Annotated in this window: 63 protein-coding genes (2 of these 63 running past the window's edge); 8 read left to right on the forward strand and 55 right to left on the reverse strand. The window is 38.4% G+C overall.

The features are described from left to right. The 14 genes from QPK98_RS00450 to QPK98_RS00515 form a co-directional block, all read right to left on the reverse strand. On the reverse strand, positions 1-186 hold the 5' portion of the coding sequence (locus tag QPK98_RS00450; protein WP_310991039.1) for a type II toxin-antitoxin system RelE/ParE family toxin. It extends 132 nt beyond the left edge of the window; only the first 186 of its 318 coding nucleotides appear in the window; the start codon lies at positions 184-186; its stop codon lies off the left edge, out of view. After that, complete coding sequence (locus QPK98_RS00455) at positions 177-419, reverse strand: hypothetical protein (protein WP_310991041.1); 243 nt, start codon at positions 417-419, stop codon at positions 177-179. Before QPK98_RS00455 ends, QPK98_RS00450 begins: the two co-directional genes overlap by 10 nt. A 261-nt stretch (positions 420-680) precedes the next feature. Next, the gene (locus QPK98_RS00460; RefSeq protein WP_310991042.1) at positions 681-983 is read right to left on the reverse strand and encodes a type II toxin-antitoxin system RelE/ParE family toxin; all 303 of its coding nucleotides are present in this window, start codon (positions 981-983) and stop codon (positions 681-683) included. Beyond that, positions 980-1,222, reverse strand: coding sequence for a type II toxin-antitoxin system ParD family antitoxin (locus QPK98_RS00465; protein WP_310991044.1), 243 nt, complete (start codon positions 1,220-1,222; stop codon positions 980-982). Before QPK98_RS00465 ends, QPK98_RS00460 begins: the two co-directional genes overlap by 4 nt. A gap of 413 nt (positions 1,223-1,635) precedes the next feature. Next, complete coding sequence (locus QPK98_RS00470) at positions 1,636-1,923, reverse strand: type II toxin-antitoxin system RelE/ParE family toxin (RefSeq protein ID WP_310991046.1); 288 nt, start codon at positions 1,921-1,923, stop codon at positions 1,636-1,638. After that, positions 1,916-2,155 (reverse strand): ribbon-helix-helix domain-containing protein, encoded by a 240-nt coding sequence (locus QPK98_RS00475; protein WP_310991047.1) that lies wholly within the window; start codon positions 2,153-2,155, stop codon positions 1,916-1,918. The genes QPK98_RS00470 and QPK98_RS00475 overlap by 8 nt, the downstream gene beginning before the upstream one ends. A gap of 505 nt (positions 2,156-2,660) precedes the next feature. Further along, entirely contained in the window at positions 2,661-3,320 is a 660-nt protein-coding gene (locus tag QPK98_RS00480) for a uracil-DNA glycosylase family protein (protein WP_310991048.1), read from the reverse strand. A 202-nt stretch (positions 3,321-3,522) separates the two neighbouring features. After that, the gene (gene yaaA / locus QPK98_RS00485; RefSeq protein WP_310991723.1) at positions 3,523-4,284 is read right to left on the reverse strand and encodes a peroxide stress protein YaaA; all 762 of its coding nucleotides are present in this window, start codon (positions 4,282-4,284) and stop codon (positions 3,523-3,525) included. A gap of 421 nt (positions 4,285-4,705) precedes the next feature. Next, the gene (locus QPK98_RS00490; protein ID WP_310991050.1) at positions 4,706-5,944 is read right to left on the reverse strand and encodes an alpha/beta hydrolase-fold protein; all 1,239 of its coding nucleotides are present in this window, start codon (positions 5,942-5,944) and stop codon (positions 4,706-4,708) included. A gap of 565 nt (positions 5,945-6,509) precedes the next feature. Further along, positions 6,510-7,004, reverse strand: coding sequence for a putative signal transducing protein (locus tag QPK98_RS00495; RefSeq protein ID WP_310991052.1), 495 nt, complete (start codon positions 7,002-7,004; stop codon positions 6,510-6,512). 49 nt (positions 7,005-7,053) lie between these two features. Continuing rightward, positions 7,054-8,532 (reverse strand): potassium/proton antiporter, encoded by a 1,479-nt coding sequence (locus QPK98_RS00500; protein ID WP_310991053.1) that lies wholly within the window; start codon positions 8,530-8,532, stop codon positions 7,054-7,056. A gap of 139 nt (positions 8,533-8,671) precedes the next feature. After that, positions 8,672-9,166 carry a DUF4251 domain-containing protein gene (locus tag QPK98_RS00505; RefSeq protein WP_310991054.1) on the reverse strand — a complete coding sequence of 165 codons (495 nt, stop codon included), beginning with the start codon at positions 9,164-9,166 and terminating at the stop codon, positions 8,672-8,674. A gap of 1,081 nt (positions 9,167-10,247) precedes the next feature. Then, positions 10,248-12,647 carry a TonB-dependent receptor gene (locus tag QPK98_RS00510; RefSeq protein ID WP_310991055.1) on the reverse strand — a complete coding sequence of 800 codons (2,400 nt, stop codon included), beginning with the start codon at positions 12,645-12,647 and terminating at the stop codon, positions 10,248-10,250. 258 nt (positions 12,648-12,905) lie between these two features. Then, on the reverse strand, positions 12,906-13,775 hold the full coding sequence (locus tag QPK98_RS00515; protein ID WP_310991057.1) for a DUF808 family protein: 870 nt from the start codon (positions 13,773-13,775) through the stop codon (positions 12,906-12,908). 147 nt (positions 13,776-13,922) lie between these two features. Here QPK98_RS00515 and QPK98_RS00520 point away from each other — a divergent pair, with 147 nt between their 5' ends. Then, the gene (locus QPK98_RS00520) at positions 13,923-14,816 is read left to right on the forward strand and encodes a phospholipase A (protein ID WP_310991058.1); all 894 of its coding nucleotides are present in this window, start codon (positions 13,923-13,925) and stop codon (positions 14,814-14,816) included. Positions 14,817-14,892: 76 nt separating this feature from the next. Here QPK98_RS00520 and QPK98_RS00525 read toward each other — a convergent pair whose 3' ends face one another. From QPK98_RS00525 to QPK98_RS00535, 3 genes are all read right to left on the reverse strand, one after another. Next, positions 14,893-15,960: an AOC03_06830 family ribosome hibernation factor gene (locus QPK98_RS00525; protein ID WP_310991060.1), complete on the reverse strand. Its 1,068-nt coding sequence runs from the start codon at positions 15,958-15,960 to the stop codon at positions 14,893-14,895. 349 nt (positions 15,961-16,309) lie between these two features. Beyond that, positions 16,310-17,809 (reverse strand): MFS transporter, encoded by a 1,500-nt coding sequence (locus QPK98_RS00530; RefSeq protein ID WP_310991061.1) that lies wholly within the window; start codon positions 17,807-17,809, stop codon positions 16,310-16,312. Positions 17,810-18,053: 244 nt separating this feature from the next. Beyond that, positions 18,054-20,195 carry a S46 family peptidase gene (locus tag QPK98_RS00535; protein WP_310991063.1) on the reverse strand — a complete coding sequence of 714 codons (2,142 nt, stop codon included), beginning with the start codon at positions 20,193-20,195 and terminating at the stop codon, positions 18,054-18,056. A gap of 322 nt (positions 20,196-20,517) precedes the next feature. On the opposite strand from QPK98_RS00535, the gene QPK98_RS00540 reads away from it, so the two are divergent. Continuing rightward, on the forward strand, positions 20,518-22,275 hold the full coding sequence (locus QPK98_RS00540; RefSeq protein WP_310991064.1) for a T9SS type A sorting domain-containing protein: 1,758 nt from the start codon (positions 20,518-20,520) through the stop codon (positions 22,273-22,275). A gap of 222 nt (positions 22,276-22,497) precedes the next feature. On the opposite strand, the gene QPK98_RS00545 is transcribed toward QPK98_RS00540, so the two are convergent. Further along, entirely contained in the window at positions 22,498-23,544 is a 1,047-nt protein-coding gene (locus QPK98_RS00545) for an RluA family pseudouridine synthase (protein ID WP_310991065.1), read from the reverse strand. Continuing rightward, positions 23,531-24,166 carry a PASTA domain-containing protein gene (locus QPK98_RS00550; RefSeq protein ID WP_310991066.1) on the reverse strand — a complete coding sequence of 212 codons (636 nt, stop codon included), beginning with the start codon at positions 24,164-24,166 and terminating at the stop codon, positions 23,531-23,533. Before QPK98_RS00550 ends, QPK98_RS00545 begins: the two co-directional genes overlap by 14 nt. A gap of 283 nt (positions 24,167-24,449) precedes the next feature. On the opposite strand from QPK98_RS00550, the gene QPK98_RS00555 reads away from it, so the two are divergent. From QPK98_RS00555 to QPK98_RS00570, 4 genes are all read left to right on the forward strand, one after another. Next, complete coding sequence (locus QPK98_RS00555; protein ID WP_310991067.1) at positions 24,450-25,427, forward strand: D-alanine--D-alanine ligase; 978 nt, start codon at positions 24,450-24,452, stop codon at positions 25,425-25,427. A gap of 84 nt (positions 25,428-25,511) precedes the next feature. Further along, positions 25,512-26,621, forward strand: coding sequence for a lipid-A-disaccharide synthase (lpxB, locus tag QPK98_RS00560; protein ID WP_310991068.1), 1,110 nt, complete (start codon positions 25,512-25,514; stop codon positions 26,619-26,621). Between the two features lie 99 nt (positions 26,622-26,720). Beyond that, the gene (locus QPK98_RS00565) at positions 26,721-27,296 is read left to right on the forward strand and encodes a C40 family peptidase (protein ID WP_310991069.1); all 576 of its coding nucleotides are present in this window, start codon (positions 26,721-26,723) and stop codon (positions 27,294-27,296) included. 124 nt (positions 27,297-27,420) lie between these two features. Further along, the gene (locus QPK98_RS00570) at positions 27,421-29,445 is read left to right on the forward strand and encodes a ComEC/Rec2 family competence protein (protein ID WP_310991070.1); all 2,025 of its coding nucleotides are present in this window, start codon (positions 27,421-27,423) and stop codon (positions 29,443-29,445) included. A gap of 26 nt (positions 29,446-29,471) precedes the next feature. On the opposite strand, the gene QPK98_RS00575 is transcribed toward QPK98_RS00570, so the two are convergent. From QPK98_RS00575 to QPK98_RS00590, 4 genes are all read right to left on the reverse strand, one after another. Next, positions 29,472-30,005: a thioredoxin family protein gene (locus QPK98_RS00575; RefSeq protein ID WP_310991071.1), complete on the reverse strand. Its 534-nt coding sequence runs from the start codon at positions 30,003-30,005 to the stop codon at positions 29,472-29,474. An 86-nt stretch (positions 30,006-30,091) separates the two neighbouring features. After that, on the reverse strand, positions 30,092-32,203 hold the full coding sequence (locus QPK98_RS00580) for a peptide MFS transporter (RefSeq protein WP_310991072.1): 2,112 nt from the start codon (positions 32,201-32,203) through the stop codon (positions 30,092-30,094). A 143-nt stretch (positions 32,204-32,346) separates the two neighbouring features. Continuing rightward, a complete protein-coding gene (locus QPK98_RS00585) occupies positions 32,347-33,750 on the reverse strand; it encodes a peptide MFS transporter (protein ID WP_310991073.1) in 1,404 nt (467 codons plus the stop codon). Positions 33,751-33,777: 27 nt separating this feature from the next. Continuing rightward, on the reverse strand, positions 33,778-35,958 hold the full coding sequence (locus tag QPK98_RS00590) for a S9 family peptidase (protein ID WP_435373083.1): 2,181 nt from the start codon (positions 35,956-35,958) through the stop codon (positions 33,778-33,780). A gap of 259 nt (positions 35,959-36,217) precedes the next feature. On the opposite strand from QPK98_RS00590, the gene QPK98_RS00595 reads away from it, so the two are divergent. Together QPK98_RS00595 and mgtE are read left to right on the forward strand one after the other, a co-directional pair. After that, on the forward strand, positions 36,218-36,844 hold the full coding sequence (locus tag QPK98_RS00595) for a class I SAM-dependent methyltransferase (protein ID WP_310991074.1): 627 nt from the start codon (positions 36,218-36,220) through the stop codon (positions 36,842-36,844). A gap of 85 nt (positions 36,845-36,929) precedes the next feature. Continuing rightward, positions 36,930-38,246 (forward strand): magnesium transporter, encoded by a 1,317-nt coding sequence (mgtE, locus tag QPK98_RS00600; RefSeq protein WP_310991075.1) that lies wholly within the window; start codon positions 36,930-36,932, stop codon positions 38,244-38,246. Positions 38,247-38,270: 24 nt separating this feature from the next. On the opposite strand, the gene QPK98_RS00605 is transcribed toward mgtE, so the two are convergent. From QPK98_RS00605 to rplC, 32 genes are all read right to left on the reverse strand, one after another. Further along, entirely contained in the window at positions 38,271-39,185 is a 915-nt protein-coding gene (locus QPK98_RS00605) for a dimethylarginine dimethylaminohydrolase family protein (protein WP_310991076.1), read from the reverse strand. Positions 39,186-39,318: 133 nt separating this feature from the next. Next, positions 39,319-40,605: a citrate synthase gene (locus QPK98_RS00610; protein ID WP_310991077.1), complete on the reverse strand. Its 1,287-nt coding sequence runs from the start codon at positions 40,603-40,605 to the stop codon at positions 39,319-39,321. 177 nt (positions 40,606-40,782) lie between these two features. Then, on the reverse strand, positions 40,783-42,069 hold the full coding sequence (gene eno / locus QPK98_RS00615; protein WP_310991078.1) for a phosphopyruvate hydratase: 1,287 nt from the start codon (positions 42,067-42,069) through the stop codon (positions 40,783-40,785). An 89-nt stretch (positions 42,070-42,158) separates the two neighbouring features. Next, entirely contained in the window at positions 42,159-43,280 is a 1,122-nt protein-coding gene (carA, locus tag QPK98_RS00620; RefSeq protein WP_310991080.1) for a glutamine-hydrolyzing carbamoyl-phosphate synthase small subunit, read from the reverse strand. Between the two features lie 163 nt (positions 43,281-43,443). Next, positions 43,444-43,929 (reverse strand): 50S ribosomal protein L17, encoded by a 486-nt coding sequence (gene rplQ, locus QPK98_RS00625; RefSeq protein WP_310991081.1) that lies wholly within the window; start codon positions 43,927-43,929, stop codon positions 43,444-43,446. A 160-nt stretch (positions 43,930-44,089) separates the two neighbouring features. Continuing rightward, a complete protein-coding gene (locus QPK98_RS00630; RefSeq protein WP_310991082.1) occupies positions 44,090-45,082 on the reverse strand; it encodes a DNA-directed RNA polymerase subunit alpha in 993 nt (330 codons plus the stop codon). Positions 45,083-45,104: 22 nt separating this feature from the next. Then, the gene (gene rpsD, locus QPK98_RS00635) at positions 45,105-45,710 is read right to left on the reverse strand and encodes a 30S ribosomal protein S4 (RefSeq protein ID WP_310991083.1); all 606 of its coding nucleotides are present in this window, start codon (positions 45,708-45,710) and stop codon (positions 45,105-45,107) included. 136 nt (positions 45,711-45,846) lie between these two features. Next, positions 45,847-46,248 carry a 30S ribosomal protein S11 gene (rpsK, locus tag QPK98_RS00640; protein ID WP_310991084.1) on the reverse strand — a complete coding sequence of 134 codons (402 nt, stop codon included), beginning with the start codon at positions 46,246-46,248 and terminating at the stop codon, positions 45,847-45,849. A 100-nt stretch (positions 46,249-46,348) separates the two neighbouring features. Then, entirely contained in the window at positions 46,349-46,723 is a 375-nt protein-coding gene (rpsM, locus tag QPK98_RS00645) for a 30S ribosomal protein S13 (RefSeq protein WP_310991085.1), read from the reverse strand. Positions 46,724-46,726: 3 nt separating this feature from the next. Then, positions 46,727-46,843: a type B 50S ribosomal protein L36 gene (gene ykgO / locus QPK98_RS00650; RefSeq protein WP_009779203.1), complete on the reverse strand. Its 117-nt coding sequence runs from the start codon at positions 46,841-46,843 to the stop codon at positions 46,727-46,729. Positions 46,844-46,931: 88 nt separating this feature from the next. Beyond that, the gene (infA, locus tag QPK98_RS00655; RefSeq protein ID WP_139855390.1) at positions 46,932-47,147 is read right to left on the reverse strand and encodes a translation initiation factor IF-1; all 216 of its coding nucleotides are present in this window, start codon (positions 47,145-47,147) and stop codon (positions 46,932-46,934) included. Between the two features lie 89 nt (positions 47,148-47,236). Continuing rightward, on the reverse strand, positions 47,237-48,580 hold the full coding sequence (gene secY, locus QPK98_RS00660; protein WP_310991088.1) for a preprotein translocase subunit SecY: 1,344 nt from the start codon (positions 48,578-48,580) through the stop codon (positions 47,237-47,239). 12 nt (positions 48,581-48,592) lie between these two features. Next, positions 48,593-49,045: a 50S ribosomal protein L15 gene (gene rplO / locus QPK98_RS00665; protein WP_310991089.1), complete on the reverse strand. Its 453-nt coding sequence runs from the start codon at positions 49,043-49,045 to the stop codon at positions 48,593-48,595. Positions 49,046-49,058: 13 nt separating this feature from the next. Further along, a complete protein-coding gene (gene rpmD, locus QPK98_RS00670; protein ID WP_310991090.1) occupies positions 49,059-49,238 on the reverse strand; it encodes a 50S ribosomal protein L30 in 180 nt (59 codons plus the stop codon). A gap of 11 nt (positions 49,239-49,249) precedes the next feature. Continuing rightward, positions 49,250-49,774, reverse strand: coding sequence for a 30S ribosomal protein S5 (gene rpsE / locus QPK98_RS00675; protein ID WP_310991091.1), 525 nt, complete (start codon positions 49,772-49,774; stop codon positions 49,250-49,252). An 8-nt stretch (positions 49,775-49,782) separates the two neighbouring features. Continuing rightward, positions 49,783-50,139 carry a 50S ribosomal protein L18 gene (gene rplR, locus QPK98_RS00680; RefSeq protein ID WP_310991092.1) on the reverse strand — a complete coding sequence of 119 codons (357 nt, stop codon included), beginning with the start codon at positions 50,137-50,139 and terminating at the stop codon, positions 49,783-49,785. 11 nt (positions 50,140-50,150) lie between these two features. Further along, complete coding sequence (gene rplF / locus QPK98_RS00685; RefSeq protein WP_310991093.1) at positions 50,151-50,693, reverse strand: 50S ribosomal protein L6; 543 nt, start codon at positions 50,691-50,693, stop codon at positions 50,151-50,153. Between the two features lie 15 nt (positions 50,694-50,708). Next, positions 50,709-51,110, reverse strand: a complete 402-nt coding sequence (rpsH, locus tag QPK98_RS00690) for a 30S ribosomal protein S8 (protein ID WP_310991094.1) — start codon at positions 51,108-51,110, stop codon at positions 50,709-50,711. A 90-nt stretch (positions 51,111-51,200) separates the two neighbouring features. Beyond that, the gene (rpsN, locus tag QPK98_RS00695; protein WP_310991095.1) at positions 51,201-51,470 is read right to left on the reverse strand and encodes a 30S ribosomal protein S14; all 270 of its coding nucleotides are present in this window, start codon (positions 51,468-51,470) and stop codon (positions 51,201-51,203) included. Between the two features lie 3 nt (positions 51,471-51,473). Beyond that, positions 51,474-52,025, reverse strand: coding sequence for a 50S ribosomal protein L5 (rplE, locus tag QPK98_RS00700; protein ID WP_310991096.1), 552 nt, complete (start codon positions 52,023-52,025; stop codon positions 51,474-51,476). A gap of 2 nt (positions 52,026-52,027) precedes the next feature. Further along, positions 52,028-52,342 (reverse strand): 50S ribosomal protein L24, encoded by a 315-nt coding sequence (rplX, locus tag QPK98_RS00705; RefSeq protein ID WP_310991097.1) that lies wholly within the window; start codon positions 52,340-52,342, stop codon positions 52,028-52,030. Positions 52,343-52,355: 13 nt separating this feature from the next. Continuing rightward, a complete protein-coding gene (rplN, locus tag QPK98_RS00710; protein WP_310991098.1) occupies positions 52,356-52,724 on the reverse strand; it encodes a 50S ribosomal protein L14 in 369 nt (122 codons plus the stop codon). A gap of 2 nt (positions 52,725-52,726) precedes the next feature. Further along, positions 52,727-52,990 (reverse strand): 30S ribosomal protein S17, encoded by a 264-nt coding sequence (gene rpsQ, locus QPK98_RS00715; protein ID WP_310991100.1) that lies wholly within the window; start codon positions 52,988-52,990, stop codon positions 52,727-52,729. A gap of 15 nt (positions 52,991-53,005) precedes the next feature. Next, a complete protein-coding gene (gene rpmC, locus QPK98_RS00720) occupies positions 53,006-53,197 on the reverse strand; it encodes a 50S ribosomal protein L29 (RefSeq protein ID WP_310991101.1) in 192 nt (63 codons plus the stop codon). An 11-nt stretch (positions 53,198-53,208) separates the two neighbouring features. Then, positions 53,209-53,628 carry a 50S ribosomal protein L16 gene (rplP, locus tag QPK98_RS00725; RefSeq protein ID WP_310991102.1) on the reverse strand — a complete coding sequence of 140 codons (420 nt, stop codon included), beginning with the start codon at positions 53,626-53,628 and terminating at the stop codon, positions 53,209-53,211. Positions 53,629-53,646: 18 nt separating this feature from the next. After that, entirely contained in the window at positions 53,647-54,366 is a 720-nt protein-coding gene (rpsC, locus tag QPK98_RS00730; protein ID WP_310991103.1) for a 30S ribosomal protein S3, read from the reverse strand. Positions 54,367-54,370: 4 nt separating this feature from the next. Next, the gene (rplV, locus tag QPK98_RS00735) at positions 54,371-54,781 is read right to left on the reverse strand and encodes a 50S ribosomal protein L22 (protein ID WP_310991104.1); all 411 of its coding nucleotides are present in this window, start codon (positions 54,779-54,781) and stop codon (positions 54,371-54,373) included. Between the two features lie 3 nt (positions 54,782-54,784). Beyond that, positions 54,785-55,066, reverse strand: a complete 282-nt coding sequence (gene rpsS, locus QPK98_RS00740) for a 30S ribosomal protein S19 (protein ID WP_310991105.1) — start codon at positions 55,064-55,066, stop codon at positions 54,785-54,787. Between the two features lie 3 nt (positions 55,067-55,069). Continuing rightward, positions 55,070-55,894 carry a 50S ribosomal protein L2 gene (rplB, locus tag QPK98_RS00745; protein WP_310991106.1) on the reverse strand — a complete coding sequence of 275 codons (825 nt, stop codon included), beginning with the start codon at positions 55,892-55,894 and terminating at the stop codon, positions 55,070-55,072. A 26-nt stretch (positions 55,895-55,920) separates the two neighbouring features. Next, positions 55,921-56,211 carry a 50S ribosomal protein L23 gene (rplW, locus tag QPK98_RS00750; RefSeq protein WP_310991107.1) on the reverse strand — a complete coding sequence of 97 codons (291 nt, stop codon included), beginning with the start codon at positions 56,209-56,211 and terminating at the stop codon, positions 55,921-55,923. A 7-nt stretch (positions 56,212-56,218) separates the two neighbouring features. Further along, entirely contained in the window at positions 56,219-56,848 is a 630-nt protein-coding gene (gene rplD / locus QPK98_RS00755) for a 50S ribosomal protein L4 (protein WP_310991108.1), read from the reverse strand. Beyond that, positions 56,848-57,159, reverse strand: the 3' portion of a protein-coding gene (gene rplC, locus QPK98_RS00760) for a 50S ribosomal protein L3 (RefSeq protein ID WP_310991109.1). 297 nt of this gene lie beyond the right edge of the window; the window shows 312 of its 609 coding nt (coding positions 298-609); the start codon falls outside the window, past its right edge; its stop codon occupies positions 56,848-56,850. The genes rplD and rplC overlap by 1 nt, the downstream gene beginning before the upstream one ends.

A 57,159-nucleotide genomic window follows, 5' to 3' on the forward strand; every position in this document is an offset into this window, starting at 1 on the left:
TGCTCTATTATCCAACCTCGGTTCTATTTGACCAATTTCCGGTAACTTTTTTAATCGCAATGTTTCAAGTACTATTTTACGGTTTTCATTTTTCGCAATTCTGAGACTTGCATTTTCCGCTAAATATTTGAAGATTTTTCTGAGTTCAGATTTTGCAAAATCTGTCCAAAATATTTTTAACTCCATTCCTCGATTTCAGCCAATAAATCATTTGCTTCCGTTAACCTCCCGTTTTTGGAATCTTCCATTGATTTATCAATACGTCTATTCAATTCGTGAACGGACATTGGTTCGATTTTTCTATCATTCAGTTGTTGTTTTTCCTTTCGTAGGATTTCTTCGAGCTTTGAAATAGCCTCATCGCTTTGAAGTTTTAGAAATTCTTGAATGAACTCTATTTTACGGGCTTCGATATTCATTTTTATTATTTTTATCAAATATACGAATTTATCTAAATAATATTTTTTTGGGATTTGATTTTCCTTAGCTTGTTGCCAACGTGTTTGTATGTGGTTTGTTGCGTGGTTTAAGCAACTAATTCAGTAAATAAATACCGAATAGAAAATCCGTATACCGATAGATTCTGTGCGTGGTGTGAGAGGTAGTTGCTGAGTTTACGAAGTACGCATCCGTGTTCCTATTTAGTGAGCGGAGCCGTCTACTCGATTGCGTGCAGTTTTTTATTCTAGATGTTTTTTAATATCCATTCTCTCATGTAAAATTCTAACGATTTCTACAATTTCATTCTCAACTTTTCTATAAAAAATCAGATGCGATTTAACTTTTATATACCTGTAATTCTTTCGAGTTTGTTCAGCCGATTTTCCAATCATAAAATTGTCAGCTATAAATTCAATTTCTCCGATTATTAGATTGTAATATCTATCCGCCTGCTTTTTAGACCACTTATGAAAAGTGTAAATCCAAATGTCGTTTAAATCTTCAATTGCTTGTTCACTTATTCTGTATTTGTTTATACTCATAAGTGCTTACGATGTAATTCAGCTAGATTTTGTTTTGGGTCAAAATTTTCAGCAAATCCACTTTGTTCTCCAAATTCAAGTGCCTTAATCAATTCTCTTTCTTTTTTTTCTTCCGTTTCTAACAAACGTAAAGCTGAACGAATTACTTCGCTTACTGAACTATATCTTCCAGACTTCACTTCATTTTTAATAAAATCTTCAAAATAACTCCCGAGTGATATTGATGTGTTTTTTCCCATTTGACCTAAAATTTACTCAAATATACCAAACCTTGGTAACGCAGCCAAATTGTACGCAACGGACCGGCTATGAATAGTGCGCCCAAAACCACACTGAATTTTGGAATAGGCACTTAGCCAAAGCTTTATTTTTTTACTAATTTTCAGTATTGCGCCAAAATAAAGTTTTGGCGACCTCATAAATATACGATTGCTTTTGGAATATTCCCCACCGCAGCATTATTTATAGCCTTTTGTGTGTGCCCAGCATTGGTTTCAATTGGTGTAAAGAGCGATTGAAAAGGTGGATTATGAACTGCCCAGTACGCTGGGTGGTGTGAGAGGTAGTTGCTGAGTTTACGAAGTACGCACTCCGTTCCTATTTAGCGGCGGAGCCGTCTACTTGATTGGCAACTGTATTTTTATTTCTGTGGTTACAGAATATTATTCAAATCTTGTCTTCCAATTATTGCCATAATTTCTACAATGTCATCATTTATTTTATAATAGATACTGTCGGAACCACATACACAACGTCTGTAACCTTCTTTAATAAAATCAACAGATTCAAATGAGAAGGGTTGTTTTGCTATAATCTCGAAATACTCAAAGAATGAATTAAAATATATGTCAGCTTGAGTTAATCCAATTTTTTTCACTCCATAATGATGTATTCTTATCAAATCCTCCTTAGCTAGATTACTTAATTTATAATTAGTCATTAAGTAAGGACTTTGATTGAGTTAATATTTGTTCTTTACTGTCATTTGTAAATCCACTATTTTCAGCTTTTTCCAGTCTAGAACTAATCCAATCAATTTGAATTTGTTGTTTTCTAGCTTGTCTGATTAAATCATTGACCAGTTCACTTTTGCTTGAATATTCTTTATTATCAATTTGATTTTTCAACCAGTTATCGTTTGGTTCCGTAAATGAAATACTTTGCCTTCCCATAATTTTTATTTTGATATGAATTTACACCAAAAATGAATGTCATCCAATAATTATATTTATTTCTTGAATTATGAATTTGAGTCAATATAGTTGCCACCGTGCGTGTAGATGACAAGTAACGTGAATAAAAGGTGCCAATTTTTCGGTTGAGCCACGAGCCAATTTTTTGTATTTATGGGTTGAACTCAGCATATACCAAAATTTTCGATTTAGAAATAACATAGCTATTTGTTATATACGGTGTGTGTGTGCCTCGATTGGTAAGTATAAATAAAGTCTCTCATGTACCGGGGTAACCCTTCGGCAAAAGCTCAGGGGAGCCCTCCTTGAACCATTAGGAAGTCACAAGCTGGTTTGGAGCGATTCATGCAGTGAAGACCCCCTGCCAGACGGGCAGGGAAGCAGGACTACAAACCTTGGTATTGACGAACAGGAACCATTATTCCGTCTAAGGATATCAACATATTGTAAAAGTACTATTTGTTCAAATATAGTGGGTATTGCATCAAAAAAATGGCTTATACTGCTCCACCCTAAAATCTATGGTCGTTTTTTCGGGAAATTCCGCTTTCATCTTTTTATAGGCATCGAGGCTCCCTACAGCTCTATTGGCAGCTCCCGAAGGCGCAATCAAGGAAACAGTTTTAATCACTCTTCCGTTTTCGGGGAGTTTAAAAGTATGAATTCTTGGGACTATATTGGAAACTACTTTCAGGCTAAGATTATATTCCTTTAATTTTCTTCGGAAGAAATATTCCGGGCCATTTTTGCTGTTTCCCCCAGTAAAAAGCAGGGTGTCTATTTTAGGGTTTTCCTGAAGTATGCCAACCAAATCTCGTAACTTTACGTCTTGCATCCCAATGTCTGAAGCATCTACTTTTTCGCGTTTTGCCGAAGCCACCATATCGCATACACCAATCCCTCGTTTTATCAAAAAATGCTCGCGTTGGGCAATTGCTTCTGCAGTAGTTTCAAACTTGAGGTTAAGGTCAAAAATCTTGTCCAAAATCTTCCACAATTGGCCGTCGCGACTGCCGTAACAAAAATCTACGTCATCATGTTTTAATTCCCCAGTGGTAAAACGCGGTGGCGGTAAAGTACCAACAATTAGTTTTGTGGCAGTTTCAGGAATATATGGCGGATATGGATGAATGTGGTGGAACAAAATAGGGTTTCAGGTTACAGGTTTCAAGTTTCAGGTTAAAGATTGCAGGTTGCAGGTTGTGCCGTAGGCATCCCTTTGGGGCAGGTTCCGGTTTCTGGTTTCTAATTAAAATAAATTGCCAAGATTAAACCGACACAAAATTTGTTCCTTGCGGTACAAATTGTATAGCCTTCTCCCTTTAGTTGGCTAGGGGTCTATGGGCTTAGCGTATAAAAACGGGTTCATGCTCCTTTTCGGTATATTCTTCGCTATAGGCGTATCCGTCATAATCAAATGCCTTTACTTCATCTAAATTTTTGATGTTATTGTCAATAGCAAATCGCGCCATACTACCTCGGGCTTTTTTGGCGTAAAAGGAAATAATCTTGAGCTTGCCGTTTTTAAAATCCTTAAAAACAGGGGCAATAACTGGCACTTTCAATTTCTTTTCATCAATAGCGTTAAAGTATTCTACACTGGCGAGGTTTAAGAACAATTCGTCGTCATCCAACTCCTTATTTAGTGTTTCGGTCAGGTTGTTTTTCCAGAAATCATAAAGATCCTTCTTTCGGTCCACAGCTAGTTTGGTTCCCATTTCTAAACGATAGGGCTGCATTAAATCTAACGGACGAAGCATCCCGTACATTCCAGATAGTATGCGAAGTGAATCCTGTAAAACATCTATTTTTTCCGAAGGAATTGAATATGCATCCAAGCCCGTATAAACATCGCCAGCAAAGGCATAAACCGCTGGGCGTGCGTTTTCTTTGGTAAAAGGGGTATTAAAATCTTTATAGCGCTGATAGTTCAGTTGGGTCAACTTGTCGCTGATACCCATTAACTCAGAAATGGCTTTTTTGCTCTTCCGCTCTAACTTATTGTTTATCAATTCGGCTTCTTCAAGGAATTTAGGTTGGGTAGCGCGGGTTGTAGGTAACTCAGATTCATAATCTAAGGTTTTTGCAGGGGAAACGACTATTTTCATTACAATTGCTTTTTCCTCAAAAATAAGGAAAACAATATTGAATTCAGAATTACGAATGTTGGATTTAATATTCAATTTCAACTAGTCGTGTGCGACTAAGATATAAGACCGCTGCGCTGAAAGACATAAGACGTAAGACTTGCTTTTTAATAGATTGAAAACTAGATAAAATTGATTAAACATACTTTTTAATTGATAAATTTTGATGCTAAGTATAATAGCATGCTGTCATTAAATAAAAACATTCTTATTGCCTATTATCTGTGACTCAACAAATTTTATCACTCTTTTTATCGGACACTAATGAATTTCAACCTAGCTTGGATTGAGGCCGTTGAAATTTTCAATTGAAGCAAGATTTATTGGAAGCTTCGCATTCGTAAAAATGTATTAAATAAACCCTTTTAATGGCTACTGCACACTAGTTTTTAAGGATTCTCGATTTAGTCTCTAGCAGTTCGTTGACTTGCCACTGTCGTGCATGCTGGTCGTTTGCCAAATTGAGTGCTTTATTGATGTTCAGCGTAGCTTTTGAAGTATTGCCCTGCTCAGTATTTATTTTAGCACGCACATTATAACTGTCAAAGTTATTTGGGTTTATAGCTAAAGCAGCTTCCAGTAATTGCTCCGCTTCCGCATATTTTTTATCGCCGAGCAATTTTCCTGCCCGATACGTATTAAAAATTACCAGCGCATTTGGGTTAATTTCCTTAAGCGCCACTTGAACCTTTTTAAGTTCATCTTCATTTTTCTGGTTTATATAATGCGTATTACCAATTGCCGTTAATGGAATATTGAAAACACTACCGTATTGCTTTTGCACTTCGGCATAATGCTTTTTTAAAGCTTCGGCTGTATCAAAATATTTCCGTTCAACATACCAACTGCTAAAAATTTCGCCCAAGGCCCATTTATAAGTTGGCAAACCCACGGAATTATGGATTTCATCAGGAAATTCCCGGTAATGCACATTCTTCTTCTTTATGCTTTTTGGTACTTTTTTTATAAATCTATCAACCTCCATTCCCTTTTCATCGGCAAGCGAAATGTACAAACTCGCAGTAGTTTTCTCGGCTCGCCCCCAGGTAGCTTTCATCCTGTTTTCCATGGCGTTATCTCCCCACCAAAGCGCCGGACTTATTGCAATATAATCATCAAAAAGGTCTGGTCGTGTTATAGCGGTGTTCACTATAAATATACCACCAACGGAATGCCCTGACAAGATTTTATAATCGGCAGTTTTATAGTTTTTATCCACATACGGAATTAATTCCTTTTCAATAAAATTTGCTACTTCTTCTGCATTTCCACTATCAGTAACCCCTTTAATATTTGGTTTGCAGTTTTTTCGATATTGATTGGTGCCTTTCCCCGAGATAGCTACTAAAATCATCTCAGGAATAATCTCGCTTATCGCGCCTTGAAGTTCCAAAAAGCCAGCGACATATTGAAAATTATAATCGCCGTCTAAAATATACAGTACGGGATATTTTTGATTGACAGCGGTATAATATGAAGGCGGTAGATAGACCGAAAACTCTCGATCTTCCTGAAGTATCTTAGAATGGAGCTTATCTCTTTTTCCTATGGAAATTTCCTGGGAAACTCCTGTAAAAGCGAAAAGCAAAACAAAAAGTAGTAAAGAGATTGAGTTTTTCATAACCTGATAAAGATATAACTAATTCAAAAACAATCATTCAATGTAGAGCAAGTTTTTTAAAGTCGGTTGCTACATTCGAACCTAAAATAAGTTTGATCAATAAACGGAATGGAGGCCTTAAGAAAGTTGAACTGTTGTTGATTATCGAAGTAGATTCAATATAAAAGTGAGATCAATTGGGTGTTTCAGTGCGAAAAACTGGGGAAGTGGTAACTTAAAAAAAACATGAAACCCGCTAAAGTTCTTTCAGCATGTTTTGGTTTGGAAGTATCCAAACAACTTACATTTAAGCCGTTTTATTTCAGGTTTTTTAGAGATTTCTATGATTGCTATAACAGTAAATTTTGGTTTTATCTGAAATCAAATTGAGTTCAAAGCTTTTTGTTTCTAAGCTATAAGCGCCTTCAAAGGTATTTTTCAAGGTGTCCATTTCATAAATAATCAAATTCTTCCCGATAATCATCCATTTACCGTAAACCCTATTAGAATTAAACCCAGGAAGACTTAACCTATTGTCTGGAAGAAAAATAATTTTTTCTTCACAACCATGATCGAATTTAACCTTTTAAGTAGCTGTTGTTTTAGGCGCATAATCTATATCTAAATAATTAATATGCTCTAAACACCAAGAACCTCCAGTGATAAATTTATAATTGGACTGTTCCGAATTTTCGGCAACTAAAGAGCTTACTGCTAATATTCCGAATAAAATCCCTGCAGCAATAATTCCAGCGGCAATAATTAGACGTAATTCCGGTCGTAATTTTTTTAATAGCGGTATGGCATTAGTATTTTTTTCAACGGCAATCCAAAACTTAGAAACTTCGGGCTCTTTCTCTTCCAAGAAGCCCATGTTAATTAATATTTGCCTCGCTTTTTCATAATCACTTTTCTTAACCTCGAGTCTTATCCCTCCAATTGCGTTGGAATAGAAATTATGAACTTGAACCGTAAGCTCGTCTTTAACAAAACAAACAATACCTTCAGATTCAAGCTTAGATTTTACCACCAGCATTTCAGACGGGTAGGTAAACGAGACAAGGTTAACAAAATTATCCATACTTATAATGCGGAATAGGCTTACGAATATTCAATAATATACACTGAATTTAAGCGGCAGAAAACTTCCTAATTTTTAATGATTTATACACTTTTTTAATACCTTCTTCATTTTCGGAGAGCACGATTAATACGTCGTCTGGTTCAATAACCGTACCCCCTTTAGGTGTGATATAATTTTCATTTCTTCTTATCATTGCGATAATTGCCGTCCTTGGAAATTCAATATCTACAATCTGTTTTCCTACAACCTTATTTCCTTTGGCTATACCAATTTCTCGCATTTCGGTCTTAGGGTGCTCTTCCATAAATTTTTCTGAAGGCGACAAGATTTTATCTTCACTGGGAATACTCACATTAAGCCATTTTGCTACAACTGCAAGCGTGGTTCCTTGAATTAAAATTGAGGTAAGTGAAATAAAGAAAACAATGTTAAATATCATGCCCGCCTTATCTATTCCTGCCAATAGCGGATATGTAGCAAATACAATAGGCACGGCGCCACGTAAACCCACCCACGAAATATAGAGCCTTCTTCTAAATTTCATCTTAAACGGTGTTAAGCTTATAAAAACCGCCAATGGCCGTGCAACAAATATCAAAAACAATGATATCATAAGTCCGATGCCAAGAACAGGTACAATATGCGACGGAAACACCAAAAGCCCTAAGGTTAAGAAAAGTACAATTTGCATTAACCAAGCTAGACCATCATACATTTTTAAGATGGTTTTTTTGTGCATTAAGTACTGGTTTCCAAGGAAAAGAGCACAGATATAAATAGCTAAAAAGCCATTTCCACCCACAAAATCAGTTACGGAAAAGGTTATAAACATCAAGGCAATTAATAGCACCGGATAAAGCCCTTCAAAGTCTAACTTAATTCTGTTAATGATAATCTTACTGAGCTTTCCAAACCCAAAACCGGCGATAGTACCAACAATCATCTGTTGTAAAAACAACGGAATCATAGAAGCAATTCCCTGATCCTGGTTAATCACCAAGCCCAAAAATGCAATAGTTAGCACATAAGCCATGGGGTCGTTACTTCCGCTTTCCATTTCTAGAGTAGGCCGCAAATTGGCACGAAGGGCAAGGTTTTTTGCACGTAAAATGGAAAACACGGCTGCTGCATCTGTAGAAGATACAATACTCCCCAAGAGCAAGCTTTCGTAAATGGTGAAATCTGTAACGTAATAGACAAATGTTCCTAAGCCAACGGCAGTTAGCAAAACGCCCAGGGTTGAAAGTATAAAACCTTCCTTCATTATTGGTTTAACAGCCTTCCAATCGGTGTCTAAGCCTCCAGAAAAAAGAATAAAGTTTAAGGAAATTATCCCAATTAACTGTGCCAATTGGGGATCGTTAAAGCTAATGCCTCCAATACCGTCTTCTCCAGCAAGCATTCCAATAGCCAAGAAAAGTACTAGCGTAGGAACTCCAAACTTATAAGATGTTTTACCGGCTATTATACTAATAAAAAGCAGAAGGGAGCCAACGAGCAAAATGTTTTCAATTGTTAAATCCAATAACTTTCAATTTATAGTTTACGCGTTTCGGCAAAATACGAATTAAATAGTTTAAAAGGAATATCTAGGGCCTTTCCCCGCCTAAATGTAGTGCGAAGCAATAATTAAGAATTTAGATTGATCTTGCTGAGTGTTGGAGTTAGTCTTTCACAATTTCACCGTGATAGGTAATAGTTTCCCGTTTATCGCTGTTAATACTTAGCGTGGCGTTCCCGGTTTTACTCACAGCTAGGAAAATATCATACGTATCTCCATCCTTAACCGTTGTGGTTATTTGGTACTCTTTTTTGTTTTCAATCTTAAAGTTTTCAGGCTCGCCCTGAAATCGCATGCCTTTATCGCGCCCTATCGTGATTCCACTATTTACTCGACCATAAAAAGGCAAGTTGCTGTTTATCATTTCTGGTGAAAAAGTAACGGAATAATCACTACCCACAAGGTTTTTAGTAGCTCCAGTGGTTGGGAGTACCGTATTGGCAATAAACTCAAAACTTCCTGAATTTAACAAGGTCGCAATAGGATTTGTAACCTTGTTTTCTTTTTCGGGATTGGCATTAATATTCTTTTCCTGTGCCGAAACACTTCCAAGAACAAGGCAAAGCAAAAAGACGGGTAAAATGCTGTAAATTTTCATGATTTTCTATTTTATTTTAACTTATTAAACTTGAGCTAAAGACTTTGAACTTTTTATGGTGAAGCAATTAATATCTCTAATAACTATTCTTTTAAAACAGTTTGCTCTGACTCTGATATTTTTTCTGAAAGTTCTGGTGATAAAAACCAATAATTAAACATCCAGTTAAATACAGGTTGTTATATTATTTCATAAACCGTACCAATTTATTGTTTCGGTTTTGAAAACTTGAAACTACAGCAAAAGTCTCACTATAAGAGCTGTAGTTATTAGTATTGTTTAGGGTTCAAGAAAAGCAAATACAAATAGTAGTGTCCGATTAAAATATTCAAGAAATCAAATAACCGAGTGATATTAAGCTCTTGAAGCTTTTTTTGTTAATTTACAACATGCTATTGAATTCACAACTAGGGTTTAATAAAAAAGAGTATTGCTTAATCAACCTAGCCAATTATCAATCTAATCAGAATCTAGTAATACGCCTGCCTGCCAATGTACGTCAGGCAAGTCTTAGGTCTCTTAGCGAAAGCGATCTTAAGTTTTAGTCGGGCACTACTAAAAAGTAAACTAAAGATTTTTCGCTATGCGAATGAAAACTTGCTTTAAATATAATAATTGAGTATGTTTATAAAAAATTTGAAAATTCGCTCCCCAATGTTCAAGTATTTCACATTTTACAGGTACGCTTATAAATATATTGGGCGGCAGAAATCTTCAATTTTATTCTTTAACCTGAAACTTAATCTACCAGATTAAGGTGCACCCCACGACTTTGCTACAACATCTCCTTACTTCGAAACACTTGTTATCTTCACATTTATTACATGTTACAATCTAGCTTAGATACAAATATTTTCACAAAGGGAAATCGGAAGCTCAGTCATAAGGTTAAAGAAAATAATATTTTGAATTTTTTTGTTTTTTAATAGTTGGTTTGATGCAGAAAAGGAGCCGTTTCAATTTTTAAACTGGCTCTTTTTCTTTTTCATAAAAGAGACAAAACCTCCTTTCTAAGTTAAGCTATATTGCGCCCTAGCTACGACACATTATTAGACTTTACTAACTTTGTGCCACTAAAGGTTTAGAAATGTGCTGTTACCGCTAAAATAAAATTACGCCCAGCCCCAGATACTCCTGAAGCGTAAGGCCTATAACGCTGATCTGTTAGATTTTCAATTCCTCCACTTATGTCAAAACTATCACTTAGCTTATAAAGTGCTTTAAAGTTAAGCGCGTACCAAGCTGGGGAGTAGATTTCGCCATTTTCATCCAAGGCATAAATTTCTACTTTCTTTTTTTCGCCCTGTGGCATATCATCAATATCTCTTTTTCCCTGAAAAGCAAAGTTAACCTCCATGCGCAGCTTCTTGGATTGATAGTTTAATCGGGTAATTCCAAAAAATGGTGCTGCGTGTCTAACCGGGCTCTTCTCCCCATTATCCAACTCTTCCTTTCCTTTTTGAAAATTGAAATCTGTGCTAAAGCCAAAACCTTGTGGCAATTTTACCTCAAGCCCAAATTGCACCCCGTATATATTAGATACAGCCGCATTTTGAATTGCCTGTACTTTGCTCATCTCACCTTGATACATAATACTATCCAGACCGTTTAACTTATAATCTCGACGTGACAAGGCATTTTTTAAATGGGTATAATAGCCGGTTACATCAACTTTTACAAGGTCGTCAAAGACTTTGGCAACTCCTATATCTGCGTTGTAGGCATACTCAGGCTTTAAATCTGGATTTGGCACCACTACCTGTCCAGGAGCAGAATCAAACACTTTTCCAACATCGTCAACATTAGGGGCGCGAAAAGCGGTTCCTAAATTGGCGCTAAGTGCCCAGGAACGCGTGGGTCTATAAACCCCTCCCAGACTTCCGGTTAAAGCCCCATTACTCAAACTGGCTTCGGTAAACGGAAAAGGATAAAACCTTGTGTCAAATTCAGAATCTAACAAAATATGGTTATAACGAATCCCAGCACTCAAGGTAAAACGATTGCTTACTTTATACTCATCTGTAATATAGGCTGCCAGAGACTGCCACGTGCTTTTAGGGTATCGCGATGGTCCCGCTTCAGTTTTATTAGATGTTATATCGGTAATTTCACCCGTAGATTTAACATCGTTTAAAACGTATTCAAGGCCGTAATAAAGCGTGTTTCTATCGCTGGTAGATTTTATAAAATCTGTGTTGAAGGAATACGCACTAACCCGTTCCTCATTTATACTTCGGTCCGGTTTATTGAAGCCACGGTCTATTCGGCTTTCCTCAAACCATTGGTGCGCCAAACGAATATGCATCTGATCAAAAACTGGATTCGCTTTATTATACCCAATACTCAAATTATTCATCATCCATATTTGCGACCCGTAATCCCATTCGGCATACCGAGCTGTACCTTTTTTGACGCGCTGGTGCCTGTCGTACCGCCCATAAGGCGATGTTTCGGAATAATGAAACCCATATTGGAAATCCCAATTTTCATTGGGCTGAAACCTAACTTTCTGCATCATGTTTATTTGGGAGTAGGCGGTGGGGATTTGCAACAATTCATCCTCTTGCTTAATCACCACATCCATACTATCTTGGCGTTGTACGTAGTAATCTTTTATATAATCCCTAGGACCGTGGCTACCTTGACGAAGGTTATCATAGTCAAAAGAACTTATACTGGTTAGGAAACTCCATTTTTTAAACCCTACGTTTACGTCAAAATGCCCTGTTTTTTCATTGTTTGCTGAAGAATAACGCGCTTTAGCCTTTCCAGTTATCAAAGGCTCGTCGTTCAATGAAAATTGGGGCGTCAGCGTTTGAAAACTCATTACGCCGCCAATGGCATCACTACCGTAAATAACAGAGCCTGGGCCAAAAACCACTTCGGTATTTTCTATGGCGAAAGGATCTAGGCTAATAACATTCTGAAGGTTTCCAGAGCGAAAAATGGCCGTATTCATTCGTACCCCATCAACCGAATAAAGCAATCGACTGGTAGAAAAACCACGAATCATTGGGCTACCCCCACCCTGCTGACTTTTCTGAACAAAAACTTTACCCGATCCCGCCAAGAGATCAGCAGCGGTCTGCGAATTCTGCAAAGCTACTTCTTGCGGAGTGATAGAGACAATTTTTGCGGGAACATCATCACTACTCTGTCTCCATTTTGTTGCAGAAATAACCACTTCGTCGAGGCTTAAATTAGATTCCTCCAATAAAAGCACAAATGAAGTTTCGGCCATTTCAGCATAGCTTCTCGTAATGGCTTTATAGCCCAGACTTCTAACTTCAATTCCTGTGGCATTCTTAAACTTGGTAATATCTGCTTCTCCTTCCGAGTTTGTAGTGACAAATAGTTTTGAGCCCAAGCTTATGGTTACCAATTCAATGGGTTCCTTGGTTTCTTGATCTTTAATGGTAAGTGTCTGGGCGTATGTGGTGCTTATAAACAATAGCAATACTACTATGAATATTTTCTTCATCGTATAATTTTCAATGCAAGTTAAGGTTTAAGAGGGAGTGGTTTTCGTTCTTTGACACTAGCAGTAATTTGAGTTTCTAAACGCTGTCATAGGATAGAAAAATTCCTTTTTTACTCTAAAAAGTCCAAAGATATAGTTTATTATAAAGAAACTCCAAAAATCGAAAAAAACACGCTAAACTTAATTTCAAGCTTACTGCTTTCAAAGCCTAACATCTAAGTTTATTAACCTGTATTTAAGTAGCCGTTTAGCCTATTTTTAAAATAACCTCCAAAGCTTTTTAACACCTGTAACTACCAATAGACAGATAAAACCAACAACAAGACCTACGATAAGCTCCGTTATAATTGCGGGCAATTCGGGCAGAAGGTTATGAAAAAAGTCAAGGTTATGTACAAATATACCACCGGACACCAATAGCAGTGCAATGGTCCCAATAACGCTTAGGCTTTTAATTATTTTGGGCAATGCCTGTACCAGTAAGAGCCCGAAAGATTTTTTAAAACTCTTTTCTTTTTTACTACTTTTAATAAGTTTGTAGCCAACCTCATCCATACGTACAATAAGCGCTACAATACCATAAACGCCAACGGTGGCAACAATTGCAATAATGCTTACAACTATAATTTGAGTGGCGAGGGGTTCATTCACAACGGTTCCCAAGGCTATGATTACAATTTCAACGGAGAGAATGAAATCTGTTAGAATTGCAGCTTTTACGCGTTCCTTTTCAATTGCCAAAATCTCACTTTCACTAAGGCCTTCTTCAGCTACTTTTACGGTATTATCGGCATGAGGAAAGAAAAATTCGTATATTTTCTCGGCACCTTCATAAGCCAAATATAAGCCTCCCAATACCAAAACAATTACAACCCCCAAGGGCCAGAAAGCACTCAACAGAAAAGCAATGGGCAGGATTATTAGCTTATTTAAAAATGAGCCTTTTGTAATTGCCCACAGCACCGGAATTTCTCGGGAAGAAGCAAATCCTGATGCTTTTTCGGCATTTACAGCCAGATCATCGCCTAAGATTCCAGCAGTTTTTTTAGCTGCAACTTTGCTCATCATCGCCACGTCGTCTAATAATGCGGCTATATCATCTAATACTGCAAAGATTCCTGAGGCCATGGGTGCTTTTTTAAAGTTTGGGCAAAAATAAATAAGTTGATGTAAATGTAGCCGAATTAATTAGCTAATTTACCAGTAAGGATTATAAAGAAATCTTAACACTAGCTTTAGTTCACAAAACATATCTTTGCCTTCCAATTTCTCAAAATGAAATATTTAACTGCACTTTTTTTGCTACTCTGTTCTATTATTCCAACTAAAAATTTTGGCCAAAACTACAACACCTACCAAACTTTACCTGAAAAATGGCAGTTAGACTCAACTTCGCTATCTAAAGAAGTTCAGTTTAGATTGCTGCCCTATAAACCGCTATACCTGTTGTTTACAAACTTTACGACCAACGTAAACAAAGCACCCGTGAGTGGAAACCCAAACAACGTAGTGCCTATAAGTATTCCATACAACTCCTTTGAACTGGCTTTCCAATTGAGCTTTAAAACCAAAATTTTACACAATATTTTAGGAGATGAACTTGGCGGTGATCTTTGGGGCGCCTACAGCCAAAGCTCACGTTGGCAAGTTTATAACAAAACCCTTTCCAGGCCATTCAGGGAAACCAATTATCAACCTGAAGCCTTTATACTTTTTGGCACTCCGTACCGCATAGGAGATTTTAAAGGTGTTTTTGCTGGGGTGGGACTAAACCATGAAAGCAATGGCCGTTCCAATCCGCTTAGCCGAAGCTGGAATAGGGTCATTTTTCAATTTGGATGGGAAATAAATGAATTACAAATTATATTTAAACCTTGGATACGCGTACCAGAAGAGAGCAAGAAAGACGACAACCCAGATATTCAAAATTATATTGGGCGCGCAGAGCTGTCTTTTAATTATGATATTGGGAAGCATAACTTCGACTTAACTACGCGTCATTCACTTCGGGGCGGCTCTAAAAACCGCGGTAGCGCAAGACTCGATTACTCTTATCGCTTTTATAAAAACCTAAAGCTCCATGCCCAAGTATTTACCGGTTATGGCGAAAGCTTAATTGATTATAATCACAATCAAACAACTTTTGGCCTCGGATTGTCCTTGTATTAAAACCAATCTTGCTTCCAAACTGTATAATCAGATGGAATACAAGACTGGTCATTACAATTAAACCGCAAAACCCTAATTAATAACGCGTTACTGCGCCAAAACCATTAAAATTGGTCAATTCACCTTTCGGAAGAAAAACAACATCTCCGCCAAAATTCATATTAGCTTCAATCATTTCGTCATAAATATCATCTATCACTCCCGTGTTAGTTCGATCTTCCTCATTAACATAACTAATTTCGCCATCTTTTATAACCGCTGGCTGAAACAATCCCTGTTCAATAAATAAGGTTTGAATCTTTCCTTCTGAAATAGCCGTCCAAATTTCATTGGTATCGCTTAAGAATTTATTTTCCCCTACGGCTTTTTTCAAGTCTTCTTTTCGCTCATTGTTAATTTTTAGAACATAATCCTTGACGATTTCCCAACTTTCTTCCACGATAGAATGGACTGGATCATTTATTTTGTTTTTATTTAGGAACACATCAAAAATACTGTGTTTCTTATCTGCCACTTTTAAATACTCATTATGGTTTTCCTCCAGTCCACAAATCAGTACTGGTAACGGATTTGCTTTTCTAAGTTCATTCACCTTTTTATCTGCTTGATTGAAGTATTCGGCAATCAAACTAGTCTGTTTTGAAGCTATAGCGTTAGCTGCCCTGTTTCTTGAAAAGAACTGCGTGTTTTCAATAGGAAACGGCTTTCCAAACTCCTGAACAACCTTATCGTTCATCGCTTCTATAAGTCTGATATTCTCTTGGCTCAACACCAATATATAATAATGAGTTTCCAAATGCATTGCTCTAATTAAATCGCGGGTAGCGAAAGTATGATCAATAACCACGCGGTCTTCTACTTTTATAGGCAATCTTGTATATTCGGCAACATCATCATTCACAAACAGCATGAGACTTTCCAGGTTTTGACTATGGTCAATTTCTCCTGCTAATTTATGCAACTTCTCAACCAAGCTTTGTGCACTACGTTTATCGGTATCTGCCAATAACCTATTCTCAGCCTCCTTTATAAGGTTTTTAAGAGCAGTACTATCATTTAAATAATCAGGTTTTGTTCGGTGGGTTGTCATAATGATAGTAACGCAATTTTCCGAGCGAATGTCTTTAAGTTCTTTTAATTTCATTTTCTTTTTTTTAGTAAGATCAACAGTAATCTAGTGACCAAACATAGACAATACGTTCCTAGTATTCAATGATATAAATCACAAGTTAATCTGAGATAATGTATTATGAAATGAAAAATATATTACGAAAAAGAAGAAGCATCTGGCAATAATCAAAATATAGAACAAAAAGCACAGGTCACTGGCTTTCTTTACGTTATATAAGAAGGTTTTGCAATAACAGAATTTAGATTCAGCCAGTTTCTTATGTCTCCGTCTCGGTAAATTACAAGTTCTTGCTTCTTATAAAAAGCCGGGAATTATTGTAGTTTTCTGAATTCACTCTCCTATACGTAAGCTTATTAAAAAACTACCTTCGCTCTTCAATCGTTGGAAATTTTGCTGGGGTCAACAATAAAATAATTAAGGTTACAACACCAGCAATCACCATCCCAATATAAACGTTGTGGGTAGCATAAAAGAATGCTTTGCGTAAATATAAACTTACATCTGAAGTGGAGATATGCGATTGCAATACCTCAACCATTTTGTTAACACTGGGGAGCTGGCCATTAAATTTAGCCGGGGCGTTCTCCAATTTATCTGAAATGGTAGAATTGAAAATTGCGGCAAAAACCGCTGCGCCTATACTCTGCCCAAAATATCTCGAAAACATATTAGTGCCTGTAACAACTCCTCTTTGCCCCCACACTACTGTGGATTGAACGCCAACCATTAGCGGCGTGGTTATTAATCCAAAACCAGCGCCCAAGGTCATTTGTACTGCCACCAAATACCATACGGGGCCAGGGAATGGTAAAAAGAAGAAGCTTGACGCGCCAATTATTACAATAATGATTCCGCAAATGGCAGTGTTTCGAAAACCTATGCGCAAGTATAAATTCCCAGATAAAGATGAAGAAAGTGGCCAGGTAATACTCATACTTGCTAAAATAAAACCTGCCGCCATTGCACCAACTCCCGTAACGGATTGGGCAAAAACAGGTAAATACATATTGGGACCCATGGTTGCAACACCCATCCCTATGGTCGCCAAGTTAGCCCCTAATATTACGCGGCGCTTCCAAACCCATGCTGGCAAAATAGGTTCAATAGACTTGCGTTCAATACGAATGGTAATAAGTATCAGCAATACTGCCAAGGCTAATATCCCCAAAGTGTTTAGCGAAAACCAAGGCCAAGATTGCCCGCCTTGCAAGAGTCCGAACATAATTACTGTTCCGGTTATTAACATTGCCGCGGCACCTGCCCAATCAACCTTATGCTTTTTGTGTACGTTATTTTCATGAAGAAAATATACAATCAAGGCTATTGCGCCAGCACCAATTGGAATGTTAATTAAGAATATCCATCGCCAAGAGGCATAATCGGCCAAAGCCCCTCCAACTGCTGGTCCCATAATTGCTGATACGCCCCAAACACTAGACAACCAGCCCTGAATTTTCGCGCGTTCCTTGATAGTATAAATATCGCCAGCAATTGTATTTACCGTAGCCATTATGGCTCCAGCACCAACGGCTTGTATTCCTCTAAAAATTATCAAAGAATACATATCCCAAGCTGCCGCACAGGCTGCCGAACCCGCTAAAAAAATTAAAACTCCAAATATCAAAATTGGTTTTCGGCCATAGATATCAGCCAATTTGCCATAAACGGGAATCGTAATGGTTTGAATAAGTAAGTATATAGAAAACAGCCAACTAAAGAGTGAAAACCCGCCAAGATCACCCACAATTTGAGGAATGGCCGTGGCAACAATGGTATTGTCCATAGCGGCCAGCATCATAGTGAGCATCAGCGCAAATAGAACCCAATTCCTGCGCATTTCTTTCACCGGTTTTTCTTGCATTTTTATTTTTTCAGATTATTGGGCAAAGGTAAATTTTTATATCCTCCTGCCACGACGTTAGAAATGAAATGAAGCATTCAAACACATTAATTTTTGACCATATTCCTTAAGACCAAAAGCACCTGCTGTTTAGCCCTTGCTTCAGCTAGAATTCATTGGTAGTTAAAGCCACAAATAAAAACCCCATTCGCCATTTTATATGACTTATGGGGTTTTTACTAAAACAATTGGTTACAATTATATATTATTTTGACAAAGTCAATTCATCTATAATATGACTGGCACCCGCAAGTTTATCGATTAAAAATAACACATAGCGAATATCAACATTAATGGTACGCTGCAACTCATCGTCAAAAATAACATCTCCGGCCATGGCTTCAATATTCCCATCAAAAGCCAACCCTATCAATTCGCCTTTTCCGTTAAGTACGGGCGAACCAGAGTTTCCACCAGTAATGTCATTATCGGTTAAAAAGTTTACTGGCAAATAACCGTCCTTATCTGCATATTGCCCGAAATCTTTTTTCTCGTAAAGATCAATAAGCTCCGTAGGCATATCAAATTCGGCATCGCCAGGCTGATATTTTGCAACGGTTCCTTTTAAGGTGGTGTAGTAGTTTTTATCGGCATCATTTCGCGAATCTTCAGGCAATGAGATTACTTTTCCGTAGGTAAGCCTTAAAGTACTGTTGGCATCTGGATAATATTTCTCGTCTGGGTTTTGAAGGCGCATACCTTGAACCATCAATCTAAAAGCCCGGTCAAAATCATTGCCCCATTGCTTTTCTTCTTCCGATTTGTATCTGTAACGCGTCAACAATTCATTTGAAAGTATAAACAGCGGATCTTTTTGTAAAACATCGGCATCTGGATTTGCCATAAAAGCCTCTACTTTCTCCTTAGACTCAAAAATACTATTGGCAAAAGCATCATCCAAATAAGCTTTCCAAGATTCAACGCTATTACCGTTTTCGCTGGCAATTTCTGTTACCATTGATGCTACGTTCTTCGCCTTTTTGTTGTAAAGGTTCAATTGGGCTGCCATTACATCTTTTTCTAAAGGAATATAAAGTCCGTCATACAAACTCTCTAATTCAGCATCCAATTTTGGTTTAACCTCTGCTTGTTTTGCTTCATTTTGCTCTAAGTAGTACGAAATGGTATTCCCCAAACGATACGGGATAGTTGCAATACGGGTTCTTAAAAGGAGACCTAGATAATTATTGTGTGCACTTGCTTCATTAGTTTTGCTGTAATACTCGTTAATTACAGGCATTACGTTGGCATATTTTTTATTGCTCTTTTTGTTTGCCCACTTTTGAAATTTCTTTTCGGCTTTACGTTTGGTATCTGCCGTTTTATGATGTTTTAAGGCATCAATCATTCCTTGGCGGTTTTTCCAATAATTGGCAATACTAGCATATCTTGAAGCGTAGTCTAATTTTACCTGCTGATCTTTATCCATGTACTCCTTCATTACATCCATAGATGTTTTTGAAGCCTCTACCCACGCAGGGTATGCGTATTCCACATTTTGCTCAATTCCACCTGCTGGCATCCAACGGTTGGTTCTTCCTGGGTAGCCCATGATCATTGCAAAATCATTTTCCTCAAAACCTTTGATGCTTGTAGTTAAATGGTGCTTTGGCTTTAAAGGTACATTGTCTTCGGAATATTCTGCAGGGTTCCCATCTTTATCGGCATATACTCTAAATAAAGAGAAGTCACCCGTGTGTCTTGGCCACTCCCAGTTATCGGTATCGCCGCCAAATTTTCCGATGCTTGCAGGAGGGGTTCCAACCAAACGAACATCGTTATAATCTTGATAAACAAAGTAGTAAAACTCGTTTCCTTCGTAAAAAGACTTTACGGAAACCGTGTACTTTCCACCTTCGTTATTTTCTTCTTGAATTTTGGCTATTTCACGGTTAATGGCTGCTTCGCGCTCCAATTCAGACATATCATCGTTTACCTGACTTAAGATACGTTTTGAAACATCGTCCATACGCACAAAAAAGCGAACGGAAAGGCTTTTCGGCTTTAATTCCTCACTGTGATTTGCAGCCCAATATCCATTGGTTAAATAATCTTCTTCGGCGGTCGAAAGATCTGCAATTTGGCTATAACCACAATGGTGATTGGTCAATACCAAACCGCTATCTGAAATAATCTCGGCCGTACATCCACGGTCAAATTGAACGATAGCATCTTTTAAGCTGGAGTTGTTAATACTGTAAATTTCTTCTGGGGTAAGTTGAAGCCCCATTTTTTGCATATCGCGATAGTTTAAGCGCTCAATATGCATTAAAAACCACATACCTTCGTTGGCCTGAACAGGCAAAACGAATGCTGCGATAATAAGGGAAAGAATAAATTTTTTCATTAGATAAAGGGAGTTTTAATAATTAAAATAAGGGTTGTAAAACCTACTTAACGACAGTAAATTTCGTCAGGTTGTAAATATAGTCCCATTCTCTTCTTTAGTAAAGAAACATCTTGAAAAAATATAAAAAATATTAAGTTTAACTTTTTGTTAAGAATGCAAATCCGAGTATAAAGCACCCTGTTTCCTTTCTAAATTGAAGGCACGGTGGGTTGCCTAGATCTTTTCTGCTCCGAAAATCATCAACAGAAACAACTATTAATTACTGAAAATCGAATATTTATTGATATTTTTAGGAAATAAATCAATAACTCCCAATACAATGAAAAAACAAATTACCTTGCTTTCCGCGATTTTATTCGGAATAGCTCCAGTTATGAATGCCCAGCAACAAGGCAAAGCAGCCAGTCTAAATGAGGACGGAACCATTTCAGTAAAAAAAATCAGCTTGCCCCAAAACTACGCGAAGTCCAGTGAAACTCAGACCTTTGATAGAATCTGGCGCTTTGGGCAACCCGCAAACCCATCTTTTAAAAACACCCGCGGCGTTACTCTCGCCGATTTAGACAATGATGGTGTGGACGAAATTATCTACGGTATAAACAGCACCCTGTACGCATTAAAGGGAGATGGATCAATTTTATGGGAAAAAGCAGTAAGTGGCACCATAACCCTACCTCCAACAGTCGTAGATTTAGATAATGACGGTACCGTAGAAGTTATTCTTAATACCGGTGGTGTTCCCGCCGCTGGAAGAGTATATTTAATGGATAATACCGGAGCCGATCTGCCAGGTTGGCCATTAAATTTTGACGAGCATTGGATGATTAACGCTCCTGCTGCAGCCGATTTAGATGGCGATGGTATTTTAGACATAGTTACTGGAGAGCGCGTATCTGGCACCCAAGGTTTTGTTCATGCTATAAAAATGGACGGAACACCCATAAACGCAAACTGGCCAGTAGAAGTTTCGGCAACGCCTGGTTTTACTCCTTCTATAGCCGATGTTAATAATGACGGCACCCCAAATGTGGTTATTTCGGCCTCTTCGGGCGGAATGTACGTTTTTGACAACCAAGGGCAAGTATTACCTGGGTTTCCAGTTGTAGATCCGAATGTAAAATACTCCTACCAATCGCCTATCCTTGCCGATCTTGACGGTGATGATTTCTTAGAAATAATAGGAAGCAACCACGGAGACAATCCCGGTTTTTATGTTATGGACCACGAGGGCAACTACAAACCAGGATGGCCTATTACAATTGGCGAATGGACCTACTCCCCTGCTACGGTACTGGATTTTGACGAAGATGGAACTTTTGATATTTTTATGTCGGACAGAAATACCAGCAACACAGCTGGCGAAGAACTACCCGTAATTTATGGGCTAGACCCAGATGGCAATAATCTCCCAAATTTTCCAATAGAAAAATATGGCGGTACCGAAGGTGTTCTTTCCATTGCCGATGTAAACAATGATGGCGTTCTAGATATAATATTTCCAAGCATTATGACAGATGAAGACGGTATTGGCTTTATTCACGCCTATTCGTTAGACGGAAGTGGCGAGATTGACGGGTTTCCAATCCGCACACGTGGATTTACATTTTTAAACGGAGCCGTTTTAGGCGATGTTGATAACGACGGCATGCTGGACCTTACCGCAAATAGTTACACCCAAACTTTTGGAACAGGAGTAGATTCTACCTTCGTGAACGTCTATAACCTCAATGTGCCTTACAGCCCAGATATGATTAAAAGAAACGGCTATAAAGGTGATAATACACGGGCCGGATTTGTAGAAATGGATAATACCGCGGGTATTTCAGATATAGAAACTGCTTCAGCGATTGCTGTATTTCCAAATCCTTCAAGCGGAATGCTACGTATTACTATGACTTCCAAAATTGAAAATGCTAAAGTAAACATCTACAGTATTGATGGGAAAGTAGTTTTTTCTGAAGAAGGAGATTTAGAAGAATATTCAAGTTACAACCTCAACCATCTAACCAATGGTTTATATTTTGTAAGTGTTTCTGACGGAAATAAAACCTATACCGCCAAATGGGTGAAGCATTAAGCTGAAAAACAGATTCTTTACATAATACCGAAGCGCTTTTCAAATAAATTATGAAAAGCGCTTTTGTTTTTAGCAAATAACCAATGCTATTTTCAAATATTTTAAAAGGCTCACTTTTGGCGTTTTCGATAGCAGTACGGATGCAATTTTTATTAAAATTCTATCCTTCCGAAATATAAATCGCAATCCTGAAATTTGTAAAAAGCGAAAAGCAATAGATTACTACTCAATAACATGCTTTGAATAGTTGCGCCATCTTTCTAGGCAAGCTTCCATATCTTCAGGAATAGGGCATTCAAAACGCATAAGTTCTTCGGTTACCGGATGCACAAAACCTAAAGTACGCGCGTGCAAGGCCTGTCTTGGTAGTACCTTAAAACAGTTTTCTACAAATTGCTTGTATTTGGAAAATGTAGTTCCCTTTAATATTTTTTCGCCACCGTAGCGTTCATCATTAAACAGCGTATGGCCAATGTGTTTTAAATGCACCCTAATTTGGTGTGTTCGTCCGGTTTCTAACCTACAGGAAACCAAGGTTACATACCCCAAACGCTCTAAAACTTTATAATGTGTAACAGCTGGTTTTCCGCGCTCCTCCTCATCGTTTTCATAAACAGTATTTTGTAAACGATTTTTAGGGTGACGCCCAATATTGCCTTCAATAGTTCCTTCGTCGTCTTTTACATCGCCCCAAACTAAAGCAACATATTCGCGTTCAGTCGATTTGTTAAAAAACTGCTTGGCCAGATGCGTCATGGCCTCCTCTGTTTTGGCAACAACTAGAAGTCCGCTGGTGTCCTTATCTATCCTATGCACCAATCCCGGTCTGTTACTAGAATTGTTGGGAAGGTTGTCAAAATGATACGTCAACGCATTAATCAATGTGCCGTTGTAGTTGCCATGACCGGGATGTACAACCATTCCCGCCGCCTTATTGACCACAAGAACTGCATCATCTTCATAAACAATATCTATGGGAATATCTTCTGGCACCAATAGAAACTCATACGGTGGATGCTCAAAAAGAACCGTGACCACATCATTTCCCTTTACCTTATAATTCGATTTTACGGGAGCGCCATTGACGTGAATATTTCCTGCAACGGCGGCTTTTTGTATTTTGTTCCTGGTGGCCTTTTCAATAAGGTTCATCAAGTATTTATCTACTCGTAAAGGATTTTGCCCTTTGTCTGCCGTAAATCGATAATGCTCATAAAGCTCATCATTGCCGTCGGAATCGTCTCTTTCGTTCGCTTTAAAATTCGCCATTGTTCTCTACTTCATTTTGTTCGGGCGATTCTTGATTGCTTTCTGAAGAATCATCAGAATTTGATAGTATTCTGTTAAGTGATTGGTCGCCGACAATTAAATCTATCACTGAGGTTTTTTGAATTGCCGTTCCCGGTTCAAGTTTTTCGCCATTGTACCGCATCTCCAGTACATTATCACTAATGTGTGGTCTATAACTAATTTTTCCTATCTCGAAACCCATTGCCAAAAGTGTGGGTTCTGCTTGGCGTTGGGTACGCCCTACAATATCCGGCACCTCTATCTTTCTATACCCAGATGGGTTTAAGGTTAGGTAGATTTTTCTATTCTCCTTTACAAATTGCCCTGGTTTAGGAATCTGCTCAATAACCGAGTATCGCGGAAAATCAGGATTGTAGTTAGCCGAATCCAGAATTTCATACCGAAGGGTTTTCTCAACCAGGTTTTCCTCTACTTTATCAAGAGACATCTTTGCCAAATTAGGAACTTCTATTCTTTCATTGTGGTTGGTGGTAATCCGCAACCACCAAAAAACTAAAAACCCCAAAACCAAAACCACCACAAAAGCAATAAGCAATTGCTTTATAAAAGCTTTGGTGAAAATGAACCGAAAAAATGTCATATGTTACTGTGTTAAGGCACAAAAATATAAAACCCAAAGGTAGTATCTATTGTGAAGTTTAAAACTTTATGGAAAGTTTAATTTTATGCTATAAAAATAAGGATTGTCATTTTACTAAATTAAACCACACTCTCGATGAAAAGACCAACAGCAGCTTTACAGTTGGTTGCCAACAACAAAATAAAAGTCTTGGCTAAAATTCTACAATGTATAGCGGGGTTTAAATAGCCTTCACCTCACATCTTTTTAATACTTTTGTAAACGCAGATTTTAAAGGTTTGGTATGCAAAAAAAACATATAGCTGTTGCCATGGGGGGCTATTCCAACGAGTTCGAAATTTCGATCAACAGCGGGGGCATAGTCTGTAACGCACTAGATAAGAGCAAATACAACGTATATGCTATTCATATTTTGGAAGAAGGCTGGTATTATGTACCCGAAAATGGTAAAAAACAGCCCGTAAATAAAGCTGATTTCAGTTTTAACAACGGCGACGAAACCATTATCCCAGATGCCGTATTTAACGCCATTCACGGTACCCCAGGCGAAGATGGTTATTTACAAGCTTATTGGAAGCTGTTGGGCATTCCACATACCAGTACAGACTACTATTCTGCAGCCTTGAGCTTTAACAAACGAGATTGCCTTTCGGTTTTAAAAAACTTTGGGGTGCAAGCGGCAAACTCATATTATATCAATGAAGGCATTGAAATTAATGTAGAAGAAATAGTACTAAAAACAGGCCTTCCGTGCTTTGTAAAGCCAAATCGGTCAGGGTCTAGCTTCGGAATTAGCAAAGTGCACGACATGGCCGAAATGATGCCAGCCATTGAAAAGGCATTTACGGAAGATTCTGAAATAATAATCGAAACCGCTTTAGTAGGCGTTGAAGTTTCCGTTGGCATCTATAACCATGGTGATGACGTAATTGCGCTTCCGGTAACTGAGATTGTTTCAGAAAACGAATTTTTTGACTACGAAGCCAAGTATTTAGGAGAATCACAGGAAATAACCCCTGCAAGAATTTCTGAAAAGGAAACAGCAATGGTTAAAGCCGAGGCCATACGTATTTACAACTTGCTGCACATGACGGGGATTACCCGCAGTGAGTTCATCATAGAAAAAGGAAAGCCCTATTTTATTGAAACAAATACAAATCCGGGGCTTTCTGCCGAGAGTATCGTTCCAAAACAAATACGAGAAGCGGGAATGACTCTAACTGAATTTTTTGATATATTAATTCAAAATGTACTAAAATAGTTCTAGGTTTCTGGTTTAAGGCTTTAGGTTTCGTTACTTTTCAAGCTTTTTACTGGTAAGTTATAACGTTCAACTTTTTCATAAATGAAATACTACCTCATAGCAGGCGAAGCATCGGGAGATTTGCACGGCGCCAATTTAATTAAAGCTCTAAAAAAGGAAGATCCTAAAGCAGATTTCCGTTTTTGGGGTGGCGATTTAATGAAAGCTGCTGGAGGAACCGAAGTAAAACACTATCGCGACCTAGCTTTTATGGGGTTTGCAGAGGTTGTTATGAATTTGGGCACAATATTAAAAAATATTAAATTCTGCAAAAAAGACATTGAAACCTTTAACCCAGATGTTATCATTTTTATAGACTACCCTGGGTTTAACCTTCGCATTGCAAAATGGGCACGGCAAAAAGGCTATAACACACATTATTATATTTCGCCACAAATATGGGCATGGAAAGAAGGCCGAATAAAGGAAATTAAACGCGATGTAGATGAAATGTATGTTATACTTCCGTTTGAAAAGGAGTTTTATGAAGAAAAACACAACTTCCCAGTACATTTTGTAGGCCATCCATTAATTGACGCCATCCACGATAGAGCCCAAGTTGATCCTGAAACCTTTAAAAGTGAAAATGGATTAGATGAACGTCCAATTGTCGCTTTGCTGCCCGGAAGCCGAAAACAAGAGATAAAAAAAATGCTGGAAATAATGATTTCCGCAGCTAAGGATTTTAAGGAGTATCAATTTGTAATTGCCGGAGCGCCAAGCCAGGAAAAATCATTTTACGAATCCTTCCTCAGCACCAAAAATGTACACTTTGTAACCAATAAAACCTACGATTTGTTAAGTATATCAGAAGCAGCATTGGTAACTTCGGGAACAGCAACCCTAGAAACGGCGCTGTTTAAAGTACCGCAAGTAGTGTGCTATAAAGGCAATAGAATTTCGTACGAAATTGCCAAACGCGTAATTAAGCTAGACTACATTTCGTTGGTAAATCTCATTTTAGACAGAACAGTTGTTACAGAGCTTATACAGACCGATTTTAATACCAAACGACTAAAAGAAGAACTGACCACCATTCTAGACCCCTATAAACGGGCAACTATGTTTCTGGATTATTACGAACTTGAAAAAGCCTTAGGCGGCCGAGGTGCGAGTGAAAACACCGCCAAATTGATCTATAAATCGTTATAAGCGCATTTTACGTATCATAAGAAGAGAGAGCGTCTTAGAAATAACATCCAAAGATTATTTTTTATATATTTAACTTTTAAAATCGTTAAGTCTTTATTGATGAAAAAAATACTGCTTCTTTCTTTTTTCACTTTATTCCTTGTTTCTTGCGGAGGCACAAAGCATACTAGACCTTATTCTCATACTTCCCCTAACCAAAATTCATTAAAAACGAAGACCGAAAGAAAGGTTCGCCCACACCAAAATACGCGATTGGCCGACTTGGATTTTGAGGAAGAACCTGAAAGCAGCGGTCTAATAAAACAAGAAATTATAGATTTTGCCAAAACATTTCAAGGCACCCGTTATAAATATGGTGGCACTACCGAGGCAGGAATGGATTGTTCAGGCTTGATATGTGTTGCCTTTAAAAAGGAAAACATTAGCCTACCCCGTATTTCCAGAGATATGGCTACCCAGGGTATTCCTGTTTCCCTAAAAAATGTTGAAGAAGGCGATCTTGTCTTCTTTAAAACCAGCCGTAGAAACGTTATTAGCCACGTAGGTTTGGTGGTGGAGGCCAAACACGGGCAAGTGAAATTTATCCACTCTACTACAAGCGCAGGAGTAATTATATCTTCTTTAGACGAAAAGTATTGGAAAAAAGCTTTTGCAGAAATAAGACGGGTCATTTAATATTTACCACAGAACACCTACATCGCTAACCAACAGACACTTAACTTTGTTTTAGATAGAAATATTTTCTATCTTTAAAAGATTATTCCTCAATTGATTTTAGGTTTCACTTAAAGTCTGAGGTATGAAGTTCATTAACTTTGCCATTGTCAAGTTCGCTTTTTTTCTGGTGTCGGGGATACTGACAGCACACTTCTTCCCTATTTCTACATTTATATTACCTTATATTTTTCTCTTATTTGTGGGAGTTGTTATATTTTGGTTTTGGGCTCGCAAGCAACTAATTCAAAACCTATACTTCGGAATTATAACCTACCTCTGCTTTTTCAGCATAGGTTATACTAGTTATCAAATGTGCTTGTCAGACTTTAAACCAGGGCATTATTCAACTTTAAACTTGAGCGACTCTCCAGAACTAATTGAGCTTAAAATTAAGCAGGTTTTAAAGCCAGATAGGTTTAATCTAAAATATATAGCTGCCGTTAAGGCTGTAAATACAACTTCTACGCAAGGCAAAATACTTCTTTATCTTTCAAAAGATTCTCTACAACAAACACTTCAACCGGATACTGTCATACTCGTTCATGCCTCAATTTCCGATATACAAAAGCCGTTAAACCCGCATCAATTTGACTATTCAAACTATATGAAAATGTTAGGCGTTTTTGGTGCGGTTCGGGTTTCAAATACAGCTATTTTAAAAAAAGTACAGGGCAGGCCTACACTAAAAGGAGCTGCACAAAAACTTCGTAAATCTATAATAGCAAAACTCAGAGAAACAAAGCTCAAAACAGATGAACGCGCCATAATACAAGCGTTGGTTCTTGGCGAGAAAAAAGATATAGATCAAAGGCTTTACAAGGAGTACGCCGCAGCCGGTGCTGTGCACATTTTAGCCGTTTCTGGACTTCATGTTGGCATTATTTACATTATACTCGCATTTCTTCTTAAACCACTATCCAATTGGAAATACGGTAAATTCCTCCATGTTATCTTGATTGTACTCCTACTCTGGGGATTTGCACTGCTTTCGGGTTTATCGCCATCGGTTACACGGGCTGTGACCATGTTTAGCTTTTTTGCTCTTGCCACACTTTTTAACCGCGAAACAAATTCAATCAACACGCTGTTCCTTTCGTTTTTAACGCTTTTAATAATCAATCCCTTCCTATTGTTCCAAGTTGGGTTTCAGCTTAGCTATTTGGCTGTATTTTTTATTCTCTGGATGCAACCACAACTCTTTAAATTTGGTTATTCAAAATACTGGCTATTGCGTAAAACATGGGCAATAATTACAGTTACCCTTTGTGCTCAAATTGGTGTTTTGCCATTGAGCCTTTATTATTTTCACCAGTTTCCGGGTTTATTTCTACTCACGAATATTGTGGTTTTACCGTTCCTGACTATTTTGATGTGCGGTGGAATTTTAATTGTAGTCCTAGCGCTGCTAAACAGTCTGCCAGATTGGATAGCTGAAGGGTATAACACAATGCTTGAAGGGCTAAATGCATTTATCCATTGGGTTGCAATCCAAGATAAATTTTTAATTACAGACATTTCCTTTTCCGAATTAAAACTAATGGGAACATATCTGCTTATCATTACACTGGTTTTATTTTTTAAGAAAGCCGAATATCGAAATTTAGTTTTTGCTCTCTTATCAGTCTCCGGACTTATAGCAATAAGTATTTACGACGAATATAGAACTTCGGGAAACCACTTGGTTGTTTTTCATAAAAGCAAACAAACTCTTCTGGGGCACCAAAGCGGTAGCAACTTAACAATTTTTACTAATGACTCAAATGAAACTGTTTTTGAAACTTATCCCATACAATCTTTTAAGATAGAAAGAAATATCAGATTTCATACAATGAAAAAACTGCCCTATATATTTCGATATAAGAACAAGAAACGATTAATTTTAGACAGTTTAGGAGTTATTCCGAAGCAAAAAAATATTTATACGGTGCTTTTGACGCATAGCCCTAAAGTAAACCTCAACCGTCTGATTGATAGCTTGGCGCCAGCTGAAATTATTGCAGATGGTAGTAATTACCACAGTTACGTAAATAGATGGCAAGAAACCTGTAAATTAAAAAAGCTCCCGTTTTACCATACTGCAAAACACGGAGCTCTTTCAATAAAATAGACTGAATATGAAACAAAAAAACTATTCTAGAATGTGTGTTTAAAATCTTTTTGATACTTTTCCCAAGCTTCGGCAGTGGTAACTTTTAGGTAATCATCGGTATGGATCATTTTCAGAAAAACCTCCAATTGCTTCGGGGTTCTATATCCTGGAACTGCCTGAATAAGATCGCCATTTTCGCGAAAAAACGCCAAACTTGGGTACGCATTCACCTTTAAGGCATGGGCAAATAAATGCTGCGAATTTCTTCCTTTTCTATCTGGGTTATAATTGGGGTTGGTATAAACAAAGTCCTGATACTCTATTTCTTCTGTTCCTTCAGCATTAAATTTAACGGCATAGTAGTTTTTATTCAGATATTCTATCACCGATTTATCGCTAAAGGTATTCCGATCTAACATCTTACAAGGGCCGCACCAAGTAGTATAAACATCCATAAAAATTTTCCTAGGCTCGTCTTTTTGCGCTTCCAAAGCTTCGTTCATGGTCATCCAATTAATGCTCTGAGCGTTTATTGCACCCATGGTAAACAGCAAAGCAAGCAGTAAAATATTCTTCATAAAATTTCTCTTTATAAATCCAAATTTAGTAAAACAAAAAACGTTCCACAAAAAGGGAACGTTTTTATTATATCGTGTATTGTGTTTTAATCTACACCTTTCATCAGTTTTTTAATTGGCCTATTAACTGCTATAATCAATAAACCGGCTAGTATGGGCACTACTGTAAAAATCAGGAAGAATGTAGAAAGCGAGTATTCTTCGCGTATATTCTCCAATTGACCTCCCAGTACCGCGGCAAATTTATTACCAATAGCAATTGCCAAATACCACATACCAAACATAAATGCAATCATTCGGGCGGGTACTAATTTACTAACGTAAGACAGTCCTACGGGCGATATACAGAGTTCTCCGAAGGTATGGAACAAGTAGGCTAATATAAGCCAGATCATACTCACTTTTACGCCATCGGCCACACCAAAACTTCCGAAAGCAAGCATTCCGAAACCACAGGCTAGTAAAATTAAACCAATACCATACTTCTGCGGGGCCGAAGGATTGTATTTACTTTCCCACCATTTAGAGAATAAACTGGCAAATGCAATAATAAAGAAGGAGTTTAAAATACTAAACCAAGAGGCCGTTATCTCTACCCAATGGTTTTTCACCTCCGTTACCGTTGCTTTTACCACTCCGCTGTCTCTACCCAATCTAGCAGCGTTTTCATTGGCATCTTCCAGACGTTCTGGGGTAAGGTAACCAAACTTATTAAAGCCTTTGTCTTTAGTTATTATATTAATTTCCTGACCTTCCTTAAGATCGCTAAAGGCTTCACCAATAACCATTTTCTTTCTAAAGACATCATTATCTATCTCGTCAATATTTTGTTCTACGGAAACGGGAGCATCTAAGAAAACCAGGTCGCCATTTTTAGTTACTCGTTGTTCTCCGGTGTCCTCATCAATAACTGCTACTTTTTGGGCATTGAATTCAACTTCGTAGGCTGTAGTATTAAAATCTCGGTTTAGCATAAACAACACCACACCCCAAATTCCGATAAAACATATAATTAAAACAATGTTAGATCCGGGAATTTTTCCATAGGTTCTTTTAGCCAATAGAAATAATACGTACGAGACAATCCCCAGCGGGACAATGGTAAGCAGAGCGTTTACAACATTAAAAATAACGGCAGCATTACCTATGAGTTCTCTATCAATATAATCACGTGCAAATAACACTAGTGAGGTTGCTCCTTGTTCAAAACCAAGGAAGAACAATACCGTAAAGAATGCAAAGACAATCACGGCATACATTCTATTTCGTACAACCGGTGCATAGCGACTAATACGCGTAAGCACGAGGTATAGGAAAAGTATTAAACCAATAAGAACTACTACATATTGACCTTCTATACCCTGAACTTCAAAAGGGAACAAGTTAAAATTCGCAATTTTAGACAAGGGATCATTTATTGCGTAAGCCAAGCCAATTATTGAGGTAATTACGATTAATATTTTATCTAATGACGTAAAGGGATTATACTTAATCGCTTCCTTTTCATTGTCTTCATTCACTTCTTCTTCCTCGGTATCGCGCTTAGAGGGAACATCACCTATTTTACCAAAAAGTGGTTTTGCCAACCAAAACTGTAAAGTACCTAAGAGCATAAATACGCCGGCAAGTCCGAAGCCCCAAGACCAACCTACACGCTCGGCCAAGTAGCCACAAAGCATCATTCCGAAGAAAGCTCCAGCGTTAACCCCCATATAGAAGATGGTATAGGCACCGTCTTTCTTTTTGGGTAAGTCTTTATACATTTCAGAAATTATAGAAGTCATGGTAGGTTTAAAGAAACCGGTACCAACAACCAAGAGACCCAGCCCCATATAGAGCCAAAACTCGGTTTCTACCGCCATGGCAGCATGCCCTAAAGTCATAATAATAGCACCAATAACCACCGCCCAACGATAGCCAGTGAGTTTATCTGCGATTACCCCTCCAAGTATTGGTGTAATGTAAAGCAACATGGCATAGGTACCGAATAAAGCACCTGCATTTTCTGCGGTCCACTCCCAACCAGGATTGTACCCCACAGCAGCCATGGTTAAAAAATTAATAAGCAGCACGCGCATTCCATAAAAGGAAAAGCGCTCCCACATTTCTGTAAAGAACAAAACGAACAAACCTGCTGGGTGTCCTAAAACTTTACTTTTAAAAAACTCATCATGCTGAGTTGAACTAACTGTTGCCATATTCAATTTTTAAGTGTTAATTTCTAATTTCCGTATCGGCTACTTTTTAAGCTTTCACATTTACTTACCTCTATCGTATTCGCCACAAAGAGCAATGCATTTAATTGCTGTGAGCATTCGAGGAATAAATAGGTGAAAACATGTTATTTTTCGTCATTGATATCTGGATTTGCAAGATCATAAGGTTCTTGCTCCAATATTTCAGCTTCATTGTCTTCAGCACCGTGTGTAAGCTTTTCCAATTTCTTTCTTACTAAAAGCACCAATAGGCCAAAAACAACACAGAAAACTGCAATCCCAGTAAATACGGTAAACTCTCCTAAATCGGATGCCGATTCGCCCAAGAGGCCTGCAACTTTGTTTCCTAAACCAGTCATTGCGAAAAATATACCCATCATCAACGATGCGTATTTTAAAGGAGCCAATTTAGTGATATAAGAAAGTGCTACTGGAGAAAGACAAAGCTCCCCAATGGTATGAAGCAAATATGCCAGCACCAACCAGTACATTGCAGACGAGCCATCAACTTGAAATTGTGCGGCTGCACCTGTCATAAAGAAGAATCCAAGCCCCATTATGATCAATCCAACACACATTTTAAACAAGGAAGAAGAAAGCTTTCCTTTTAATTTTCGTTTAGCCCAATACCCGGCAACGATAGTTCCGAAAATAATGATAAACATAGCGTTTAGGGATTGAAACCAAGAAGCAGGAACTTCCCAACCCATCAACATACGATTGGTTTTTTCAGAAGCATAAATATTCATCAAACCACCTGCTTGCTCAAAAGCACCCCAAAATACAATCACCAATAAAAAGGAAATAAACAGAACAATCATTCTATCCTTTTCAATTTTATTAAGCGGTCGTTTCATAGCGGCCTGCTCTTCCGGATCAATAGATTTGCTAGTGTTGTTACCAACATATTTTAAATGTTTCTGTCCTAACAAATATTGAAGTAACCCAAGCCCCATGCCTATTGCAGCAAGACCAAAACCGTAGTGCCATCCGTAAGTTTCGCCTACATAACCCACGATAATACTCGATAAGAAAGCACCGACGTTAATACCAATATAAAATATGGTAAAACCTTTATCTCTTCTAATGTCGCCAGGTTTGTAAAGACCACCCACCATTGTGGAAATATTGGGCTTCAACATCCCTACACCGGCAACAATAAGCCCAAGCCCTGTGTAAAAGGCCCACATTTGTTCAATAGATAAAATTGTGTGCCCAGCAACAAGTAATATTCCTCCTACGAGAACGGATTGTTTTTGTCCTAAAAATTTATCTGCAATCCAACCTCCAGGAATAGAAGCCACATAAACAAACATCGTATACCATCCATAAACCGAAAGCGCCTCAGCATTAGTCCAGCCCAGTCCTGGATTACCACCATTTACTTCTGCAACCAAGTAAAGTACCAAAATAGCACGCATTCCATAATAGGAGAAACGTTCCCACATTTCGGTGAAAAACAGAATATAAAGTCCTACCGGATGGCCAAATAGTTCTTTTTGTTTTTGATATTGAAGTGCATCTGACATAAGTATATATATTTATTATAATTGTATTTACAAGTTATTCTTGATGAAATTGGTCATTAACGTATAGAGGTGCAATCTTGTATTGCCTCCGTAAATGCCGTGATTTTTGTCTGGATATATGCGCCAATCAAACTGTTTATTGGCCTGTACCAAGGCTTCTACTAAACGCATTGTATTCTGAACGTGAACATTGTCATCAGCACTTCCATGCACCAATAAATATTCTCCTTTAAGTCCATCAACGTGGGAAAGAGGTGAGTTTTCATCATATCCCGAAGCATTTTCCTGCGGCGTTTGCATATAGCGCTCGGTATAAATACTATCGTAAAAACGCCAGCTTGTTACCGGAGCAACAGCAATTGCCATTTCAAAAGTATTTGGAGCTTGAAACAAAGCGTTTGACGACATAAAACCGCCATAACTCCATCCCCATATTCCAGTACGCTCAGCGTCAATATAAGGCAGCTGCCCCAGTTTTTGGGCAACGGCAATTTGATCTTCTACTTCGTATTTCCCCAGCTCTTTTTGGGTCATTTTCTTAAAATCTCTTCCTTTAAATCCAGTTCCGCGGCCATCTACGCATACCACGATAATATCTTGTTGATTGGCAAGCATTTCATGCCAATAGTCATTTCTTCCCATCCATCGGTTTCCAACGCTTTGTGAACCTGGGCCAGAATATTGATACATAAAAAGTGGGTATTGCTTTGTTTCATCAAAATCCAAAGGCTTGATCATATACATATTTAAGTCTTCCCCATTAATTTTTATGGTTGAAAACTCTTTGGGTGAAATTTTATAGGAAGCCAGTTTATTTTTTAAACCTTCATTGTTTTTTATCTCGCGAAGCATCTTCCCTTTTCTGGCTTGGTGAAGCGTATATACATAAGGAGTTTCCGCATTGGAGAATGTATTGATAAAGTAGGTGTAATCTGCGCTGAAAGCTGCACTGTTGGTTCCATTTTTTTGCGTTAATCGCACCTTGTTTTTTCCTGACGGAAGAATGGAATACACATCGCGGTTAATACTTCCGTTTTCGGTACTTTGGTAATAAACACGTCCGGTATTTTGATCAAAACCGTAGTATTTGGTCACTTCCCAAGGACCTTTGGTTACTTGAGCAAGCATTTTTCCGTTTTTATCGTATTGATAAATATGGTTAAAGCCATCTTTTTCACTGGTCCAGAAAAAACTATTGTTGTTTAAAAAAGTAAGATTGTCTGTAATATCAACGTAAGCGTCATCGGTTTCTTTTAAAATTAATTGCGAAGTTTGGTCTGCAACATTTACAAAAACGAGATCTACAATATTCTGATGGCGGTTGGTTAACTGAACGCTTACTAAATTATTCTCTTGCGTCCATAGCAATCTTGGAATGTAGTAATTGTTGTATTTTGAAAGGTCTACCTCGGCCGTTTTCTTGTTAGCAAGGTTGTAAATATGAAGCGAAACCTTTGAGTTTGCCTCCCCAGCTTTTGGGTATTTAAAAACCTCGGCGGTTGGGTAAAGCTCGTTGCCATACACGTCCATATTAAACTGAGGAACTTCAGATTCATCAAACTTAATGTATGCTAACTTATCCCCGTTTGTACTCCATTCAAAGGCACGTACAAAAGCAAATTCCTCTTCATAAACCCAATCAGTTATTCCATTTATAATTCCATTCTTTTCACCATCTTGGGTAATCTGTTCGGTTACACCAGACTTAAGATCTTTTATGTACAGGTTGTTTTGATATCCATAAGCTACCTTACTTCCGTCGTTATTAAAAGTGGGTTCTTGTATTTTATGAGTGGCGACCAATTTAAAATCCTTCGTCTTGATATCATAAACATAAAAAGTACCTAAGGAAGAACGGCGGTATATTGCTTCCCGATCTGTAGCAAACAAAATTTTAGACTCATCTTGGCTCAATTCATAGGAAATAAAATATTGAATTCCATCTAGGTTTTTACTGTTTAAAAGTGTGCTTACCTTCTCACCGCTTTTATAGTCGTAAACGTCAATTGTAGAAGTTCTATTGTTTCTATCAAAATTCAAGACGGCATATTCCTTACCGTTGTTTAGAGAACGCAGCTCATCAAGGCCCTCCGTACGGAAGGAACCACCGAAAATTTCTTCAAGACTCAGGTTCTTTTTTTGGGCTATAAGGCTATTGAATGCCGTTAAAAAAAGCAGTAGAACAGATAGGGGAATTATTTTTTTCAAAGTGTTAAAATTTTGATAGGCCAAGTTTACTAATTTTTTGTGAAAGTTCGGGTGGTTTTTGTGTTAAATAAGCCGAGAAAACCTTATTTATTCTAAATTACAATTAGTTACGAAGGCCTACAAAATACGCACTTCAGAAAGAGATGGATAGAAACATCTAAGATAACAATCAAAAATACACTTTATAAAATTTTTAAGAAATTATTTTGAAGGATTAAAATTCAGAAAACCTTAAACTGCAATTGCTATCTTTGTTGCTATGGAAAGTTTTGATCGGAAAAAACATTGGGAAAATATATACCAAACCAAAGAGCTCACGGAGGTAAGTTGGTTTCAGCCCACTCCCGAAACTTCGCTCGGGTTTATACAAGAAACAGGGGTACTAAAAAACGATAAGATTATTGATATTGGCGGGGGCGACAGCTTTTTAGTAGATCATTTGCTAGATTTAGGATATCAAGACATAAGCGTTTTAGATATTTCTGAAGCAGCAATTGACCGTGCAAAAAAACGATTAGGAGAACGCGCAAAACTCGTGAAATGGCTTGTCTCAGACATTACCAACTTCTGCCCAACTGAAAAATACGATTGCTGGCATGATCGTGCCGCATTTCATTTTTTAACCGATAAAAAAGAGGTTTCAAAATACGTGCAAATTGCCAAAGACAACATTACTCAAAATGGAAGCTTAATAATTGGAACTTTTTCAGATAACGGTCCTAAAAAGTGTAGCGGAATACCCATACAACAATACACTAGAAAAGAACTGGAGAAGTTGTTTTCAAATTCATTTCAAAAAATAGCGTGCAAAACAATAGACCATAAAACCCCTTTTGATACAATTCAAAACTTTGTTTTTTGTAGTTTTAAAAGTATAGCGCAATAAGTTGTGTATCTAATTTAGAAAGCGGGGCCTTATTCTCTTTTCAACCTGCAAATAGCTACCTTACACCTTCTTTAAATAAGCAGCCATGGTAAATTTTCAAAATCAACACCCAGCAGATATTGCTGAACGATTGAGCGAACTAGACAAGGACGAAAGAAACTTGTCTTTTTTAATGCTTTCTCCCAAGAAGAAAACCGAGGTTTTTCGTTTCCTGGAGCCTCCGATTCAGCTAAAAATCATTAAAGCGCTTGGCAATAAGGAGCTTTCAGAAGTACTCAACAATTTACCGCCGGACAATAGAACAAAACTCTTTGAAAATTTCCCGGACCACTTAATCAAGACCTCAATAAACCTGCTCAACATTGAAGAACGCGAGATTGCCCTAAGTTTAATTGGGTACAAAAAAGACAGTATTGCAAGGCTGATGACGCCTCATTACATTCAAACAAAAGCCAATAGAACAGTTGATGAAGTTTTAAAGCATATAAAAAAGGAAGGTAAAAAAGCAGAAACTTTAAACTTTGTTTATGTTGTTGACAAAGACAATAAACTGATTGACGACCTGAGAATTGGTGAGCTATTATTGGCAGAGCCCAAGACAAAGATTTCAGAACTTATGGATAGGCACGTTCTGGCAATAACGGCAACCACCCATATTGAGGATGCCGTAGATATTTTTGACAAGTATGATCGTTCGGCACTACCAATTATCACAGAAAGCGGTGTCTTGGTAGGTATCGTGACCTTTGATGATATTCTAGACGAAGTGCAGAACCAAACCACTGAAGACATTCAAAAGTTTGGTGGTACTGATGGTTTAGAAATGTCTTACACCCAATCAACTCTTATAGATCTTGTAAAGAAAAGAGCAGGTTGGTTGGTTATTCTCTTTTTTGGAGAGATGTTAACCGCCTCGGCCATGGGTTTTTTTGAAGGTGAAATTGAAAAAGCCGTTGTGCTGGCGTTATTTGTACCTCTAATTATTTCTAGTGGCGGTAACTCTGGTTCTCAAGCTGCCTCGCTAATTATTAGGGCAATGGCACTAAAGGAGCTCAAGCTTCGAGATTGGTGGTACGTAATGAAAAAGGAAATACTCTCTGGTATTTTACTCGGTACCATCCTCGGGACCATTGGGTTTTTACGAATACTTTTATGGCAAGAGACCGGCCTCTATGATTATGGCGAATTCTGGCTGGAAGTAGCGCTTAGCGTTTCGGTTTCCTTAGTATTTATTGTGCTCTGGGGAACACTTTCAGGTTCATTAATCCCTTTTATCCTCAAGTGGATTAAACTTGACCCCGCAACCGCCTCAGCGCCATTTGTCGCCACCTTGGTAGATGTTACGGGAATCATTATCTTCTTTTCTGTTGCCGCTTTCTTTTTAGCAGATAAGCTCTTATAAACTAGAAGTTATTCTAAAACCTGATTAATCTCGAATTAAAGGCATGGTAGAACAACGCAATAGCCCTTCTTGTTTCGCAATTTCGGAGTAAGGAACTTCTTCTACGGTAAACCCTTGCTCACGCAACCATGCATTAAGACGGGTAAAGTTTTTTTCTGAAACAACCACTTCGGGAGAAATAGAGAAAACATTACTATTCATATTGTACATTTCTTGTTTGTCAATATGGAAACAGTTTTCCTTTCCAAAGAAATTAACCAACCACTCATACTCTTCTTCTATTAAAAATCCTTCTTTATGGATAATAGCTTTGCCTTTTCCCAAGGGCTGAAAACAGCAATCTAAATGAAGCGCATTTTCATTAGCAACGGTATTGCTTTTTCGAAGGTTAAATGGTTTCACTTTTTTATTCGGAAACAGTTTTTGAAGGTGCTTTACTCCATTCATATTTGTGCGGGCCGTTATAAAACTGGGATAGTCTTCACCGTAATAAGTGCCCACAAAAATATAGTCGCCCCACGGCATTACATCTCCTCCTTCAATGTGTGCATCTTCGGGAAAGGTAAAGATTTTTGAAGGATCAATTGCTTCAATCACACCATGTATGGCATCAATTTCTTGGTCTCTGTCTTCAAGAATATTGGCTTTTATAAACTTATCTTCAATTACAAAGGCGATATCTCTTGTGAAAATTTGGTTGTAATCAGGTATTGAATCTGGCCGATATACCTTCACGTCATATTTTTCAAAAACAGCTGCTACTGCGGCCATTTCCTTCGTCATATCTTCATCTTTGGGATAAGTCCCTGCTTTTATATGTTCAGCTGATTTTGGGTCGTAGGTATCTTCCAACCTAGGAATTGGGCCATTACTATCTGCTCTGCCTAACACGACAGCACGTAGTCTAGAGACTTCGTCTTTAATATTCAATTGTATCATATCGCAAATATAAAAAAAGCACTTCAGTACAGAAGTGCTTTATATGTTTAAAAAAAATCAATACCGATAGCTATAAAGTTGTTCTAGCTAGATTTCAAGAAAACACCAGAAATTCGGCAATTGAAATAAAATATTATCTCTTTTCTGTTGGAATGAAATCTCTATGGGTTTTACCAGTGTAAATTTGTCTTGGACGCCCAATTGGCTCCTTGTTCAAGCGCATTTCTCTCCATTGTGCTATCCAGCCAGGCAGTCTTCCCAAAGCGAACATTGGGGTAAACATTTCAACCGGAATGCCTAAGGCACGATAGATAATACCAGAGTAGAAATCTACATTTGGATATAACTTTCTATCCACAAAATACGGATCTTCCAATGCTTCTTTTTCTAAGGCTTTGGCTATATCAAGCACATCATCATCAATACCTAGATCGTCTAAGAGTGCATCTGCCGCTTTCTTAATAATTTTGGCGCGAGGATCAAAGTTTTTATAAACTCTGTGCCCAAAGCCCATTAAACGGAATGGATCATCTTTATCTTTAGCTTTCGCCATAAACTTTTTGGTATCGCCTCCATCTGCTTTAATTGCTTCTAGCATTTCAATAACGGCTTGGTTTGCACCGCCGTGAAGTGGCCCCCACAACGCAGCAATTCCTGCCGAAATAGATACAAACAACCCAGCATGAGACGAGCCAACTATTCGAACTGTTGAAGTAGAACAGTTTTGCTCATGATCTGCGTGAAGTATCAATAGTTTATCCAAGGCCTCAAGAACAACCTGATTGGTATTGTACTCTCCGCTTGGCTTTTTAAACATCATTTTAAGGAAGTTGTCAACATAACCAAGTGAATCTCCACCGTAATCTAAAGGTAACCCCATTCGCTTTCTATAGGTCCATGCTGTTAACACCGGAAATTTACCAAGAATCTTAACGATAGCCTTGTACATATCTTCTTCGCTATCAACATTTACCGACGAAGGATTGAACGCCACCAATGCTGAAGTAAGAGAAGACAAAACACCCATAGGATGCGCAGATTTTGGAAATCCGTCTAATATCTTCTTTACGTCCTCATCAACATGAGATTGTGCTTTTATATCGGCATGAAATTTATCAAGCTGTTGTTCAGTTGGCAAATCACCAAAAATAAGAAGGTAGCACACTTCCAGAAAATGGGCTTTTTCGGCTAATTCTTCAATAGAATATCCTCTGTAACGCAACACGCCTTTTTCTCCATTTAAAAAGGTTATTGCACTTTCACAAGCACCTGTATTTTTATAACCAGGATCTAGCGTTACAATGCCGCCCGTATCTGCCCGAAGGCTCTTAATTTTTATTCCTATTTCATTCTCAGTTCCTTCCACAACGGGAAACTCGTGCTTTTTACCATCTATTTCTAGGGTTGCCATCTTTGCCATATATTAATGTATTTTTGTAATTATTCAGAAATGCTAAGTTACGAAATCTCAAGCGTTTTTTTTAACATTTCTAACTATTCTTAGGTTAAAAAAACCTTAAATCATGGGTGGTACCGCACATTTTTATCCTAAAAAGGGTTATCAGTTGCAGGTGCCTTCCAAATTTGGGACAATCACCTAGATTTTAAAGGCATTCTCTTGCGGAAAATAAGCAACATAGCCCAGTTCCTCCTCAATTCGGAGCAATTGGTTGTATTTTGCCATTCTATCACTTCGGGAAGCAGATCCTGTTTTTATCTGACCACAATTTAATGCCACCGCAAGATCTGCAATGGTGTAATCTTCGGTTTCTCCGCTTCGGTGCGACATTACAGACGTGTAGCCTGCATTATGCGCCATATTTACAGCGGCAATAGTTTCTGTCAAGGTTCCAATCTGATTCACTTTTATTAAAATTGAATTGGCTATGTTTTCAGTGATACCTTTTGAAAGTCTTTCAACATTGGTTACAAATAAATCATCACCCACCAACTGTACTTTATTGCCAATCTTTTGGGTTAAATAACTCCAGCCTTCCCAATCGTTTTCATCCATTCCGTCTTCAATTGAGATGATAGGGTATTTATCGCATAACTGAGCTAAATAATCAGCTTGCTCTCTCGAGGTACGAACTTTTCCTTTTTCACCTTCAAACTTTGTGTAATCGTACTTTTCATCTACATAAAACTCGGCCGCAGCACAATCTAAGGCTATCATTACATCATCGCCTAATTTGTAGCCTGCATTTTCAGTGGCTTTTGCGATAGTATCCAAAGCATCTTCGGTTCCGTTTAATGTAGGTGCAAAACCACCTTCGTCCCCTACAGCTGTACTCAAGTTACGTTCGTGTAATACTTTTTTAAGGTTGTGAAAAATTTCAGAACCCATTTGCATGGCGTGGGTAAAACTCTTTGCTTTTACAGGCATTACCATAAATTCCTGAAACGCAATAGGGGCATCACTATGCGAACCGCCATTTATAATATTCATCATTGGCACAGGCAGCGTTTTGGCACTCACACCACCTACGTAGCGATACAAAGGCATACCTAGCTCATTAGCAGCAGCTTTGGCAGCGGCCAAGGAAACACCCAGAATTGCATTGGCACCAAGTTTTGCCTTGTTTGGGGTGCCATCTAAGTCGATCATGGTTTTGTCAATGAGTTCCTGCTCAAAAACCGAAATACCCAAAAGCGTACCTGCAATTTTGCCTGTTACGTTTTCAACAGCATTTAAAACCCCTTTCCCCATATAGTCATTTCCGCCATCGCGAAGTTCTACAGCTTCGTGCTCTCCTGTTGAAGCACCTGAAGGAACGGCAGCACGGCCCATATAGCCACTTTCGGTAATTACGTCAACCTCTATAGTAGGATTCCCTCTGGAATCGAAAATTTGCCGGGCTTTAATGTCGATGATTATACTCATTAGATTGTTGTTTATTGTTATTAAATATTAAAAAAACCTGACGGGTTTTTCAACTTCGGCGGACGAGTGGAAACCTGTCAGGTTTAAATTTATACGGTTTGTAATTTATGCTTTTCGATGCTATCTATAAACTGGTCAAATAAATAAGAAGCATCATGCGGTCCCGGACTTGCTTCGGGGTGGTACTGCACCGAGAAAGCAGGTTTGTTTTTCATCCGGATTCCTGCGGCTGTTTGGTCGTTAAGATGTTCGTGGGTAATTTCGATATTAGAATTTGCCTCAGCTTCTTCCCTATTGATGGCAAAACCATGATTTTGAGAGGTAATTTCACCTTTTCCTGTAATTAGGTTCATAACGGGATGATTTATTCCGCGGTGGCCGTTGTGCATTTTAAAGGTAGAAATACCATTGGCCAATGCCAGCATTTGATGCCCCAAACAAATTCCGAACATTGGCAATTCTTTTTCCAATACAGTCTTTACCACTTCAGTGGCTTGGGTTAATGGTTCTGGATCGCCTGGGCCATTAGAAAAGAAGTAGCCATCTGGATTAAAAGCCTCCATTTCGGAAAAGTCAGTATCATACGGAAAAACCTTTATGTAGCAATCACGCTCAGCAAGCATACGCAAGATGTTTTTCTTAACGCCAAGGTCTAAGGCTGAAACTTTATATTTTGCATTTTCATTTCCTACGAAATAAGGCTGCTTGGTTGAAACTTTTGAAGCCAATTCAAGACCATCCATATTTGGGGTTGCCGCCAATTGTTTTTTTAGCCCATCAATATTATCAACTTCTGTAGATATTACAGCGTTCATAGCACCATTGTCTCGAATATAGTTAACCAAGGCACGAGTATCAACATCACTAATAGCGAGTAGGTTATTGTCGTTTAAAAACTGCTCTACCGAACCATCTGCAGCTTCGCGCGAATAGTGGTAACTGAAGTTTCGAACTACCAATCCTGCAATTTTAATTCCTTCAGATTCTACCTCCTCGTTATTAACGCCGTAATTACCAATATGGGTATTGGTAGCTACCATGATCTGGCCAAAATAGGAAGGGTCGGTAAATATTTCTTGATACCCGGTCATTCCCGTGTTAAAACAAACTTCGCCAAAGGCAGAGCCTTCTTTGTTGCCAACCGCTTTTCCGTGAAAAACAGTTCCGTCTGCCAGTAAAATAAGTGCTTTTTTTCGTGTTTGGTATTTCATAATTTGAAGGGTTTCAAGTTTCTGTTTTCTGGATGCAGGTTAAAAATATCATCCGTCATCGAGCAACTAGCTTTCTTTTGAAAATTCTTTGCAAAAATAGTATAAAAAAAAGGGATAAACGAAAACGCTTATCCCTTTGTTAATTAATGAATTTAAATTCATTTTATTCTTCTTCTTTCTTTGAAGTTGTTTCAGCTTTTTTAGGAGCAGCTTTTGAAGCACCAGAACCACTTCCACGACGACTTCTACGCGTAGATTTCTTCTTGGTAGCTTTGCCAGCATTGTAAAGCTCGTTGAAATCAACTAACTCTATCATCGCCATATCAGCATTATCACCCAATCGGTTCCCCAATTTAATGATACGAGTGTAACCCCCTGGACGATCGCCTACTTTTGGTGCTACTGTTCTAAAAAGTTCGGCTACTGCATCTTTTTGACGCAATTTTGCCATAACCAATCTACGGTTATGTGTAGTATCCTCTTTAGACTTTGTTACTAAAGGCTCAACAAACTGTCTTAAAGCTTTTGCTTTTGCAACAGTGGTGTTAATTCTTTTGTGTAGAATCAATGAACTTGCCATGTTGGCCATCATTGCATGTCTGTGGGAGGTTGTCCTACTTAATTGATTTAATTTTTTTCCGTGTCTCATGACATTTTTGATTTCATCATCTTGCTACCAAATCCGTTCTTCGGAGAGCAAATTATGATGGGTTAATAATAGATGTGAGATGTTAGACGTTAAACACGAGATAATAGACGTGAGATTTGAGAAACATCTTATGTCTCATGTCTATAGTCTCAAGTGTGTTCTAGTCTTTATCTAATTTATATTTTGCAAGATCCATCCCAAAGTCCAGGCCTTTTACACTCACTAGCTCTTCAAGCTCTGTAAGTGATTTTTTACCGAAGTTACGGAATTTCATCAAGTCGTTTTTGTTGTAAGATACTAGGTCGCCCAAGGTATCTACTTCTGCAGCTTTTAAACAGTTTAGCGCACGAACCGAAAGATCCATATCTACTAATTTAGTTTTAAGCAATTGACGCATATGAAGTGATTCTTCATCATAGGTTTCCGTCTGTGCAATTTCATCTGCCTCCAGTGTAATGCGCTCATCGCTAAACAACATAAAGTGGTGGATCAATGTTTTTGCAGCTTCGGTCAATGCATCTTTTGGATGAATAGAGCCGTCAGTTTGAATTTCAAAAACTAACTTTTCGTAATCTGTTTTCTGCTCTACACGGAAGTTTTCAATACTGTACTTCACATTTTTTATTGGGGTGTAGATAGAATCCGTAAAGATGGTGCCCAATGGAGCATTCGCCTTTTTGTTCTCTTCAGCAGGAACATAGCCGCGTCCTTTCTCAATCGTGATTTCAAGATTAAGGTTCACTTTTGGGTCCATGTTACAAAGAACCATTTCTGGATTCAATACTTGAAAACCTGAAATGAATTTTTGAAAATCACCTGCTTTTAACTGCTCGTTTCCAGAAACAGAAATTGTAACGGTTTCGTTATCGATATCGTCAATCTGTCTTTTGAAACGAACCTGCTTAAGGTTCAAAATAATTTCTGTAACATCTTCTACTATACCGGCGATGGTAGAAAATTCGTGATCCACGCCTTCGATACGAACCGAAGTAATGGCGAACCCTTCCAAAGAGGATAATAGTACACGTCTTAATGCGTTACCGATGGTAAGTCCGTAACCTGGTTCCAAAGGGCGAAATTCAAACTTCCCTTCGAAATCGGTAGAATCTACCATTATAACTTTATCAGGCTTCTGAAAACTAAATACTGCCATAATTGACTTTCTGTGTTTTTAATTATTTAGAATATAATTCAACGATTAGCTGCTCGTTAATGCTCTCTGGAATCTGGATACGCTCCGGAATAGAAACAAAAGTTCCTTCTTTCTTTTCGCCGTTCCAAGTAATCCACTCGTAAACATGACTTGCATTTGCCAAAGAATCGTTGATTGCGCTAAGCGACTTTGATTTCTCTCTAACACCAACTACGTCGCCAGCTTTTAACTGGTATGACGGAATGTTAACTTTTTCGCCGTTAACGGTAATGTGACGGTGCGAAACCAATTGTCTGGCACCAGAGCGGCTTGGAGAGATTCCCATTCTATAGACAACGTTGTCTAGACGAGACTCACACATTTGTAGCAATACCTGCCCTGTAATTCCAGGAGCTGCGTTTGCGTTTTTAAACATGTTTCTAAATTGACGCTCCAAAATACCATAAGTGTATTTTGTTTTTTGCTTTTCCATTAACTGGATTGCGTATTCAGATTTTTTACCGCGACGGCGTGTGTTACCGTGTTGCCCCGGTGGGTAATTTCTTTTTTCGAAAGATTTGTCGTCTCCGAAGATTGCTTCGCCGAACTTACGGGCGATTTTAGTTTTTGGACCAGTATATCTTGCCATTTCTAATTTAAGGTTTTGAAGAAAAACTAAATTAAGGTCTTACGTTAATCCTTTAGTTTTTAAATTCTTCAGATTGATACTTATTATTGTTTATTGGTTTGTATGAATAAAATGCCCAAACAAGTTGGGCATATCATTATACTCTTCTTCTTTTTGGAGGACGGCATCCGTTGTGAGGCATTGGTGTAACATCGATAATTTCGGTTACTTCAATTCCTGAATTGTGGATAGAACGTATTGCAGATTCTCTACCATTACCTGGCCCCTTAACGTAAACTTTTACTTTACGAAGACCAGCGTCATGTGCGATTTTTGCACAATCTTCTGATGCTAATTGAGCTGCGTAAGGTGTGTTTTTCTTTGAACCTCTAAAACCCATTTTACCGGCTGAGGACCAAGAGATAACATCTCCATTTTTATTGGTCAAGGAAACGATAATGTTGTTGAAAGATGCTGTAATGTGAGCTTCACCTACAGATTCAACATTAACCTTACGTTTTTTGACTGCTTTTGTAGTTTTTTGACTTGTCTTTGCCATAACTTCTAGTGATTTAGGTTGTAGTGGGTAATTGGTAGTTAGTATGTATCGCTAAAATTAATTAGCTCAAAAAAAACTACAGGTTAACCGCTATCAACTGTTATTTAGTCGCTTTTTTCTTGTTAGCAACAGTTTTACGTTTTCCTTTTCTAGTACGCGAGTTATTCTTAGTACGTTGTCCTCTTAAAGGAAGACCCGATCTGTGACGAATACCTCTGTAACAACCAATGTCCATTAAGCGTTTAATGCTTATTTGAACTTCACTACGTAATTCACCTTCGATTTTGAACGATCCAACAGCCTCACGAATAGCACCGATTTCTTCATCGTTCCATTCACTTACTTTTTTACCTTCGTCAACTCCGGCTTTGTCCAATATATTTTGGGCACGGCTTTTACCGATTCCAAAGATATACGTTAACGCGATTACACCCCTTTTGTGCTTCGGGATATCTACACCTGCGATTCTTGCCATAACTTATCCTTGTCTTTGTTTGAACTTTGGGTTCTTTTTATTAATTACATATAATCTGCCTTTCCTGCGAACAATCTTGCAGTCGGCACTTCTCTTCTTTACGGATGCTCTTACTTTCATCTCTCTTAATTTAATTTTCGAATAAAGAACACTTAAAATAAATGATCTTTACAGGTAATTGTTATTGAGCCAAAAAGACTCATTGATTTTAGTATCTATAGGTTATTCTTGCCTTCGTTAAATCGTACGGACTCATTTCCAGCTTAACTTTATCACCTGGCAACAACTTAATGTAGTGCATACGCATTTTACCAGAAATGTGAGCGGTTACAATGTGACCGTTTTCCAGTTCAACACGGAACATTGCGTTTGATAGTGCTTCCACTATACTTCCATCTTGTTCTATTGCATTTTGTTTTGCCATTCTATAATTTATCTTTAATTATTCGTGAATTAGATTTATAAATTTTTGCAAAAGTACTAATTCTTATTTAATATCCACTATAATTTTAGTTAAGCTACTGCTTTTCTGTTTTTTCCGCTTTTCATCAACCCGTCATAATGACGATTCAATAAGTAGGAATTAACTTGTTGCATAGTATCTATAGCCACACCTACCATAATTAGTAACGACGTACCACCGTAGAATAATGCCCACCCCTGTTGGATGCCCATCAACTTAACTACGAAGGCTGGGAAAACCGCGATCAAAGCCAAGAATACAGAACCAGGTAATGTAATTTGAGACATAATTCGGTCTAAATAATCGGCAGTCTCCGATCCAGGTTTAATACCGGGAATAAAACCACCGCTTCGTTTTAGGTCGTCGGCCATTTTGTTTGTCGGTACTGTAATTGCCGTATAGAAATAAGTGAATATTATAATCAATACTGCAAATACCACGTTATACCAAAATCCGAAGATATCGCTAAACGTAGCTTGAATACCTTGCGCAAAGGCACTGTCTGATACACTTGCTACTGCAGCGGGTACAAACATGATTGCCTGGGCAAAGATAATTGGCATTACCCCAGAGGCATTCAGCTTAAGAGGAATAAATTGTCTAGCTCCAAAAATATTCTTCTCGAAACCACCGCTTGCCGATCTTCTAGCGTATTGCACTGGTATTTTGCGAACAGCCATTACCAACATAATCGACAATAGAATAATCACAAACCAGATAACCAATTCTATAAGAATCATTATCAAGCCACCGTTTGATTCCATAACCCTTGAAACAAATTCTTGGGCAAATGATTGTGGCATACGCGCAATAATACCTACCATAATAAGTATGGAGATACCGTTACCAATACCTTTATCGGTAATTTTCTCACCCAACCACATTGCGAAGATAGTTCCTGTTACCAAAATAATTACTGAGGAAACATAGAACATAACGCTTTGTCCCATTACAAAAGCCTCTGTAGGCACACCCATTGCAGGCAATCCAGCAAGATAACTTGGCGCTTGTACCAAACAAATACCAATGGTTAACCAACGGGTAATTTGATTGATTTTTTTACGTCCACTTTCTCCTTCTTTCTGTAATTTCTGAAGGTAAGGAACTGCAATCTGCATCAATTGAACAACAATAGACGCCGAGATATAGGGCATAATACCCAATGCAAAAACAGAAGCGTTGGCAAAAGCCCCTCCTGTAAATGCGTTCAGCAATCCACCAATTCCTCCTGCATCAAACTTGCCGGCAAAGGAAGCTAGCATATCGGCATCAATTCCGGGTAGCACAACTTGCGCTCCAAAACGATACACCAATAACATTCCTAATGTAAGCAAGATGCGATTACGCAGTTCTTCTATTCTCCAAACATTTTTTAAGGTCTCGATAAATTTCATCCTAGGCTGTTGTTACAATGTTACTACTTCACCACCGGCAGCTTCAATAGCTTCTTTTGCCGAGGCAGTAAACTTGTGTGCAGATACTTTTAGTTTTGCCTTTATCTCTCCTCTTCCTAAAATCTTAACCATTTCATTTTTTCCAGCAAGACCTAAACCAACTAAGGTTTCAAAGTCAACGGCATCATTTATTTTCTTGTCGTCAACCAATTGTTGTAAGGTATCAATATTGATTCCCTTATACTCCTTACGGTTGATGTTTGTAAAGCCAAACTTAGGAACACGACGTTGTAGGGGCATTTGTCCACCTTCAAATCCAAGTTTCTTGGAATATCCTGAACGCGATTTTGCGCCTTTATGTCCTCGGGTGGCAGTGCCACCTTTACCGGTACCTTGTCCGCGACCTACTCGCTTGCCTTTGTTTTTCGCCGATCCTGCGGCGGGTTGTAAGTTACTTAAATCCATTTTTCGTATTTCCTTAGATAGTTTCTACTGAAACTAAGTGATTAACTTTTTTGATCATACCAAGAATGTTTGGCGTATCTTCATGCTCCACAATTTGGTTCATTTTATGAAGACCAAGCGCTTCCATGGTTTTCTTTTGGTCATCTGGGCGATTAATAACGCTCCTAACCTTTTTTACTTTAATTTTTGCCATCGCTTTGCTATTTATCCTTTGAATACTTTTTCAAGTGAAATTCCACGTTGGTCTGCAATTGTTTGTGCGCTTCGCATTTGCAAAAGGGCATCAAAAGTTGCTTTAACAACGTTATGCGGGTTAGAAGATCCTTGTGATTTTGACAATACATCGTGCACTCCCAAAGACTCTAATACCGCACGTACAGGCCCACCTGCAATTACCCCTGTACCGGGTGCAGCTGGTAAAAGGTTAACACGGGCTCCGCCATATTTTCCTTTTTGCTCATGTGGAAGCGTTACTTTGTTAAGTGGAATGCGAACCAAGTTTTTCTTGGCATCTTCAATAGCCTTTGCAATTGCGCTGGCAACATCTTTAGATTTACCAAGCCCTTGGCCTACCACACCTTTCTCGTCTCCTACAACTACGATAGCTGAAAATCCGAAGGCGCGACCACCCTTGGTCACCTTGGTTACACGTTGTACACCTACCAATCGGTCTTTTAAGTCAAGGCCTCCTGGTTTTACTAATTCTACGTTTTTATAATCTTGATACATAATTTTACTTAGAATTTAAGGCCACCTTCGCGTGCACCTTCAGCTAATGATTTTACTCTTCCATGGTATAGGTAACCGCCTCTATCAAAAGCAATGGCTTCAACACCTGCTTTAGTCGCTTTTTCAGCGATAGCTTTTCCTACCATTTTTGCAGCTTCAATTTTATTTACTTTTGAAGCGTCAATGTCTTTATCTCTTGAAGATGCAGCGGTAATGGTTTTTCCATCTACATCGTCAATTATCTGAGCGTATATTTCTTTATTGCTTCTGAAAACAGCTAACCGTGGACGACTTTCCGTTCCCGAAACAGTTTTTCTAATTCTCATGCGCAAACGCGCTCTTTTTTCGTATTTTGATAATGCCATAACTCTATTTGTTATGCAGATTTACCTGCTTTTCTTCTTAATTGCTCACCTACAAACTTGATACCTTTTCCTTTGTAAGGCTCTGGAGTACGGAAGCTGCGAATTTTTGCGGCTACCTGCCCAACCAATTGTTTGTCGTGCGAAGTTAGTTTTACGATTGGGTTTTTACCTTTTTCAGATATGGTTTCCACTTTAACTTCTGGCGCGATGTCCAAAATAATATTGTGTGAAAATCCTAAGGCTAAATCCAATTTTTGTCCTTGGTTGCTTGCGCGGTAACCCACACCAACCAATTCTAGTTGTTTAGTCCATCCGTTGCTTACACCTTCAACCATATTGTTGATTAATGCTCTATATAGACCGTGTCTTGCAACATGATCTTTAGATTCTGAAGGGCGCTCTAAGATTACGCTTCCATCTTCCATTTTCGCGGTTATATCAGTAAATTCCTGAGACAACTCGCCTAATTTTCCTTTTACGGTAATTACGTTGTCTTTTAGATCAACTGTAACTCCTTCTGGGATTACTACCGGGCTTTTACCTATTCTTGACATTTCTTTGTCTATTTATTAGTAAACGTAACATAATACCTCTCCTCCTACTTTCTGCGCTTTGGCTTGTTGCCCAGTCATTACTCCTGATGAAGTAGAAACTATAGCAATACCCAATCCGTTTAAGATACGGGGCAGTTCTGTAGAACCGGCATATTTACGTAAACCTGGTTTACTAATTCGTTGAATTTTTTTGATTGTGGGCTCTTTGGTAAGCTTGTCATATTTTAATGCAATCTTGATGATACCCTGTGCAGTACTTTCGTCATCAAACTTATAGCTCAAAATGTAACCCTGATCAAAAAGGATTTTTGTAATCTCCTTTTTAAGATTTGAAGCTGGAATCTCTACGACGCGATGTCCGGCTTTTGCAGCATTTCTAACGCGAGTTAGATAATCTGAAATTGGATCTAAATTCATTTATTGATAATTTCGGAAGTGGTTTTCGCCCGTCTCTCGGAACAAACCTACAACCAGTTTATATTTGTGTTTTTGAACATACAAATGTTCTTACCAAGATGCTTTTCTAACCCCTGGAATAAGGCCTTGGTTGGCCAACTCACGAAAAGTAACTCGTGAAACTCCGAAGGTTCTCATGTACCCTCTTGGTCTTCCTGTAATTTTACAACGGTTGTGCAAACGTACAGGTGAGGCATCTTTTGGTAACTTTTGTAAGCCTTCCCAATCTCCAGCTTCTTTTAAAGCTTTGCGCTTGGCCGCATACTTAAGTACCGTTTTTTGTCTCTTAACCTCGCGGGCTTTCATTGATTCTTTAGCCATCTGTTAATTCTTTTTAAAGGGTAATCCCAATTCGTTCAATAATGATTTCGCTTCTTTATCGGTCTCTGCTGAAGTAACAAACGTAATGTTCATTCCTTCAATTTTCTTCACTTTATCGATATCGATTTCAGGAAAGATAATTTGTTCAGTAATTCCCAAAGAGTAATTCCCTCTTCCGTCAAAACCGGTTGCTTTTATCCCGTTAAAGTCACGTACCCTAGGCAATGCTGAAGTTACCAACCTGTCTAAAAATTCATACATGCGCTCTCCTCGTAACGTAACCTTAACACCAATTGGCATTCCTTTACGCAATTTAAAGTTTGCAACATCCTTTTTAGAATTTGTTGGAACCGCTTTTTGCCCGGTTATCTTAGTAAGCTCATCAACAGAATAGTCAATAAGCTTTTTGTCTGCTACTGCCGCACCCACTCCGCGGGAAACAACAATACGCTTCAATTTTGGTACTTGCATGACGTTTGTGTAACCAAATTCGTCAGTAAGTGAAGTCATCACTTTGCTTTTGTACTCTTCTTTAAGTCTTGGTATATATGCCATAACTATATTGCTTGATTCGATTGTTTTGAAAACCGCACTTTTTTACCATCTTCCATTCTATAACCTACACGGGTTGCTTTTCCAGATTTTGGATCTATTAAAGCTAGGTTTGAAATATGGATTGGAGATTCTTTTTTCGCAATTCCACCTTGTGGATTATTTGCGCTTGGTTTCTCGTGTTTTGAAACCATGTTTACTCCTTCTACGATTGCTTTGTTTTTGTCAAGGAATATTTTCATCACCTTACCTTCAGAACCTTTGTGGGCTCCGGCAGTAACAACTACTGTATCTCCTGATTTTATTTTAAGCTTTGTCATCTTAGTTTTCATATTAAAGCACCTCTGGCGCCAATGATACTATTTTCATAAATTGTCTGTCGCGAAGCTCTCTTGCTACCGGTCCAAAAACACGCGTTCCTCTCATTTCGCCCTGTGGCCCTAAAAGCACACATGCGTTATCATCGAAACGGATATAAGATCCGTCAGGTCTTCTAATTTCCTTAACGGTACGTACTACCACAGCAGTAGATACAGCTCCTTTTTTAATACTTCCGTTAGGTGTTGCTTCTTTAACAGAAACTACAATTTTATCCCCTATAGAAGCATACCTCCTTTTGGTTCCGCCCAATACGCGAATGCAATGTACTTCCCTTGCTCCGGTATTATCTGCGACTCTGAGTCTTGATTCTTGTTGTAACATAATTACTTCGCTCTTTCAATTATTTCTACTAATCTCCAACATTTGGTTTTACTCAAAGGACGTGTTTCCATAATCCTTACTGTATCGCCTTCGTTGCAGTTATTGGTCTCGTCGTGCGCAACGTATTTTTTCGTTTTAGACACGAACTTTCCGTACATAGGGTGTTTTAATTTTTTCACCTCTGCAACTACAATAGACTTGTCCATCTTGTTGCTGGTTACTACCCCTATACGATCTTTTCTTAAGTTTCTTTTAATTTCTTCCATCTTTCAGCTGTACAATTATTGCACTTCTCTATTAGTTAGTTCGGTCGCTATTCTTGCTATCACCCTTTTCTGGGTTCTAAGTTGAATTGGATTCTCCAATGGTGAAATGGTATGAGCCATTTTAAGGTCGGTGTAGGCTTGTCTTGATTCAGCAATTGCTTCCTGAAGTTCTGCCGTTGACGCTTCTTTAATTTCTGATTGTTTCATGTTTCAAAAAATTATGCTTGGAAATCCCGAGACATTACAAATTTAGTTTTAACGGGAAGCTTTTGTGCTGCAAGGCGCAATGCTTCTTTAGCTGTTTCAACAGGAACACCAGATATTTCAAAAAGTATTCTTCCTGGCTTAACAACAGCCGCGTAATATTCTACAGCACCTTTACCTTTACCCATACGTACTTCAAGGGGTTTTTTGGTAATTGGCTTATCTGGAAATATCATGATCCAGATTGAACCCTCTCTTTTCATAAAACGAGTAGCAGCAATACGCGCAGCTTCTATCTGTCTAGCTGTAAGAAATTCAGATTCCAACGATTTAATACCAAAGGTTCCGTATGATAGTTGCGTACCACGACCGGCAGCGCCCTTCATACGCCCTTTTTGATGTTTACGGTATTTTGTTCTTTTCGGTTGTAACATTTTCTTCTATTTAAAAAATTACTTTCTACGGCGTGCTTTGTTGCCACCGCGCGAACCTTTACCACCACCTTTTTTGCCGGTTGATAAACCAACTAGTGGGGAAAGCTCCCTCTTTCCATATACTTCGCCTTTCATAATCCATACTTTAACACCCAATCTACCATAGGTAGTGTGTGCCTCAACTAAAGCGTAGTCAATATCGGCTCTAAAAGTTGATAATGGGATACGACCTTCTTTGTACGCTTCTGAACGCGCCATTTCAGCTCCATTCAAACGCCCTGAGATTTGTATCTTAATTCCCTCAGCATTCATTCGCATTGTTGCCGCGATAGCCATTTTAATAGCACGACGGTACGAAATACGACTTTCAATTTGGCGTGCAATGCTCGCAGCAACCAAATATGAGTCTAGCTCGGGTCTTTTGATCTCATGAATATTGATCTGTACCTCTTTATCTGTAATTTTCTTAAGCTCTTCTTTTAGCTTGTCTACTTCCTGACCACCTTTACCGATGATAATACCGGGACGGGCAGTGGTTATAGTAACGGTTACAAGCTTAAGCGTACGCTCAATAATTACTCTACTCACACTAGCCTTACTTAAACGAGCGTGGATATACTTCCTGATCTTGTCGTCTTCGGCTAGTTTATCGCCGTAGTCGTTGCCTCCGTACCAGTTGGATTCCCATCCTTTAATAATACCTAGGCGATTTCCGATTGGATTTGTCTTCTGTCCCATTTAATTAATTGCTTTGTGTGTTATCGTTAGCTGCCAATACCATTGTTACATGGTTGGAGCGTTTTCTAATTCTATGTGCACGACCTTGTGGGGCTGGACGTAGTCTTTTCAACATTGTACCACCATCCACTCGGATTTCCTTAATAAAAAGATCTGCATCTTCAATTGAGGCTTCTTCATTTTTTTGTTGCCAGTTGTTGATGGCAGACAATAGAAGCGTCTCCAACTTGCGGGAAGCTTCTTTTGAACTAAATCTCAAAATATTAAGTGCTTTATCTACTTTCTCACCACGCACCAAATCTGCCATTAAACGCATTTTTCTTGGTGAAGTGGGGCAATTGTTCAGCTTAGCTAAGTAAGTAGTTTTCTTAGCTTCCTTGATTGCTTCTGCTCTTTCTCTTTTACGAACTCCCATGGCCTATATTTTTTTACCTTTATTTTTAGCACCTGTATGACCACGGAATGATCTTGTAGGTGAAAATTCTCCTAGTTTATGCCCCACCATGTTTTCCGTTACATACACCGGTACAAATTGACGCCCGTTGTGCACAGCGATGGTTTGGCCAACAAAATCTGGAGTAATCATAGAAGCACGTGACCAAGTTTTGATTACAGTCTTCTTATTATCCGCAACATTTTGTTGAACTTTTCTGTCTAGTTTAAAATGAACGTACGGTCCTTTTTTTAACGATCTTGCCATAACTTATTTCTTTCTACGTTCTAAGATATATTTATTACTTGCTTTGGTTCTGGTACGGGTTCTATAACCTTTTGCAGGTATCCCATTTCTAGAACGTGGGTGCCCACCAGATGCGCGGCCTTCACCACCACCCATTGGGTGATCTACTGGGTTCATCACCACTGGTCTTGTTCGTGGACGTCTGCCCAACCATCTAGTTCTACCAGCTTTACCAGACACCATTAATTGGTGATCATGGTTAGATACAGCCCCAATAGTAGCCATACAGTTAGCCAACACCAATCTAGTTTCACCAGACGGCAATTTAATTGTGGCATACTTTCCTTCACGAGCCATAAGCTGTGCGAAAGCACCTGCGCTTCTAGCCATAATAGCCCCTTGTCCAGGACGTAGCTCGATGCATGATATAACGGTACCTAATGGGATTGCCGAGAGCGGCATAGCGTTTCCAATTTCAGTGGCTACACTTTCACCAGAAACGATGTTTTGACCTACTTGTAGTCCGCTTTGTGCAATTACATATCGCTTTTCACCATCTTGATAGTTTAAAAGCGCAATAAAAGCTGTGCGGTTTGGATCGTACTGAATACTTGCAACAGTAGCAGGAACTCCTGCTTTGTCGCGTTTAAAATCGATAACTCGATATCTTCTTTTATGACCACCACCTTTGTAGCGCATGGTCATTTTTCCTTGACTGTTTCTACCACCAGATTTTTTAATCGGAGCAAGTAAAGACTTCTCCGGCTTATCGGTTGTAATGGCGTCAAAACCATTAACAACCCTAAAACGCTGACCTGGGGTGATTGGTTTTAATTTTCTTACTGACATTTGTGTCTAATTAGATCTAAGTTTCCTTAGATGTTACTGTAAAAATCTATTGTATCACCTTCCGCCACCTGTACGATTGCTTTTTTGTAAGCATTCGTTTTACCAGTTTGGACACCTGTTTTTGTATAACGGGTCTTCCTATCAGGGCGGACATTCATTGTGCGAACTTTTTCAACAGAAACTCCGTAAGCAGCCTCAACCGCTTTCTTGATTTCTACCTTGTTCGCCTGTGGGTTCACTACAAAACCAAAAACGTTATTGTCTTCAGCATCTTTAGTAGCTTTTTCCGTAATTATAGGTTTAATTAAGATGTTCATCTTGCTTCTATTTACTTAAGTTTGTTTCAATTCCTTCCAAAGAACCTTCAAACAGCACGACGCTGTTTGCATTCATAATTTTATAAGTACTTAATGCTGAGTGTGTTACAACCTCGGTACTTTTCAAATTGCGAGAGGACAAATATACATTATTATTTAAGTCTCCCAATACAAATAAAGATTTTTTATCATCTAGCCCTAAACTCTTTAGAACCGATGTAAAATTCTTTGTTTTTGGAGCATCAAAATCTAGTTCCTCCATCACGAAGATCGCTTTCTCATTTGCCTTCATAGATAAGGCAGATTTACGAGCTAGACGCTTCATGTTTTTGTTCAGTTTAAAGGAGTAGTCTCTTGGACGTGGCCCAAACATTCTACCTCCCCCTTTAAAGATACCAGACTTAATACTACCCGCACGAGCAGTACCAGTTCCTTTTTGCTTCTTTATTTTTCTAGTAGAACCAGAGATTTCAGCACGTTCTTTAGATTTGTGAGTACCTTGTCTTTGATTGGCAAGATATTGTTTCACATCAAGATAAACCGCGTGGTTGTTAGGCTCTATTCCGAACACCTCTGCAGAAAGTTCAACTTTTCTACCGGTGTCTTTTCCGTTTATGTCTAATACAGCTACCTTCATTATTTCTCGATCGTTACATAAGCGTTTTTATGGCCAGGAATTGCTCCTTTTACCACAAGTAGATTCTTTTCAGGAACTACTTTTAAAACTCTTAAATTATCAATTTTTACTCTTTCATTGCCCATTTGGCCAGCCATACGCATTCCTTTAAAAACTCTTGCAGGATATGACGCCGCACCTACAGACCCAGGAGCCCTAAGCATACTTTGCTGACCGTGGGTTCTTTCTGAACCTCTAAAGCCATGGCGCTTAACAACCCCCTGAAAGCCTTTACCTTTAGATGTACCCGCAATATCTACGAATTCACCCTC

The organism is Aequorivita marina, from assembly GCF_031631895.2.
GTDB lineage: Bacteria > Bacteroidota > Bacteroidia > Flavobacteriales > Flavobacteriaceae > Aequorivita > Aequorivita marina.

Bases quoted from the DNA above. Each gene is read 5' to 3' on its own strand.
- QPK98_RS00455 (WP_310991041.1), bottom strand. From the start codon at position 419: ATGAATATCGAAGCCCGTAAAATAGAGTTCATTCAAGAATTTCTAAAA.
- QPK98_RS00460 (WP_310991042.1), bottom strand. From the start codon at position 983: ATGAGTATAAACAAATACAGAATAAGTGAACAAGCAATTGAAGATTTA.
- QPK98_RS00465 (WP_310991044.1), bottom strand. From the start codon at position 1,222: ATGGGAAAAAACACATCAATATCACTCGGGAGTTATTTTGAAGATTTT.
- QPK98_RS00470 (WP_310991046.1), bottom strand. From the start codon at position 1,923: ATGACTAATTATAAATTAAGTAATCTAGCTAAGGAGGATTTGATAAGA.
- QPK98_RS00475 (WP_310991047.1), bottom strand. From the start codon at position 2,155: ATGGGAAGGCAAAGTATTTCATTTACGGAACCAAACGATAACTGGTTG.
- yaaA (WP_310991723.1), bottom strand. From the start codon at position 4,284: ATGAAAATAGTCGTTTCCCCTGCAAAAACCTTAGATTATGAATCTGAG.
- QPK98_RS00490 (WP_310991050.1), bottom strand. From the start codon at position 5,944: ATGAAAAACTCAATCTCTTTACTACTTTTTGTTTTGCTTTTCGCTTTT.
- QPK98_RS00495 (WP_310991052.1), bottom strand. From the start codon at position 7,004: ATGGATAATTTTGTTAACCTTGTCTCGTTTACCTACCCGTCTGAAATG.
- QPK98_RS00505 (WP_310991054.1), bottom strand. From the start codon at position 9,166: ATGAAAATTTACAGCATTTTACCCGTCTTTTTGCTTTGCCTTGTTCTT.
- QPK98_RS00510 (WP_310991055.1), bottom strand. From the start codon at position 12,647: ATGAAGAAAATATTCATAGTAGTATTGCTATTGTTTATAAGCACCACA.
- QPK98_RS00515 (WP_310991057.1), bottom strand. From the start codon at position 13,775: ATGGCCTCAGGAATCTTTGCAGTATTAGATGATATAGCCGCATTATTA.
- QPK98_RS00520 (WP_310991058.1), top strand. From the start codon at position 13,923: ATGAAATATTTAACTGCACTTTTTTTGCTACTCTGTTCTATTATTCCA.
- QPK98_RS00525 (WP_310991060.1), bottom strand. From the start codon at position 15,960: ATGAAATTAAAAGAACTTAAAGACATTCGCTCGGAAAATTGCGTTACT.
- QPK98_RS00530 (WP_310991061.1), bottom strand. From the start codon at position 17,809: ATGCAAGAAAAACCGGTGAAAGAAATGCGCAGGAATTGGGTTCTATTT.
- QPK98_RS00535 (WP_310991063.1), bottom strand. From the start codon at position 20,195: ATGAAAAAATTTATTCTTTCCCTTATTATCGCAGCATTCGTTTTGCCT.
- QPK98_RS00540 (WP_310991064.1), top strand. From the start codon at position 20,518: ATGAAAAAACAAATTACCTTGCTTTCCGCGATTTTATTCGGAATAGCT.
- QPK98_RS00545 (WP_310991065.1), bottom strand. From the start codon at position 23,544: ATGGCGAATTTTAAAGCGAACGAAAGAGACGATTCCGACGGCAATGAT.
- QPK98_RS00550 (WP_310991066.1), bottom strand. From the start codon at position 24,166: ATGACATTTTTTCGGTTCATTTTCACCAAAGCTTTTATAAAGCAATTG.
- QPK98_RS00555 (WP_310991067.1), top strand. From the start codon at position 24,450: ATGCAAAAAAAACATATAGCTGTTGCCATGGGGGGCTATTCCAACGAG.
- lpxB (WP_310991068.1), top strand. From the start codon at position 25,512: ATGAAATACTACCTCATAGCAGGCGAAGCATCGGGAGATTTGCACGGC.
- QPK98_RS00565 (WP_310991069.1), top strand. From the start codon at position 26,721: ATGAAAAAAATACTGCTTCTTTCTTTTTTCACTTTATTCCTTGTTTCT.
- QPK98_RS00570 (WP_310991070.1), top strand. From the start codon at position 27,421: ATGAAGTTCATTAACTTTGCCATTGTCAAGTTCGCTTTTTTTCTGGTG.
- QPK98_RS00575 (WP_310991071.1), bottom strand. From the start codon at position 30,005: ATGAAGAATATTTTACTGCTTGCTTTGCTGTTTACCATGGGTGCAATA.
- QPK98_RS00580 (WP_310991072.1), bottom strand. From the start codon at position 32,203: ATGGCAACAGTTAGTTCAACTCAGCATGATGAGTTTTTTAAAAGTAAA.
- QPK98_RS00585 (WP_310991073.1), bottom strand. From the start codon at position 33,750: ATGTCAGATGCACTTCAATATCAAAAACAAAAAGAACTATTTGGCCAT.
- QPK98_RS00595 (WP_310991074.1), top strand. From the start codon at position 36,218: ATGGAAAGTTTTGATCGGAAAAAACATTGGGAAAATATATACCAAACC.
- mgtE (WP_310991075.1), top strand. From the start codon at position 36,930: ATGGTAAATTTTCAAAATCAACACCCAGCAGATATTGCTGAACGATTG.
- QPK98_RS00605 (WP_310991076.1), bottom strand. From the start codon at position 39,185: ATGATACAATTGAATATTAAAGACGAAGTCTCTAGACTACGTGCTGTC.
- QPK98_RS00610 (WP_310991077.1), bottom strand. From the start codon at position 40,605: ATGGCAAAGATGGCAACCCTAGAAATAGATGGTAAAAAGCACGAGTTT.
- eno (WP_310991078.1), bottom strand. From the start codon at position 42,069: ATGAGTATAATCATCGACATTAAAGCCCGGCAAATTTTCGATTCCAGA.
- carA (WP_310991080.1), bottom strand. From the start codon at position 43,280: ATGAAATACCAAACACGAAAAAAAGCACTTATTTTACTGGCAGACGGA.
- rplQ (WP_310991081.1), bottom strand. From the start codon at position 43,929: ATGAGACACGGAAAAAAATTAAATCAATTAAGTAGGACAACCTCCCAC.
- QPK98_RS00630 (WP_310991082.1), bottom strand. From the start codon at position 45,082: ATGGCAGTATTTAGTTTTCAGAAGCCTGATAAAGTTATAATGGTAGAT.
- rpsD (WP_310991083.1), bottom strand. From the start codon at position 45,710: ATGGCAAGATATACTGGTCCAAAAACTAAAATCGCCCGTAAGTTCGGC.
- rpsK (WP_310991084.1), bottom strand. From the start codon at position 46,248: ATGGCAAAGACAAGTCAAAAAACTACAAAAGCAGTCAAAAAACGTAAG.
- rpsM (WP_310991085.1), bottom strand. From the start codon at position 46,723: ATGGCAAGAATCGCAGGTGTAGATATCCCGAAGCACAAAAGGGGTGTA.
- ykgO (WP_009779203.1), bottom strand. From the start codon at position 46,843: ATGAAAGTAAGAGCATCCGTAAAGAAGAGAAGTGCCGACTGCAAGATT.
- infA (WP_139855390.1), bottom strand. From the start codon at position 47,147: ATGGCAAAACAAAATGCAATAGAACAAGATGGAAGTATAGTGGAAGCA.
- secY (WP_310991088.1), bottom strand. From the start codon at position 48,580: ATGAAATTTATCGAGACCTTAAAAAATGTTTGGAGAATAGAAGAACTG.
- rplO (WP_310991089.1), bottom strand. From the start codon at position 49,045: ATGGATTTAAGTAACTTACAACCCGCCGCAGGATCGGCGAAAAACAAA.
- rpmD (WP_310991090.1), bottom strand. From the start codon at position 49,238: ATGGCAAAAATTAAAGTAAAAAAGGTTAGGAGCGTTATTAATCGCCCA.
- rpsE (WP_310991091.1), bottom strand. From the start codon at position 49,774: ATGTATCAAGATTATAAAAACGTAGAATTAGTAAAACCAGGAGGCCTT.
- rplR (WP_310991092.1), bottom strand. From the start codon at position 50,139: ATGGCATTATCAAAATACGAAAAAAGAGCGCGTTTGCGCATGAGAATT.
- rplF (WP_310991093.1), bottom strand. From the start codon at position 50,693: ATGTCAAGAATAGGTAAAAGCCCGGTAGTAATCCCAGAAGGAGTTACA.
- rpsH (WP_310991094.1), bottom strand. From the start codon at position 51,110: ATGAATTTAGATCCAATTTCAGATTATCTAACTCGCGTTAGAAATGCT.
- rpsN (WP_310991095.1), bottom strand. From the start codon at position 51,470: ATGGCTAAAGAATCAATGAAAGCCCGCGAGGTTAAGAGACAAAAAACG.
- rplE (WP_310991096.1), bottom strand. From the start codon at position 52,025: ATGGCATATATACCAAGACTTAAAGAAGAGTACAAAAGCAAAGTGATG.
- rplX (WP_310991097.1), bottom strand. From the start codon at position 52,342: ATGACAAAGCTTAAAATAAAATCAGGAGATACAGTAGTTGTTACTGCC.
- rplN (WP_310991098.1), bottom strand. From the start codon at position 52,724: ATGTTACAACAAGAATCAAGACTCAGAGTCGCAGATAATACCGGAGCA.
- rpsQ (WP_310991100.1), bottom strand. From the start codon at position 52,990: ATGGAAGAAATTAAAAGAAACTTAAGAAAAGATCGTATAGGGGTAGTA.
- rpmC (WP_310991101.1), bottom strand. From the start codon at position 53,197: ATGAAACAATCAGAAATTAAAGAAGCGTCAACGGCAGAACTTCAGGAA.
- rplP (WP_310991102.1), bottom strand. From the start codon at position 53,628: ATGTTACAACCGAAAAGAACAAAATACCGTAAACATCAAAAAGGGCGT.
- rpsC (WP_310991103.1), bottom strand. From the start codon at position 54,366: ATGGGACAGAAGACAAATCCAATCGGAAATCGCCTAGGTATTATTAAA.
- rplV (WP_310991104.1), bottom strand. From the start codon at position 54,781: ATGGGAGTTCGTAAAAGAGAAAGAGCAGAAGCAATCAAGGAAGCTAAG.
- rpsS (WP_310991105.1), bottom strand. From the start codon at position 55,066: ATGGCAAGATCGTTAAAAAAAGGACCGTACGTTCATTTTAAACTAGAC.
- rplB (WP_310991106.1), bottom strand. From the start codon at position 55,894: ATGTCAGTAAGAAAATTAAAACCAATCACCCCAGGTCAGCGTTTTAGG.
- rplW (WP_310991107.1), bottom strand. From the start codon at position 56,211: ATGAACATCTTAATTAAACCTATAATTACGGAAAAAGCTACTAAAGAT.
- rplD (WP_310991108.1), bottom strand. From the start codon at position 56,848: ATGAAGGTAGCTGTATTAGACATAAACGGAAAAGACACCGGTAGAAAA.